Below are 56,997 nucleotides of genomic sequence, written 5' to 3'. Positions count from 1 at the left end.
CGGCACCGCCCCGGCGGCCGGACGTCCGGCGACGCCCCGGCGCGCCGCCGACCAGGCCGGTCACGCGCTGCGCGCGCCGAGCAAGCTGCACGCGTTCAACCGGTACGAGATCAAGTACCTGGTCGACACGGCGCGGGTGGCGGCGCTGCGGGAGCAGCTCGCCGCGCGGTTGGCGCCGGACAGCCACGGCACCGACGGCGGCTACGGCGTGTGGAGCGTCTACTACGACACCGCCGGGCTGCGGTTCTACTGGGAGAAGATCGAGGGCCTGCGGTTCCGCCGCAAGCTGCGGATCCGGCACTACGGCGACCGGTCCACGGTGGACGACGACAGCACCGTCTACGTCGAGATCAAGCAGCGGGTCAACCGGGTCACCCAGAAGCGCCGGATCGCGCTGCCGTACCGGACCGCCCGCCGGCTCTGCGACGAGCGGGTGCTGATCGAACACGACCCGTCCCAGCGGGGCTTCGTCGCCGAGGTGCTCGGTCTGGTCTCCGGCCTGGACCTGCGCCCGGTCGCGATGACCGGCTACCAGCGCGAGGCGTTCGTCGGGCAGGACGCCGACCTCGGCCTGCGGGTCACCCTGGACCACCGGGTACGCGGCCGGGATCGCGACTTCCACCTGGGCGCGGACGCCGAGAACCGGCTGATCGTCCCGCCGTCCCGGTCGATCGTCGAGGTCAAGGCCAACGAGCGGGTGCCGTACTGGCTCACCGACCTCGCCGCCCGCGCCGAACTCCAGGTGGTGCGGGTCTCCAAGTACTGCCAGAGCGTCGAGGCGTTCGGCCAGGCGCCGCGCTCGATCTTCCACATCCACGACCACGACCCGGCCGCCGACCTGACGGCGGCCGTCCCGGGAAGCGAGGCCTGAACTTTCATGGACATCACGTTCCAGGACCTGTCCGGCACCTTCAGCGTCGGCGACGTCGCCCTCGCACTGTCGCTGTCGTTCCTGCTGAGCACCATGATCGGCCTGGTCTACCGGGCCACTCACCGCAACGTGTCGTACAGCCAGTCGTACGTCCAGACGCTGATCATCCTCGGCATGCTGATCTCGCTGATCATGCTGGTGGTGGGCTCCAACATCGCGCGGGCCTTCGCCCTGGTCGGCGCGCTGTCGGTGGTCCGCTTCCGCAACGCGATCAAGGAGACCCGCGACGTCGGGTTCATCTTCCTGGTGATGGGCGTCGGCATGGCCTGCGGCACCCGGTTCTACACCCTGGCCGTGGTCGCCGCCTTCGCGATCAGCCTGGTCATCGTGGTGATGTACCGGTTCAACTGGTTCGCCCTCCAGGTGCAGCGGCAGGTGGTGAAGGTGCAGGTGCCCGCCGGCGGTGATCACACGGCGGACATCCAGGACGTGCTGGTCCGGCACACCAGCGAGTTCGAACTGGTCAGCCTGGAGTCGATCCGGGCCGGCGCGCTCACCGAGCTGATGTACACAGTCCGGCTGAAGAAGGGCAGCGAGCCGGGCGACCTGATCGCGGCGCTGAGCGAGCGGACCTCGGGGCAGCGGGTCACCGTGCTGACCGGCTACGACCAGACGGACCTGTGATGCAGCGGCTTCCCCGTCCGGCGCTGCCGCGCCGGCTCCGGCGCCGGATCCCGGTCCGGGTGCGGCAGAACTGGCGGCTGCTGACCACCTGCGTGGCCTTCCTCGCCGTCCTCACCCTGGTGCTCGGCACCGAACGGATCCGCCCGTACGTGGCCGGCGCCGGCGCTGCCGGAGCGGAGACGGTGACCGTCGACCTCGCCGGCACCCGGGACCTCTTCGACGCCGGGGCGGCCCACTCGATCAGCCTCACCTTCCGGGACGCGGACTACCAGCGGATGCTGGAGACGTACTGGAAGGAGGGGGAGAAGGAGTACGTCGAGGCGGACCTGGTCGTCGACGGCACCTCGATCCCCAGCGTGGGCATCCGGCTCAAGGGCAACTCGACCCTCGGCACGTTGACCTGGAATGGGGAGACCCGGCCGCGCCAGGGAGGGGAGGCGGGCGGGCCGGCCGGCGGTCAGCCGCCCGCCGGCCAGCGGCAGGGCGCCCGTCCGCAGGGGGTACGCCCACCGGGCGGCGCGGCCCCGGACGGCGCGGCTCCGGACGGTACGGCCCCGGGTGGGCCGGCCCTCGACGGCGCGGTCCCGGACGGGACGGCTCCGGATGGGGCCGCTCCCGGTGGCGCGGCTCCGGGCGTCAGCGGTCCCGGTGCCGGCGGTCCCGGTGCCGGCGGTCCCGGTGCCGGGACGGGTCGGGTCGGCCTGAAGGCGGAGGAACCGGAGACGCTGCCCTGGTTGATCAGCTTCGACGAGTTCGTCGAGGGGCGCCGCTACCAGGGGCACCGGGAGGTCGCGGTCCGGGTCGGCGGCATGGGCGGTGGCTCGACAGTGCTGAACGAGGCGCTGTCACTGTCCCTACTGGACGGCGTCGGCGAGACGACCCAGCGGTACGCGTACTCGTCGTTCACCGTCAACGACCGGCCGACCACGGCCCGGCTGCTGGTCGAGCACCCGGACGAGCACTTCGCCGAGCGGCTGGCCGGCGACGGGGTGCTCTACAAGGCGCTGGCCGGCGGCAGCTTCACCGACCAGGGTGACGACCCGACCGAGTACCAGGACGACTTCAAGCAGATCACCATGCGCGGCAGCCAGGATCTGCAACCGGTGATCAACCTGATCCGGTGGGTGCACTCGGCCAGCGACGAGGAGTTCGCCGCCACCCTCGCCGAGAAGGTCGACGTGCGATCCTTCGCCCGCTACGTCGCGCTGCAGAACCTGCTGCTGAACTTCGACGACATGGCCGGCCCCGGGCGGAACTACTACCTCTGGTACGACCTCGGCACGAAGAAGTTCAGCGTGCTCAGCTGGGACCACAACCTGACCTTCAGCGGCAACGCCACCCAGGGTCCGCACGACAGCGGCGGCCCGGGCCTGCGGGGCCCCGGCCGTGCCCCGGGAAACGCCACGACCCCGGACGCCGCCCCGGGCGCCGCCGGCACGCCGGACACCGCCGCCCCGGGAACCGGTGCCGTCCCGGACGCGGCCGCCGCCGGTGCCGCGCCCGACGGCGGGCGGCGGGGTGGCGCGATGGGCGGCCACCGGCTGAAGGAACGGTTCCTGGCCAGCGCCGCGTTCACCCGGGTCTACGAGGACGCGTACCGCGAGTTGTTCCAGGAGATCTACGGCAGCGGCCGGGCCGGCGGAGCACTGGACGCGATCACCACCGTGCTGAAGACGGTGGACGGGGTGGACGCCGCGGCGGTGGACCGGGACGCCGGTCAGTTGCGCACGCTCATCCAGCAGCGCACCGCGAGCCTGCGCGCCGACGAGGTGGTCACCGGGGGAGGCGGCGGCTGACCGCCCAGCGAGCCCGCCACCACAACCCCGCCCGGTCGCGCACCACCGGCCGGGCACCGTCGGACGAGAAGTGCAGGACGAGCGCCAGGGGGGTGTCCACGGTCCACCCGGCGCTGGTGATCCGGGCCTTCAGGAACCAGGTGCCCCTGGTCCGGCCGGAGTTGAGCCGGTCGAGCTCGACCGTGGCGGTGGCGTGGTGGACGAGGTGCAGCGTGCCGTCGTCCCCGGTCACCTTCTCGGTGTGGCAGGTGACCGGCAGGAAGACCTCCTCGTTGGTCTCCCGGCGCCGGGCGATCAGGTCGAGCCGGCTCTTGTCGAGCGTGCCGGTCGAGTCGCTCAGTGCGGGGTCGACGCCCGCCACCGGCAGCACCAGCACCTCCCGGTCGCCGTCGGCGGCGAAGGCCACCGGCCGACCCCCGGACTCCAGCCGGGCGGAGACGGCGACGGTGAGGGTCGAGCCGCTCAGCTCGCGGCGGTCCACGGCCCCGGTGGCCGAGATGCCCGTCTCCCACTCGGCCAGCCGGCGCAGGTCCTCGACCCGCCCCTGCTCGGCGAGGTGGGCGGCCACCCGTTGCAGGGGCGGCAGCCCGGCGGCGACCCCGGGCGCGAAGCGCTCCCGGATGATCTGCCGCACCTCGTGGGCGACCTGGTCGGTCCACTCCGGGGGGGCCTCCAGCAGGCGCCGCCGGCGCAGCCGGTGGAGCATCTCGTGGCGCAGCCACCGCCGGTGCAGCCGGTCCCGCACGTCACCCGGCGGGACGTGCGCGTCGACGATGTCGAGCGCCTCGCGCAGGCCGGCGAAGTAGCTGACCGGATCGAAGAACTTGCGGGCCGTGACGTTGCCGGCGTCCTGGCGTCGCCGGTGGTGGTAGCAGGTGTAGTCGGCCAGGACGCAGGTCCGCCGGGAGAGCAGGTAGGCCCGGACGACCATCCGGTGGTCCTCCAGCCGCAGGTGCGGCCCCTCCGAGAAGCGCAGCCGGTGCTCGTCGAGGAAGGACCGCCGGAACAGCTTGTGGCAGGTCAGGCTGTCGATCAGCGGGGCGTTCGCGAGCGTGGCGTCGAAGCGGTTGCGGCGGAACAGCTCCCGCGGCACGCGGCGGCCGTGCCCGGCCATCTTGCCGACCACCAGGTCGGCGTCGTGCGTCGTCGCGCAGTCGTGGAGCCGTTCGAGCGCCTCGTCGCCGAACCAGTCGTCGTCGTCGGCGAAGAAGACGTACTCGCCGCGGGCCCGCTCGACGCCCAGGTTGCGGGGCCGCGACGGCCAGCCGGAGTTCGGGATGTGCAGCACGTCGAAGTGCGGGTGCGCGGCGGCCAGTTCGTCCAGCCGGGCCGGCGTGGCGTCGGTGGAGCCGTCGTCGACGAAGATCACCTCGAACTCGCCGGGCGGCAGCGACTGGCGCAGCAGCGAGGCGACCAGCTTCTCGATGTGCGGCCCGCTGTTGTGGACCGGAACCACGACACTGACCCGGGGCGTCCTGGTGTCGAGGGGCATGCGTCCTCCGGTGGGCTCGCGCGACGGGTTCGGACAGTCGACGCCGAACGGCACCATTCTGGTGGCGACGCCGCCCGCTGTGGGGGCGGGCGTGGCGGGGCCGGGTGGAGCCGGCCGGTGACCGGCCGGTGGCCCACCGCGGCGGCGGGCGGGCGGACCCTAGGGGGCCCCGGCGGCAGAATCAGGGGAGCGCCAGGGGTCCACCAGGCCCGCGGCGGGCCCGGAATGCCTACGCTGGGCGGCGTGACACTCATCGCGACCGAGTCGCTGACCAAGACGTACGGGGGTGGGGTCACCGCGCTGGCCGACCTGACCGTCGCGGTCGAGCCCGGGATCATCGGCCTGGTCGGCGCGAACGGCGCCGGCAAGTCGACGCTGATCAAGATCCTGCTCGGCCTGCTCGCCCCGACCAGCGGCCGGGTGCGGGTGCTTGGCCTCGACCCCACCACCGAATCCGCGGGAGTCCGCGCCCGGGTCGGCTACATGCCCGAGCACGACGCCCTGCCGCCCGACCTCACCGCCGCCGAGCTGGTCACCCACCTCGGCCGGATCAGCGGGCTGCCGCGTACGGTCGCCCGCGAGCGGGCCTCCGAGGCGCTGCGGCACGTCGGGCTCTACGAGGAGCGCTACCGCCCGGTGGGCGGCTACTCCACCGGCATGAAGCAGCGGGTGAAGCTCGCCCAGGCGCTGGTGCACGACCCCGACCTGCTGCTGCTCGACGAGCCGACCAACGGCCTGGACCCGGCCGGCCGGGACGCCATGCTGGCCCTGGTGCACCGGATCGGCACCGAGTTCGGCATCTCCGTCCTGGTCTGCTCGCACCTGCTCGGCGAGGTGGAGCGGATCTGCGACACCCTGGTCGCCATCGACGGCGGGCGGCTGCTGCGGGCCGACCACATCTCCGCCATGACCTCGGCCACCGACGTGCTCGCCGTCGAGGTCAGCGAGGGCACCGAGGAACTGGCCGCGCGGCTCGCCGCGCTGCGCCTGCCGGTGCGCCGGGACGGGCGGCTGCTGCTCGTCGAACTCGCCGACGACGACACCTACGACCTCATCCTCGGCGCGGTCGCCGAGCTGGACCTGCCGCTGCACCGGCTGGACCAGCGCCGGCACCGGGTGGCCGAGCTCTTCGCCACGAGGGAGCCCAGCCATGCCTGAGCCCACCGGCGTCATCCACGACATCGGATACCAGCGCTACACCGGCCCCCGGTTGGGGCGCCGACAGGTCTTCGGCGCGCTCTACCTGCACGGCCTGCGCACCGCCTTCGGCCTGGGCCGCAGCGCCAAGGCCAAGATCTTCCCCTGGCTGGTGGTCGGCATCGTCACCGTGGTGGCCGCCGGCGCCACAGCGGTACGCAGCCAGATCGGCGAGGTGGTGATGACCTACGCCCAGTTCGCCGACAACATGAGCTGGCTGGTCATCTTCTTCGTCGCGGTGGTCGCCCCGGAGCTGGTCTCCCGGGACCTGCGCAGCGGGGTGCTGCCGCTCTACTTCTCCCGGCCGCTGCCCCGGTCGGACTACCCGCTGGCCAAGCTGCTGGCGATGGCGACCGCGCTCTGGCTGCTGCTGGGCGCGCCGCAGCTGGTGATGTTCCTGGGCGCCGCGTTCACCACCGGCGACGGCATGCGCGGGGTCTGGAACGAGCTGCTCGACCTGCTGCCGGGGCTGCTCTACGCCGGGCTGTGGGCGGTGGTCTTCGCCTCGATCGGCCTGCTGGTCGCCTCGCTCACCGGCAAGCGGGCCTTCGCCGCCGGCGGCATCGTCGCGGTCTTCCTGATGACCACGCCGATCGTCGCCACCCTGTCGGTCATGCCGTCCCGGGCGGTGAACGAACTGGCCTTCCTCGCCTCGCCGTCGACGCTGGTGCAGGGCGTGGGGGTCTGGTCCCTCGGCGACCTGCTGATCACCGAGAACGGCGCCGGCCAGACCGAATCGCTGATCGGCGACTTCGGTCCGGTCTACGCGGTCGCCGCCGTGCTGCTGGTGGCCGCCTGCGTCACCCTGCTGCTGGCCCGGTACCGGAAGGTGGCCGCCCGATGAGCGCGACGAGTGCCGACACCCGGCCCACGACGGCCGGCGAGCCGTCCGCCCCGACCGTGAGCACCCTGGAGCTGGCCGGCGTCTCCCGCTGGTACGGCAACGTGGTGGCGGTCAACGACGTCAGCATGAGCCTCGGCCCGGGCGTCACCGGGCTGCTCGGCCCGAACGGTGCGGGCAAGACCACGCTGCTGCACATGATGGCCGGCTTCCTGGCCCCGTCGCGCGGCGCGGTCACCCTGGACGGCCGGCCCACCTGGCGCAACCCCGAGGTCTACCGGCGACTCGGCCTGGTCAGCGAGCGGGAGGCGGTGCACACCTTCCTCACCGCCCACGAGTTCGTGCTGGCCAGCACGAAGCTGCACCGGCTGCCGGACCCGGCGGAGGCGGCCCGGCGGGCGATCGCGCTGGTCGAGCTGGAAAGCGCGCAGGACCGCCGGATCGGCACGTACTCCAAGGGCATGCGACAGCGCGCCCGGGTGGCGGCGGCGCTCGTGCACGACCCGCAGGTGCTGCTGCTCGACGAGCCGTTCAACGGGATGGACCCGCGCCAGCGGCTGCACATGATGGAGCTGCTGCACCGCCTCGGCGACGCCGGCCGGACGATCCTGTTCAGCTCGCACATCCTGGAGGAGGTCGAGCAGGTCTCCGGCACTGTCCAGGTGATGGTCGCCGGCCGGCTGGCCGCCTCCGGCGACTTCCGTACCATCCGGCGGCTGATGACCAACCGGCCGCACGTGTTCGCGGTGCGCTCCACCGACGACCGGGCGCTGGCGGTCGCGCTGATGGCCGAGGCGTCGGTGACCGGGGTCGAGCTGGACCGCACCGGCCTGACCGTCCGGGCCGGCGACTACGGCGCGTTCACCCGGGCGCTGCCGCGGATCGCGCTGGCGCACGGCATCCGGGTCCGGCAACTGGTGCCCGAGGACGAGTCCCTGGAGAGCGTCTTCTCCTACCTGGTGGAGGCCTGACATGTCGACCGTTTCCTGGATCACCGCGCGGGGACTGTTCGGCCGTCGCCGGTTCCTCCTGCTGCTGCCGCTCCCGGCGGTGCTGGTGGTGCTCGCCGTGCTCTCCCGCGCGCTCGGGGTGGACCCGGGCGAGTGGGGCCCGGCGGTGCTGGTCGGTCTCGGCCTGGCAGTGGTGCTACCGGTGGTGGCCCTGATCGTCGGCACCGGCGTGCTGGGCGCCGAGATCGACGACGGCACCGTGGTGCACATCCTGACCAAGCCGCTGCCGCGCTGGCAGATCGTGCTGCCGAAGCTCGCGGTGGCCACCGGCGTCAGCGCGGTCACCGTCGCGGTGCCGCTCTACGTCGCGGGCGTGCTGGCCGATTCGGTACGCCTCGGCCTGGCGCTGGCCGCCGCCGCGTCGGCCGGGGCGCTGGCCTACTCGGCCCTGTTCGTGGCGCTCAGCCTGGTCACCCGTCGGCCGGTGCTGCTCGGCCTGGTCTACGTGCTGATCTGGGAGGGGCTGCTGGGCAACTTCGTCAGCGGCACCAAGGTGCTCTCCATCCAGCAGTACGTGATCGCCCTCGCCGACCGGCTGGCCCCCACCGGGCTGCTGGAGGCCGACGTCTCGGTGCCGGTGGCGGCGGTGATGACCGCGCTGATCAGCGTCGGCTTCACCGTGCTGGCGATCGACCGGCTGCGCTCGTTCAGCGTGGCGGGCGAGACGAGCTGAGCGCCGCCGGCCGGGTGCCCGTCACCCGGCCGGGCGGCATCGTTCCACGAGCGTGCTGCCGCGGAGTCACCACGACGACTCCGCGGTGTCACGCTCGACGCGGTACGGGCCGGCCACCAGGGGTTTCCGGTACACCGGTGGGCGGATGGTAGGGCTGGCCGGATGGACCGGGCCGGCCCGGTCGGCGAGGCTGGACGCGTGAGTGCAGGAGCGGGACACGTCCTGCCGCGCCAGCCGTACCCGGCCGCGCGGCACTGGCTGGTGAGCCTCGCGGTGGCCGGGCTGGCCGCCGCGGTGACCACGACGGCGGCGCAGGGCAGCGGCCACTTCCACTGGTGGGCCGGGTTCGTGCTGATCCCGGGCGCGCTGATCGCGGCCACCGGCGGGCCACTGCTGGCCCGTGGCGGTGGGCGGGCGTTCGCCGGCTACGTGGTCGCCTGCCTCGGCACGCTGGTCTTCGCGGTCGGCGCGCTGCTGATGTTCGGCGTGATGGGTCGGGGCTGGCCGGTCATGATCATCCTGCCCTGCCTGGCGGTCGCCGGCACCTACCTGTGGCGGCCGGCGCACCCGCTGGCCCGGGGGCTGCACCGGGCCGCCGCCCTGCTGGCCCTCGCCGGCGCCCTGCTCGGCGGCACCTTCCAGCTGATCCGGGCCGGCCTGGTCGACTTCGGCGACACCGGCTGGTGGGGCGCCTACCTCATGCTGGCCGGGGTGATCGTGCTCGGCAACGCCGTCGAGCTGACCCGGCACCGGATGCCGTACCGGCTCCAGGCCATCACCCTGCTGGTCGGCCCGGCCGTGATCTCGTTCCTGCTCGGTCTGCGCTTCCTCCGCGGCTGGTGACCCCACCGCGCCCAGCCCGCCGCGGGGCGGGGCGCGGCGGGGTCCCGGTCAGAACGCGCAGGCGATGACGAGTTCGGGCGTACGGTCGGGGAGCAGGTCGAGCTTGCCGATCCGGCCGGCGGCCCGCAGGTCGTCGGAGACCAGGCTGAGCTTCTCCAGCAGCGCGGCCGGGCCGAGCGCCTCGGCCAGCGGCACCTCCGCCTTCATCGACAGCTTCCGCTCCGACTTGGCCCGCCGCACCTGGCTGAGCGCGTCACCGGCGAGCCGCAGCAGCTCCGGCTCGCCCTCGCCCTGGATCGCGCGGCCCACCTCGTGGGTGGTCGGCCACGGCGCCCGGTGCACCGAGCCGTACCGCCACCAGGACCAGACCTCCTCGGTCACGAACGGCAACACCGGCGCGAAGAGTCGCAACTGCACCGACAGCGCGTTGGCCAGCCCGGCCCGCGCCGACTCGGCCCCCGGTCCGGAGCCGTAGGCGCGTTCCTTGACCAGTTCGATGTAGTCGTCGCAGAACCGCCAGAAGAACGCCTCGGTGGCCTGCAACGCCGCCGTGTGGTCGTACGCCTCGAGCGCGGACGTCGCGGTGGCGACCAGGCCGGAGAGTTCGGCGAGCAGCGCGCGGTCCAGCGGCTCGGTCGCCGGGGCGCGCAACGCGTCGGCGGCGCCCAGCCCGAGGGCGAACCGGGACGCGTTGAGCAGCTTGGTGGCGAGCCGCCGGCCCACCTTGATCTGCGCCGGGTCGAAGGCGAGGTCCATGCCCGGCTTGCCGTTCGCCGCCCAGTACCGGACCGCGTCGGAGCCGTGCTGCTCCAGCAGCGCCATCGGGGTGACCACGTTCCCCTTGGACTTCGACATCTTCTTCCGGTCCGGGTCGAGGATCCAGCCGGAGAGCACCGCGTCCCGCCAGGGCAGCGCTCCGTGCTCCAGGTGGGACCGGACCACGGTGGAGAAGAGCCAGGTCCGGATGATCTCCTGCCCCTGCGGGCGCAGGTCCATCGGGAAGACCCGGGCGAACAGGTCCGGGTCGGTCTCCCAGCCGCCGACGATCTGCGGGGTCAGCGACGAGGTGGCCCAGGTGTCCAGCACGTCCGGGTCGCCGACGAAGCCGCCCGGCTGCCCGCGCTGGGACTCCTCCAACCCGGGCGGGGCGTCGCTGGACGGATCGACCGGCAACGCGGACTCCTCCGGCGTGAGAGGCTGGGTCCAGTCCGGCTCGCCAGCGTCGTCGAGCCGGTACCACACCGGCACCGGCACGCCGAAGAAGCGCTGCCGGCTGACCAGCCAGTCGCCGGTCAGGCCGCTCACCCAGTGCTCGTAGCGGTGCCGCATGTGCTCCGGCACCCAGCGCAGGCCGCGGCCCCGGGCGAGCAGCGCATCGCGCAGCGCGGTGTCCCGCCCGCCGTTGCGCAGGTACCACTGCCGGGTCGAGACGATCTCCAGCGGCCGGTCCCCGCGTTCGTAGAACTTCACCGGATGGGTGATCGGTCGCGGCTCGCCGACCAGGTCACCCGCGTCGGCCAGCAGCTCGACGATGGTCCGCCGGGCGCCGTTGACGGTCTGCCCGGCCAGCGCCGCGTACGGCTGCGCCGGCACGCCGGCCGGCGGTTCGGGCAGCAGCCGGCCGTCCCGGCCGATCACCACCCGGGTGTCCAGCTGGAGCTCGCGCCACCAGGTCACGTCCGCGAGGTCGCCGAAGGTGCAGACCATCGCGATGCCGGTGCCCTTGGCCGGGTCGGCCAGCGGATGCGCGCGCACCGGCACCTCGAGCGCGAAGAGCGGGCTGCGCACGGTGGCGCCGACCAGGTCGGCGTAGCGCTCGTCGCCGGGGTGGCAGACCAGCGCCACGCAGGCCGGCAGCAGCTCCGGGCGGGTGGTGTCGATCAGCACCTCGCGCCCGCCCGGCCCGGCGAACCGCAGCCGGTGGTACGCGCCGGGGCGCTCCCGGTCCTCCAGCTCCGCCTGGGCGACAGCGGTGGCGAACCCGACGTCCCAGAGCGTCGGCGCCTCCGCCTGGTACGCCTCGCCCCGGGCCAGGTTGCGCAGGAACGCCCGCTGCGAGGTGGCCCGGGCCGCCCGGCCGATGGTGGTGTACGTCAGCGACCAGTCCACCGACAGGCCGAGCCGGCGCCAGAGCGCCTCGAAGACCTGCTCGTCGGCGACCGTCAGCCGCTCGCACAGCTCGATGAAGTTCTGCCGGGAGATCGGCGTCGGGTCCCGGCGGGCGGCGTCGCTGACCGGGGTGGCCGGCGGCCGCCAGCCCGGGTCGTACGGCAGGGCGGGATCGCAGCGCACCCCGTAGACGTTCTGCACCCGCCGCTCGGTGGGCAGGCCGTTGTCGTCCCAGCCCATCGGGTAGAAGACCGCCCGGCCGCGCATCCGCTGGAACCGGGCCACCAGGTCGGTGTGCGTGTAGGAGAAGACGTGCCCCATGTGCAGCTCGCCCGATACGGTCGGCGGCGGGGTGTCGATCGCGTACACGTCGGAGCGCTGCTTCGAGCGGTCGAACGCGTACGTGCCCTCCTCCTGCCAGCGGCGCGCCCAGGTCGCCTCGAGCCCGTCCAGGGTGGGACGCTCGGGGACGCCGGCGCGGGCCGTCCTCGCCGTGTCGGTCATCCGTCGATCGTAGGCAGCGGGCGGTGGCCGGACCACGCGTTAAGCCGCGCGTGCCGCGCCGGAATTCCGGTCGCTCGGCCCGCCGGCCGGCGCCGCACATCGCCCGGGCCGGCACCCTCCTGGCCGGGTCGCCCGTGGACCCGGCCGGGAGGGTCGGTCGGCAGGGCCGGTCAGGGTGCGATCGGGCCGAGCAGCGGGCCGCGGGTGGGCAGTTGGAAGCCGAGCCCGGTGCGCGCGTTCACCCGGTCGAGGATGGTGGCGACCGGGGCGTAGTAGTTGCGCTCGTTCGGGTTGGTGCAGGCGCCCTGCCCCGGGTCGCCGGTGGAGAGGATGCCCAGTGCCTTGCCGGTCGACTCGACGAAGAGCGGGCCGCCGCTGTCGCCCGGCCGGGCGCAGATCCGTACGTCGATGCCGCCGCTGCCCCTGCCGAAGACCTCCCCGCACCGGGTGCCCGGCACGTAGCCCGCGCCGGCGCCCGAGTCGACGTAGGTCTCGCCCGCCTTCGGGGTGTACGCCGACCCGGTGGCGCAGACGATCCAGCCGACCTGGACCGCGCTCGCCGCGACGTACCCGGTGATCGGCACGTCCCGGCTGCCCTCCTCGTCGGTGCAGTTCGGGTTGTCCGGCACGCACCAGTAGTTGACCAGGTTGACCGGGTCGGTGGTGGCGCGGCGCGGGTACGCCCACCGGTCCACCGCCCCCGGCTGGTACGGGATCACCGCGTAGTCGTTCGGGTAGGCGTTCTCGGCCAGCACCGGGCTGGTCGACTCGACCCCGACCGGCACCTTCGGCCCGAGGAACTGGTGCCAGGTGCGGTCCTGCTCCTGGTGCCGGCCACCGACCACGCAGTGCCCGGCGGTCAGCACGTAGTACGCCCCGGACCGGGCGCGGAGGTTGAAGCCGGAGGTACAGCCGCCCACCGTGTCGTCGTCGCGCGGCACGTCGAGCCGGATGCCGCCGCGCATCGGCGCCCGGGCGCAGTAGCGCGGGTCGCACGCCTTCTGCACGGTGCCGGCCGGCAGGCGGGTACGCGCCTGCGCCGGTACCCCGGCCGCGCCGAGCGCGTCGGCCAGCCGCCGGTCGTCGGTGGCCACCACGTCGCCGGTGAGCACCGCGACCTCGTTCGCCTGCACGTCGACCACCACGTCGCTGCCGGCGGTGGCGTCCAGGGCCGCGGCGAGCCGGGTCGCCCCGGCGGCGAGCCGGCGCAGCGAGTGGCGCACCGGCACCACCTTGACGTGTGCCGCGTCCGGCAGGCCGGCCACCGCCGCGCGCAGCGGCGCGGGGTCGGTGGCCGCGATGGTGAGCACGCCGCCGCCGGCCTGGTCCAGCCACATGCCGGCGTACTGGTCGGGGAAGCGGGTGGCCAGCTCCTCGGCGAGCGGCGCGGAGAGCTCCTGGAGGGCGAGCCGGCGGGCCGCCTCGTCGGCGCTGACCCGGTAGCGGTCCCGCAGGTAGGAGGTGGACGCCGGACCGTCCTTGGCGACCGCGTCGGCCGGGCGGGCGGCCGCGGTGGCCGAGCCCGGGGCCGGGGATCGGGGGGCCGCGCCGAGGCCGGCCGTCCCGGCCGGATCGCCCGGATCCGCGCCGGTCGCGCCGGGCGTCGTCGCGGCGACCGGTGTGCCGGCCGGCTCCCGCTCCGCCCCGGATCCGGACGCCAGCACCACCGCTGTCGTCCCCAGCACGCAGGCGGCCGTGGCCAGCCCCGCGATGATCATGCGTCGTCGTGTCCGCACGTCCACACCTTCCCCCGTGTGTCCGGCGCCGCGCCCGCGATCCTGCCGCAGGCGGCGGCGCAGTGGCGGGCCGATTCTAGTCAGAGCAGGGATTCCCGCCACTGCCGGTGCAGATCGGCGTACCGGCCGCCGGCGGCGGCGAGCCGCGCGGGCGGGCCGTCCTCGACGATCCGGCCGCCGTCGAGGACCAGCACCCGGTCGGCGATCTCCACAGTGGAGAGCCGGTGTGCGATCACCAGCGCGGTGCGGTCGCGCAGGATGGTGCCGAGCGCGCGCTGCACCAGCCGCTCGGTGGGCACGTCCAGCGACGAGGTCGCCTCGTCCAGGATCAGCACTGTCGGGTCCGCCAGGAACGCCCGGGCGAACGCGACCAGCTGCCGCTGCCCGGCGGAGAGCCGGCCGCCGCGGCGGTGCACCTCGGTGGCGTACCCGTCGGGGAGGGCGGCGATGAAGTCGTGCGCGCCGATCGCCCGGGCGGCGGCCTCGACGGCGGCGTCGTCGGCGCCCGGCCGGCCGAAGCGGATGTTCTCCGCGACCGTGCCGCCGAACAGGTGGGTCTCCTGGGTGACCAGCACCACCGCCCGGCGCAGCTCGGCGTCGGCCACGTCCCGCAGGTCGACCCCGTCCAGGCGGACCGTGCCGGCGAGCGGGTCGTGGAACCGGGCGAGCAGCTTGGCGATGGTCGACTTGCCCGCCCCGGTCGGCCCGATCAGCGCGACGGTCTGCCCGGCCGGGACGGTCAGGTCCAGCTCGGTGAGGATCGGCGTCTCCGGCCGGTAGCCGAAGGTGACCGCCCGGAAGGCCACCGCCCCGCGCGGCGGCCCGGCGGGCAGCGGTACCGGCCGGGCCGGCTCGGCCACCGCCGGCCGCTCGTCGAGCACCCCGGCGAGCTTCTCCAAGGCGGCAGTGGCCGACTGCAACGAGTTGTAGAACTGGCTCAGCTCCTGCATCGGTTCGAAGAACCGCCGCAGGTAGAGCAGGAAGGCGGCGAGCACGCCGACGCCGGTGGCGCCGTCCAGCACCCGCCAGCCGCCGTAGCAGAGCACCACCGCCACGGTGACGTTGCCGATCACCTTGATCCCCGGCGAGTACGTCGCGATCAGCCGGAACGCGTCCCGGCTGGCCCGCCGGTAGTCGTCGTTCACCGCGTCGAAGATGCGCTGGTTGCGCCGCTCCCGGCGGAACGCCTGGACCGCGCGGATGCCCCGGGTCGACTCGACGAAGTGGACGATCACCAGCGCCATCGCCTCCCGGGTGTGTCGGTACGCGCCGGCCGAGGCGCGGGCGAACCAGCGGGAGAGCCAGAACAGGAACGGGAAGGCCAGCAGCGTCACGGCGGCCAGCGGCGGGTCCAGCCAGAGCAGGATGGCGGCCACCGAGACGATCGACAGCACGGCGAGGACCAGGCTGTCGATGCCGCCGTCGACGAGTTCGGCGATCGAGTCGAGGTCGCTGGTGAGCCGGGAGACCATCCGCCCCGAGGTGTACCGCTCGTGGAACGCCACCGGCAGGCGCAGGAAGTGCCCGTACACCCGCTGGCGGAGGTCGAGCAGGACGGCCTGGCCGATCTGCGCGGAGCGGATGAGGAAGCCGCGCCGGGCCAGGAACTCGACGGCGGTGGCCGCGCCGAACGCGCCGGCGACGGCGACCAGCGGCCCGGCGTCGCCGGCCCGCAGCGGCGGGATGGCCCGGTCGATGCCGAGCATCACCAGGTACGGCCCGGCCATCGCTGCCGCGTTCTGGCTCAGCAGCAGCCCGATCGCCGCGCCGAGCCGGCGCCGGTGCGGGCGGAGCAGGTCGCGCAGCAGCGCCCGGCTGCGGGCCCGCAGCCGGGCGACCGCCTCGGGCGTGGCCTCCTCGGCCTGGCTGCGGTCGGCGTCCGGGTCGGTGGCGATCCCGCGCCACCGGGTCAGGTCCGGCCCGTCGTCGGCGTCCTCGCCGCGACCGGCCGCGGCGGTCACGACCGCACCAGGCCGCGACCGCCGGGCGCCGGTTCGGTGGTCGGCGCCGGCGGCTCGGCGGAGAGCACCGCGCGGTACGCCGGCACCGTGGCGAGCAGGTCGGTGTGCCGGCCGACCGCGGCGATCCGGCCACCGTCGAGCAGGGCCACCCGGTCGGCGAGCGCGATGGTCGACGGCCGGTGCACCACCAGCAGCGCGGTGGTCTCCCGCAGCACCCGCTTCAGCGCCGCCTCCACCAGCGCCTCGGTCTGCACGTCGAGGGCGGAGAGCGGGTCGTCGAGGACGAGCAGCGCCGGCCGGCCGAGCACCGCCCGGGCCAACGCGAGCCGCTGCCGCTGCCCGCCGGAGAGGGAGAGACCCTGCTCGCCGACCCGGGTGGCCAGCCCCCACGGCAGGTCGTACGCGAAGTCGGCCTGGGCCAGCGCGAGCGCGGCCCGGACCTCGTCCTCGCCGGCGTCCGGCCGGCCCAGGGTGAGGTTCTCCCAGACCGACATGGAGAACAGCGTCGGCTCCTCGAACGCCACCCCGACCAGCCGGCGCAGCGAGGCCAGCCGCACCTGCCGCAGGTCGTGCCCGTCCAGCGTGATCCGGCCACCGGTCACCTCGTGCAGCCGGGGCACCAGGGAGAGCAGCGTGCTCTTGCCGCACCCGGTCGCACCGACCAGCGCCAGCGTCTCGCCGGGCTCGACGGTCAGCTCCACGTCGCGCAGCACCGGCGCGCCGGCCCCGGGGTAGCGGAAGCAGACCCGCTCGAAGCGGAGCCGGCCCCGCACCTCGGCGCGGGGCAGCGTCACCGCCCCGGGAGCGTCCACGATGGCCGGCGGGGTGTCCAGCACCTCCTGCACCCGGTCGGCCGCGGTCGCCGCCTCCTGCCCGTTGGCGATGATCCAGCCGAGCGACTGCACCGGCCAGATCAGCATCAGCTGGAGGCTGACGAAGGCGACCAGCTCGCCGATGGTGAGCACCCCGGCGGCGGCCGCCGCGGCCCCGGCCACCAGCACGACGCCCAGGGTCAGGTTCGGCACCAGGTCGAGCCGGGCGGAGGTGCGGGCCAGCAGCCGCCCCTTGCCCACGCCGGTGTCGTGCAGCGCCCGCGCGCCGGTGGCGAACCGGGCCGCCAGTTCCGGCCCCCGGCCGTACGCCTTCATGGTGCGCAGGCCCTGCGCGGTCTCCTCGACCAGCGTGGCGACGTCGCCCTGCTGGTCCTGCATCCGCCGGGACGCGGTGTGGTACGCGCGGGCGAAGCGGCGGCTGACCAGCAGCAGCGGAACCGCGCTGGCCGCGACCAGCAGCCCGAGCGCGGCGTGCAGCCGGATCAGCAGCACCACCACGACCAGGTAGGTGACCAGGTTGAGCACCAGGAAGAACAGGCCGAAGGAGAGGAACCGGCGGATCACCGACAGGTCGCTGGTGATCCGGGAGAGCAGCTGGCCGGACTGCCACCGGTCGTGGAAGCTGGCCGGCAGGCGTTGCAGGTGGGCGTAGACGTCCGCCCGGATGGCCGCCTCCATGGCCACCGACGAGGACGACTGCACCCACCGCCGGACGAAGATCAGCAGCGCCTCGGCCAGGCCGAGCAGCAGGGCCAACCCGGCCAGCCGGAACAGGCCGGCCGGGTCCTGCCGGGCGACCGGCCCGTCCACCACCCGCTGCGCCACCAGCGGGATCGCGATGCTGGCCCCGGTGGCGCCCAGCGCGGCCAGCAGCAGCCAGCCGAACTCGACAGCGTACGGGCGCAGGTAGCGGCGCAGCCGCCAGAGGTTGTGCAGCGGATGTCGGCCAGCCGCGACCCCGGGAGCCGGGTTGCCGTCGCTCTCCGCAGGCACTACCCGACGGTATCGGCAAACATGAGATCGACAGGTGTCAGCTTGCCGTCAACCGCCGCTCATGACCGAGAAGCCACTTCTTCACGTCCAGCCCCCAGCGGTAGCCGCCGAGCGTGCCGTCGGTACGCAGCACCCGGTGGCAGGGGACGAAGAGGGCGGCCGCGTTGCGGGCGCAGGCCGCCGCGGCGGCGCGTACCGCCTGGGGGCGGCCGGCCAGCCCGGCGAACCCGGTGTAGGTCACCGGCTCGCCCGGCTTCACCTCGCGCAGCACGTCCCAGGCGTGCGCCAGGAAGACGCCGCCGCTGTGCTGCCGTACCGGCACCCCGTCGATCGCTGTCAGGTCGCCGTCCAGGTAGGCCGCCACGGCGGCGGTGACCGGGCCGAGGTCGGACCGGTCCCGCAGCGGCGCCCGCAGGCTCGGGTGCATCACCGGCAGCAACTGCCGCGGGTCGGCGGTGAAGCCGGCCGCCCGGACCGCGCCGTCGGCGTCGACGAGGATGCTCAGCGGCCCGGTCGGGGTGGTGAGGACCGCGCTGTCGATGGTCGTGCTCATGCTGCTCTCCAGAGTCTGATCACCGCGTACGAGCGCCAGGGGCGCCAGCGTTCGGCGTACGCGTCGAGGGTCTTCGGGTCGGTGGGCAGGCCGAGGGCGGCGGCGCCGCGGCGTACGGCCAGGTCGGTGGGGAGCAGGACGTCCGGGTCGCCGAGGGCGCGCATGGCCACGTAGCCGGCGGTCCACGGCCCGATCCCGGGCAGCGCCAGCAGTCCGCGCGCGGCGGCCTCCCGGTCCCCACCCGGCGCCAGGTCGAGCTCCCCGCTGGCGACCGCACGGGCCAGCGCCCGGATCGTCTCCCGCCGCCCGCCCGGCATCCCGAACGCCCCATCCGGCAGCCCCAGCACCTCCTCCGCCCCCGGAAACCCCCGCAACCCCCCACCCCCACCCCCGCTCCCGCTCCCGCCGGGCTGATCATGAGGTTGGCGGCGGTTTCGGAGATCCGGTTCGCCGTCAACCTCATGATCAACGGTGTCGGCGGGGGTGTGGGTGAGGAGGCGGGTGAGGGTGGTGCGGGCGGAGGTGACCGAGACCTGCTGGCCGACGATGGCGCGCACGGCCATCTCGAAGCCGTCGACCGAGCGGGGGAGGCGGATCCCCGGCTCGGCGGCGACCAGCGGGGCCAGCGCCGGGTCGGCGGCCAGCGTCTGGTCGACGGCGGCGGGATCGGCGTCGAGGTCGAGCAGGCGGCGGCAGCGGGCCACCGCCGGAGCGAGGTCGCGCATGTCGGTCAGCCGCAGCGTCGCCGACACGTGCCCGTCCGCCGGGGTCAGCGCCACCTCGCCGGTGCCGTGCGGCAGCCGCAGGCCGCGCCGGTAGGTGCCGTCGCGCACCTCCTCCATGCCCGGCAGCGCGCGCAGCGCGAGGAAGTCCAGCAACGCGCGGGCGTGCAACGGCGGGCGGTACGCCAGCCGCAGCGTGATCGTGCCCGCCCCGCCCGGCGCCGGCCGCCGGGCGGCGCGCAACTCCGACGGGGGCGCCCCGTACACCTCGCGGACCGTGTCGTTGAACTGCCGTACGCTGCCGAACCCGGCCGCGAACGCGATCTCGGCCAGGCCGAGGCCGGTGGTCTCGATCAGGGTGCGGGCGGTCTGCGCGCGCTGCGCCCGGGCCAGCGCGAGCGGCCCGGCGCCCATCTCCGTCCGCAGCATCCGGTGCAGGTGCCGCTCGGTGTAGCCGAGCCGGGCGGCCAGCCCCGGCACGCCCTCCCGGTCCACCACGCCGTCGGCGATCAGCCGCATCGCCCGGCCCACCACGTCGGCGCGGACGTCCCACTGCGGCGAGCCGGGTGCCGCGTCGGGCCGGCACCGGCGGCAGGCGCGCAGCCCGGCGCCCTGGGCCGCCGCGGCGGACGGAAAGAACCGGACGTTCTGCCGCTTCGGCGTCATCGCCGGGCAGGACGGCCGGCAGTAGATCCCGGTCGAGGTCACGCCGGTGTAGAACCACCCGTCGAACCGCTGGTCGCGGCTGTCGACGGCTCGGTAGCACCGTTCGAAGTCCAACTCCACGACACCGATGATGCTCCTGCTCGCGGCCGGCGGCTCGCGGGAATCGGACGTGACCGTGCGGCGGGCGCGCGGCGCTCCGCGGGCGGGACCGGGTCAGCGCCGCCCGGCCCGGCCCGGGGCAGCGCGCCGCCAGGCCGGCCTGGTCAGCGTCCCCGACCAAGCCCGGCCCGGCAAGCGCCGCCCGGCCGGCCCGGTCACCGCCGACCGGGCCGCTCGGGCTGACCGCGCCGCCCGGGTCGACCGGAGCGCTCGGCCAGCAGCGCCGGCCGGAACACGCCGTCCGGGTCGTAGCGCCGCCAGGCCCGGGCCACCCGGCGGCCGGTCCCGCCCGGGTAGATCCGGTCGAACGCGGCCCGGTCGGGCCGGGACTCGAAGTTCACGTACGCCCCGTCGGTGTGCCGGGCGACGTCCCGGAAGGCCGCGTCCAGCGCCGCCCCGCCCTGTGGCGGGAAGACCGAGGCGACCACCAGCGTGCTCTGGTGCCGGTGCGGGTACGCGGTCGCCTCCGGCGCGACGTCGTTGACCGCGCCGCCGACCGACCGCAGCTGCACCAGGGCCCGGTGCGGGCCGGTCACCGCCCGCATGACCGCCCGCGCGCTGCCCTCGTCCAGCTCGGGCAGCAGCCCGTTGGTGGTGAGTGACGGCTGCTGGCCCACGTTCGGGTGCAGGTGTGCCGGTGGCACCAGGGCGGCGTACGGCACCAGGTCGCTGCGGTGATCCAGCAGCTTGCCGATCTCCAGCAGCGGCGCCACGGCCGGCCGGACGCGGCGCATGCTTCCCGCCGCGACCACGGCGGTGATCTGCATGACGGCCGACGACCCGTACGGGAACAGCACCGCCGCCGTGCTGAGTTCCCGGGGCGCCTCGGCCAGCCGGGCCCCCCACTCCCGCAGCGTGCCGCCGTCCGGGCTCGCCTCGACGGCGAGCTGGGCCACGCCGACGTCGCGGATCTCGGCCGCCTCGATCTCGAAGGCCACCACGATGCCGAGGCCCGCGCCGGCGCCCCGGACCGCCCAGAACAGCTCCGGCTCGTGCTCCGCGTCCGCGCGCAGCACGGTCCCGTCGGCCAGCACCACCTCGACCGCGCGGACGTGGTCGATGGTGAGCCCGTACGAGCGCACCAGCCAGCCGACGCCGCCGCCGGTGGCCAGGCCGCCGACGCCGACGTTGCCGTGGTCGCCGGAGCTGATCGCCAGCCCGTACCGGGTCAGCGCCGAGGCGACCCGCGCCCAGCGTGCGCCGGCCTCGACCCGGACCAGCCGGGTACGCCGGTCGAGCACCTCGACCCGGTTCAGCGCGGACAGGTCGACGACCACCCCGCCGTCGTTGCTGCCGGAACCGGACAGGCCGTGGCCGCCGCTGCGGACCGCTACCGGCAGCCCCTGCTCCCGGGCGTAGCGGACGGCGGCGACCACCTCCGCCGTGCTCTCCGGCAGCAGCACGGCCGCCGGGTTGGCCCGGGTGGTGTACGTCGAGCGGAGCATGGCGTACCGCCGGTCGCCGGGCGTGACGAGCTTGCCGGTCAACTGTTCCGGCAGGTTGGCGCGCGACTGGTTCATCGTTCCCCCCTGAGCTGGCTCACCTGGGCGCGGACGGCCGGCACCACCTGCGAGGCGAACACCTCGAGCTGGGCCCGATGGGCCGTGACCGGCCAGAAGACGAACGTGTCGAAGCCGAGGTCGACCGCCCACCGGGTGAGCGTGTCGACCCAGACGCGGGCGTCGCCGACCAGGCCGGTGGCGCCGCGGTGGGCACCGATCGCGCCGATCACGTTGTAGATCCGCCGGATGGACGCCGGATCCCGGCCGGCCGCGCGGGCCGCCTCGTCGATGACCCGTTGCCGGCTCGGCACCTCGGCCGGCGGCACGTAGATGTTCAGCGGTGAGATCCACCCGTCGGCGTACCGGCCGGCGACGCCGAGCATGCGGGGCCGTTGGCCGCCCAGCCAGAGCGGCACCGGACCCGGTGGCACCGGCCCGGCCTGGTAGCCCTCGACGGTGTGCTGCTCGCCGCGGAAGCGCACCGCGTCGCCGGCCAGCGCGCGGCGCATGATCTGCAACGCCTCGGCGGTGTAGGTAACGGTCGCCGGGCCGTCGCGCCGGGGCCCGCCCATGGCGGCGATGGCGTCCGGGCTCGGGCCGCCGCCGACGCCGAGGACCACCCGGCCGCCGGTCAGCACGCTGAGCGAGGCGGCCGACTTGGCGAGCACGGCCGGCGGGCGCAGTTGCAGGTCGGCCACGTCGGTGAGGAACGAGATCCGCTCGGTCGCGGCGGCCAGGTGGCTGATCAGGGTCCAGGTGTCGAAGTGGCTGGGCTGGTAGGCGTGGTCCTGGACGGCCAGGTAGTCCAGGCCGCCCGTGACCGCCGTCCGGGCCAGGTGTCGGGTTTCGTGAAGGTTGTCGACTGACGGATCGAGGCTCACCCCGAAGGTCAGCGGCTGGTGGTAATCGGTCACGACCACCAGGTTGCGCCGGTCCGATCGGGTTGCCAAAACCGAGGTTAGTTACTAATCTTTAGTAAGTGACTGATCGACGACCGCCCATCGGTTGGGCGTACCAGGACATCGACGACGCGGGCTGCCGGGTCTTCCAGGACGCGCTGGAACTCGTGGGCCGCCGGTGGACCGGGGCGATCATGTTGGCCGCCGCCCGCGGCGCCCGCCGGTTCGGGGAGTACCGGGCGGCGGTGGCCGGGATCTCCGACCGGCTGCTCGCCCAGCGGCTCAAGGAGTTGGAGGCGGACGGGCTCATCGAGCGCACCGTGATCCCGACCTCCCCGGTGCAGATCCGCTACGCCCCGACCCGCGACGGCGCGGAGCTAATGACGGTGCTCCAACCCCTGGTCGACTGGGGTCACCGGCACCGCCGGAGGTCGCCCGGCGGCGCGGCCGGGAGCTGACGACGGCGGCCGGCGGTGCCCGGCCCGGCGCCCCCGGCCGCCGAAACTGTCGGTTGTGGTCGGTACCGTCCCGGCACCAACTCAAGAAGGGGTGCGAGCGATGGCGAGCGTGGCGGGTCGGGAAGCGGCGTCGACACGGGACGGGCACCCCCTGCTGGACCGGGCGGTGGTGCAGGGCTTCTACGACCGGATGCGCGCGGTCGCCCCGGCGGCGGTCGGCGCCATCGAGCGGGACCGGGCCGGCGACCCGGGCCACCGCTTCGGCGACACCGCCTGCGGCCGGCTGGTCCGCTCGCTCGACGCCCCGGGGCTCCGCGCGCTCGGCATGTGGGTGCACCACTGGTGCATGCGGTTCTACGACGACGACACCCGGGTGGGGCTGCGCCTGCTCCGCGAGATCGCCGGCCGCTCGGGCCTGGGCTGGACGGCCGACGAGGTGCGCTGGATGCTCCGCGAGTCGTACGCGGCCGGCCCGGCCGCCGACGCCCGCTTCACGCTGCCCCTGGTCGCGGCCGGTGAGTTGCCGCCGGGCTCGCTCGCGGCCGAGGAGCTGCCGGCGGGCCGACCGGTGACCGGCAGGGCGCCCGCGGCCGAGCCGTTCGCGCCGGCCACCGGGGAGTCGGCACCCACCGCGGCCCCGTCCGGGCCGCGTCCGGCGGGGCGGGTCGCGGCGATGATCCCTCGCCAGCCCGGCCCGGCCCACCGCGACTGACGGGTTCGGTCGACGGGCCGGCCCGGCAGTTGCCCGACCACGGTGGCGCCCACCGCCACCGCGAAGCCGGCCAGTTGCCAACCGGTCATCGCCTGGCCGAGCACCACCCAGCCGAGCACCGCCGCGGTGAGCGGGCTGAGCGCCCCGAGCAGCGAGACCTGGGTGACCGGCAGCCGGGCGGCGCCGCGGAACCACAGCGCGTAGGCCAGTGCCGTGCCGACCAGCGTCAGCCAGGCGTATCCGGCGAGGCCGGGCAGCCCGGGCGCCGGGGGTCGCCCCTCGACGGCCAGGGCCAGCGGCAGCACCATCAGCCCGCCGGCGGTGAGCTGCCAGCCGGTGGCGGTGAGTGTGCCGACCCCGGGCGGTCGGCCCCAGCGGCGGGTCAGCACCAGGCCGGTGCCCATCGCGGCGGTGCCGGTGAGTCCGGCCGCGATGCCGGCCGCGTCGAGCCCGGCGGTCGGACGCAGCACCACCAGGGTCACCCCGACCAGCGCCGCCACCGCGGCGGCCAGCGCCCGGGGCCGGGGCCGCTCACCGAGCAGCAGCACTGTCAACCCGGCGACCAGCAGCGGTTGGGTGGCGCCGAGCACCGCGGCGGTGCCGCCGGGCAGGTGGTAGGCGGCGTAGAAGAGCAGCGGGAAGAACGCCCCGATGTTCAGCGCGCCGAGCACCGCCGACCGCCACCACCACGCGCCGTGCGGGCGGTGCCGGGTGAGCGCGAGCAGCAGCAGCCCGGCCGGGAGGGCCCGGATCACGCCGGACCAGAGCGGTCGGCCCGGCGGCAGCAGCTCGCTGGTGACCAGGTACGTGGTGCCCCAGGTGATCGGCGTGACGGCGGTGAGCAGGGGGTCGGCCCAACGACGGTCCATCGGTGCTCCCGAAGTATCTTGACGGTAAATAGCTTAGAGCTAAGCTACTTGAGGGCAAGCGAAAGGGGAAGGGCGGCGTGCGGCACAATCCGGGAGTGGTGGAGCGGGATGACGTGGACGGCATCGTCGAGCAGTGGCGGCGCGAGCGGCCCGGGATGCGGCCCGAGCCGATGGCGGTCTTCGGTCGGATCTACCGGATCGCCCGGCTGGTCGGCGACGAGCAGGAACGCACCTACGCGCGCTGGTCGATCAGCCGGGGGGAGTTCGACGTGCTGGCCACGCTGCGGCGCTCCGGTGAGCCGTACACGCTGGCGCCGAAGCAGCTCACCGCCTCGATGATGCTGACCTCGGGCGGGATGACCGGCCGGCTCGACCGGCTGGAACGGGCCGGACTGGTCCGCCGCTCACCCGACCCGGCCGACCGGCGCGCGCTCCAGGTCACGCTCACCCCCGCCGGGCGGCAACTGGTCGAGGAGGCCGCCGAGGCGGGGCTGGCCGTGCAGCGCCGGTTGCTCGACGCGCTGTCCCCCGAGGACCAGGACCGTCTCGCCGACCTGCTGCGTACGCTGCTCGGCGCGATCACCGACCAGGAGCGGTGACCGGCGCGCGGACCGCGCGCCCGACGGCCGCCGGGGCCGCCGCCTCGGGCAGGATGGGCAGCGCCAATCCTCGACGGAAGGACGACCCGTGCCCGCCAGCGAACCGACCATCCTCGCCACCAGCATGGGCATCTACGCGCCGCGCGGGGACGGCGAGCCGCGCCGGGTCAACCCGGTCTTCGACCTCGCCGCCGAGCTGGCCGGCGCCGGGCCGCAGCCGAGGATCTGCTTCCTCAACCAGGCCGAGGGCGACCAGCCGACCACGCTGACCCGGGTCTACGAGGCGTTCGCCGGCAGCCGGTTCCGGATGTCGCACCTGGCGCTGTTCCCGATGCCGAACGTGGACGACATCCGCGCCCACCTGCTCGGCCAGGACGTGGTCTGGGTGGGCGGCGGCAGCGTCGCCAACCTCTGCGCGGTCTGGCGGGTGCACGGCCTCGGCGAGATCCTGCGCGAGTGCTGGGCGGCCGGGGTGGTGCTCGGCGGCGTCTCCGCCGGCTCGATCTGCTGGCACGTCGGCGGGGCCACCGACAGCTTCGGCACCGACCTGCGCGGCTTCACCGACGGCCTGGGCTGGCTGCCGTACGGCAACGGCGTGCACTACGACAGCGAGGAGCAGCGCCGGCCGCTGATGCACCGGCTGGTCGGCGACGGCACGCTGCCGACCGCGCACTGCACCGACGACGGCACCGGGCTGCTCTACCGGGGCGAGCGCCTGGTCGAGGCGGTCGCCGACCGCCCCGGCGTCTCGGCGTACAAGGTCACCCGCACCTCCGACGGCACCCCCCGGGAAACCCCGATCGCGCCCCGCCTGCTCACCTGACCCAGTGGATCTTGGAGCGGCGGTGCCCCGCCCGGTACGGTCTCCGGCCACGATCCGACCGATCGTGGCCCGCGACACCGCACCGCGTTCCGGTCGGCGGGAACCGGCGGCGTAAGCTGGCTCGTCGTGAGTCTCACCATCGGCATCGTCGGCCTGCCCAACGTCGGCAAGAGCACCCTGTTCAACGCGCTGACCAAGAACGACGTGCTCGCGGCGAACTACCCGTTCGCCACCATCGAGCCCAACGTCGGCGTCGTCGGGCTGCCGGACGAGCGGCTGCACAAGCTCGCCGAGATCTTCAGCTCGCAGAAGGTGCTGCCCGCGCCGGTGTCGTTCGTCGACATCGCCGGGCTGGTGCGCGGCGCCTCCAAGGGGCAGGGCCGGGGCAACGCGTTCCTGGCCAACATCCGCGACGCCTCGGCGATCTGCCAGGTGGTCCGGGCCTTCTCCGACCCGAACGTGGTGCACGTCGACGGCAAGGTCTCCCCGGCCGACGACATCGAGACGATCAACACCGAGCTGATCCTGGCCGACATCCAGACGCTGGAGAAGGCGGTGCCGCGGCTGGAGAAGGAGGCCAAGCTCCGCAAGGACCGGGCCGCCGCGCTGACCGCCGCCAAGCAGGCCGTCGAGCTGCTCGACACCGGCGTCACCCTGTACGCGGGCGCCAAGGACGCCGGTATCGAGCTGGAGCACCTGCGCGAGCTGCACCTGCTCACCACCAAGCCGTTCCTCTACGTCTTCAACGTCGACGAGGCCGAGCTGGGCAACGCCGAGTTCCTCGACGAGCTGCGCGAGCTGGTCGCCCCGGCCGAGGCGATCTTCATGGACGCCAAGATCGAGTCCGAGCTGGTGGACCTGCCCGAGGAGGAGGCCCGCGAGCTGCTGGAGTCGATCGGGCAGAACGAGCCCGGCCTGGACCAGCTGGTCCGGGTGGGTTTCCGGACGCTCGGGCTCCAGACGTACCTCACCGCCGGGCCCAAGGAGGCGCGGGCCTGGACCATCCCGGTCGGCGCGACCGCGCCGGAGGCCGCCGGGGTGATCCACTCCGACTTCCAACGCGGCTTCATCAAGGCCGAGGTGGTCTCCTACGACGACCTGGTCGCGGCCGGCAGCATGGCCGCCGCCAAGGCGGCCGGCAAGGTCCGGATCGAGGGCAAGGAGTACGTCATGCAGGACGGCGACGTGGTGGAGTTCCGCTTCAACGTCTGAATTGGGCCTGTTCCCGCAGCTCAGGAGGTTTGTTCCTCGCCCTGGGGCACGCCGGGGGCACAACGCCACGCCGCATCGACCGCCCGGCGGGTGCTCCTCCGAGTCCGGCATCAAGTGGGTCGTGATGCTCTCCGGCAGGCCGGCCTTCCGGACGGCCGCGCCGAAGCTGAGCGTGCCGTAGTAGTCGTGCCGCTTCTCCGTCCGCGGTGCGGTTGATGCCGTGGTGGTCGCGAGTGGTCAGGCTGTGTTCAGCAGAGCCGGGAGTTTGCGCATGTCGTCGAAGACCACCGTGTCCGGGCCTTCCAGCCGGTGCGCGGGGGTCAATCCGCCCGCATAGCCGAAGCAGCGCATTCCGGCGGCGCGGGCCGCTCGGACTCCATACAGGCTGTCCTCGACTACGACGCACGCCGCGGGCGGGACACCCATCGTCGCCGCCGCGTGCAGGAAAAGGTCGGGGGCGGGCTTGCCGTGGGCGACCTCGGTCGCGCTGAAGATGCGGCCCTCGAAGCGGGAATACAGGCCGGTGCGGCCCAGGGTGTGGCGCATCTTCTCCTGCGTACCGCTCGAAGCCACGCACGTCGACTGGGTGATCTCATCGAGCGCGTCGTTGATCCCGTCGACGGCGGACAGTCCGGCGTCCACCGCTTGACGGTGTGCTAGATCGAATCGTTCAGCCCAGGTGGCAGCCACGCCCTGTCCGAGGCGGGCCAAGATCTGCTCACCAATGGACGTGCTGGACCGGCCGATGAAGCGCTCGACGACCTCTGCCTCGGTCAGGGGCCAGCCCAGTTCCGCGCCAAGCGCGATGTTGACGCGGACCGCGATGCGCTCGCTGTCTACCAGCACCCCGTCGCAGTCGAAGATGACAAGCCCGATCGGATTGATCATCCGGAAAGGCTAGTCGAGTGTGTGGGGCGAACCTGCCGGCACCCACGGTTCCCGAAGGCACCGGATCGCCGTCACCGCCGAGGTGGTGGCCAACTCGGACAGGTCGACCACATTGCGCGAGGCAGCACCACCGGCCGGTGCGCGACCGGGGCCGAGAAGGACGCCCGCTTCCGCTGACCGCGCGTCTTGACCCGCATCGGGAATCGCATGCCCCAGCGATACGCGGCAGCCCAGTTACGCACTGTGACAGCCCGACCCGGAGAGAGCCGGCCAACTTGTCACGCTTCATGTGAAGCGTCGGTGGTGGGCGCTCAGTTGTGCTCGGGCCGCCCGGTCGCCGATGTGTGACGGATCAAGTGGAGCCCGATACCGACTGCCGGCGAATGTCGGACTCCACTTGATGCGTGACAGATTGGTGTCAGATGTGGGGTGACACGTCCGGCCAGACGACAATCACGGTTGTGAGGTCAGCTGCCGTGCTCGAACCACGGCGCGGCGCAAGCGTCACCCGGATTGGTGGGTTCGGCGCGATAGCGTATCGGCATGAACGAAGCGCCCGGGAGCGACGAATACGAGGCCGAGCCCGAGCCGGTGCGGGCACTGCCGGAGGCGACCGTCGCGGGGGACTGGTCCATCCTCGTCGCCATCGCGGCCGCAGTCGCAGGTCTGCTCATTTGGCGTCGACGGAGCCGACGCGGCTAGCAGCGACGCGTCGTGGCGGTTCGGGCTTGCGGGCTTTGAATCTGCCGACGCTCTCGTGGTGGTGCGGGGCCCATCGCCGGATACCGGGTTGCCTGCGCGGCACGTTTTGCGTGAACCTCTCCGAGTGATCGATACCCGGGTGCTCGGCGAGGGCGATTGGAAGTTGTGGCGGGAACTGCGACTCGCTGCCCTGACGGAGGCCGGGTACGCCTTCGGTGCCCAGCTGGCGGACTGGCAGGGCGACGGCGACCGCGAGGAACGCTGGCGCGCGCGACTGGCCATCCCCGGCTCGTACAACATCCTGGCGATGCTCGACGGCCAGGCCGCCGGGATGGCCAGCGGGGTGCCGACCGACCACGACGGGGTCGTCGAGCTGATCTCGATGTACGTGACGCCCGCGGGACGTGGCCACGGCGTGGGTGACCACCTCGTGGGGGCGGTCGAGCAGTGGGCCCGACGCGTGGGGGCGCGGACGCTGCGGCTGGCGGTGGTAGCGGGCAACACGAATGCCTGGGCGCTCTACCAGCGGAACGGCTTCCGTGACACGGGTGAACTCGGCGACCTCATGCCCGACGGCGTGCGCCGCGAGCACATCCTGACCAAGGACCTCGTGGGTTAGGGCTGCCCTCGGCCGCTGGCCGGCGGATCGCACAATCGGTAGCCGGCGAACCGGCCATCGCGCGAGGTAGCCGCGGTCGATCGTCGGGCCGCTGGTCAGGTTCGGGTCCGGAACGGGGCGAGGGTGGCGCGGATCTGGTCGGCTGCGCCCCAGTCGTGGTCGAACTGGGCCAGCACGGCGAGGTGTTGTCGTAGCTGGACGATCGGCATGCGGGCCGGCCAGTCGCTGTCCAGGGAGGTCAGCTCCGCGTAGACGGCGAAGAACCGGTGCGCCTCGGGCGGGGGCGAGGTGGACCAGACGTGGGCGAGGTCGACCTCGGCCCACATGTAGGACACCGCCGGGTCGATCAGCGCGGGCCGCCCGTCCGGGGTGGCCAGGACGTTCTGTGCCCACAGGTCGCCGTGCGTCAGGCATGCCGGCCGGTCCGGCAGCAGGTCGGGCAGCCGGTGGCACAGCCGCTCCAGCGCCGCCCGGTCCTCGCGGTCGAATGCCGCCTCGACGCGGGGCTCTGGGAGCCAGCGGAGCAGCCGGTGCTGGGCGAAGAAGGCGAAGCCGTCGTCAGCCCAGGTGTTGATTTGTCGGCGGCGGCCCAGCCAGTTGTCGCGGTGCCATCCGAAGCGAGGGTGGATGGTGTTCAGGTGCAGGCGGGCGAGCGCATGCGCGAACCGCTCCCAGAAGGTCTCGCTGCGCGGCCTCGGTTGCAGCACCGACAGCACGAGCAGTTCCCGGTCCGCCAGGATCACCTCGGGTGTCGCCACGCCACCGAGGTCACGCAGGGCGGCCAGCCCTTCGGCCTCCGCGGCGAAGACATCGTCGGCCGGAGTGCCGTCGAAGGCCTTGACGAACACCGACGGCGCGTCCCGGCGGGTGGCTATGCCCGCGAGCGCCGCGACCCCACCCGTCGCCGGCTCCACTGCGACCACATCGCGCATGCCGGCGTGGAGCAGGCACTCCAGCAGGAACGCTGCCGAGTCCGTCACGACACGCTCCTCCTTGGCCGGGTGCATGCTCGCAAGATCCTATGCGGAGCGAAGCGGGGACCGCGGGGCAGCGGCTAGGCGACGAAGACGCAGAAGGGATGGCCGGCGAGGTCGGCGTACACGCGGAGCGGCTCGTCGGGGTCGTCGATGCGGTCGTACAGCAGCCGGCCACCGAGGTTCAGGACGCGTTCGTGCTGGACCCGCAACTCCTCGACGGACTCCACGGTCAGATCCAGGTGCAGCTGCTGGGCCACCGGACCCTCCGGCCAGGTCGCTTCCGGCAGGTGATCCACCTGCTGGAACGCCAGCTGCGGGGCGCCGTCGGGCGTCCTCAGCACCAGCCAGTCACGACCGCGCTCATCGGCCTGTCCCGCCGCTGGCGGTTCGTCGCCGGGCCGGTAGACCAGGCCCAGCAGGCGTCGGTAGAACTCCGCCAGGGCCCTGGCGTCGGTGCAGTCGAGCACCACCTGACACAGCCTGGGCACGCTCTCCCGGTCGACCACCCTTGATCACCTCCGAGAGCCATTCTCGTGGCGGCAGGTGAATGCCGCACCTCGGGCGAGGTCGGCGACCGGCAGGGGGCTGTGCCGCCGTACCGGCGGCATCGGGCTACTGGCCGAACGTGCGGCGCAGGTTGCCGTTGATGAGTTGGTTGACCCGCTTGCGCAGGTGCCCGAGGAGCGAGGGATCCGGCAACGGCTCGGCCACGAGGAGGGTCCAGCGCAGGTCGGTCCCGTAGGTGCCGTCGAAGGGCAGGTCGAACCGCACCACGGCGTCGGGCCGCGTGACCCAGATCGAGGACCACACCACGAGGTGGGGCATCTCGGTGCGCAGTGTCCGCGGCCAGCGCTCGTCGTCAAGCAGCAGGAGCCACGGACGGGCGAGGTCACGGTTGGGTTCGGTCAGCGCCTCGAAGAGCACGTGCGGGGGCGCTGGTTGGTTCCGCTTCCGGCTGCCGGCTTCGAGCACGCCCAAGGCTAAGGCCGCCGCGGGCCGCCGTCACCCTGCTGTCGCCGGTCGAAGGTGGGCCGGGTCGGCGGCGGGCGGCGGGTCGGACGGATCAGCTCGACCTCGACTCCGCGGTCGGCGTCGCAGGGTTGCTACCGGCGGCGCTCGTCGAGGAGCCGGTTGAGGGCGAGGGCGGTGTTGATCAGGGCCAGGTGGCTGAACGCCTGCGGGAAGTTGCCCAACTGCTCCCCGGTGGGGGCGATCTCCTCGGCGTAGAGGCCGAGGTGGTTGCTGAAGGTGAGCATCTTCTCGAAGGTGAGCCGGGCGTCGTCGAGGCGACCGGCCTGGGCGAGGGCCTCGACGTACCAGAACGTGCACATGTTGAAGGTGCCCTCGTCGCCGGGCAGCCCGTCCGGTGACTCGGCCGGGTCGTACCGGTAGACGAGGCTGTCGGAGACCAGGTCGTGTTCGATCGCCCGGAGGGTGGACCGCCACATCGGGTCGGTCGGGGCGACGAAGCCGACCACCGGCATCATGAGCAGGGACGCGTCCAGCACGTCCGTGCCGTAGCTCTGCACGAAGGAGCGGCGCCCGGCGTGGTAGCCGCGTTCCATGATCTGGTCGTACACGGCGTTGCGCTGCTGGATCCAGCGGGCGATCTCGCCGGGTCGACCGTGCCGCTCGGCGAGGCGGATCGCCCGGTCGAAGGCGACCCAGGTCATGACCCGGCTGAAGGTGTGGTCGCGGGGATGGTGACGGCTCTCCCAGATGCCCTTGTCGGGCTGGTCCCAGTTGCGGCAGAGCCAGTCGACGAGCCGTACCGTGCTGAGCCAGACATGGTGCGGCGCGCGGATGCCGTGCCGGTCGGCGAAGTACATGGCGAACAGCACGTCGCCGTGGATGTCGAGTTGGAGCTGGTCGGCGGCGCCGTTGCCGATCCGGACGGGCGCCGAGCCCCGGTACCCCGTCAGGTGGTTCAGCGTCTCCTCGTGCAGGTCGGACGAGCCGTCCACGCGATACATGATCTTCAGAGGCACCCGGCTGTCGCCGGCCCGGCGGACGCGCTCGTCGAGCCAGTCCACGTACCGGTGGGCCTCGTCGGTGAAGCCGAGCCCGAGCAGGGCGTGCACCGAGAAGGAGGTGTCCCGGATCCAGGTGTAGCGGTAGTCCCAGTTGCGGGTTCCCCCGATCTTCTCGGGCAGCCCGGCGGTCGGCGCGGCGATCATCGCGCCGGTCGGCGCGTACGTCATCAGCTTCAGGGTGATCGCTGACCGTTCCACCATCTCCCGCCACCGCCCGGTGTAGCGGGAGCGGTCCAGCCAGCGTCGCCAGTAGTCGCGGGTCTGCTCGAACATCGCCTGGATCTCGGGCACCGGGATGGCGTGCGGGCCGTCCGGGGCGGCGGTCTCCAGGACGATGGCCCCCGTCTGGCCCTCGTGCAGGTCGGCGAAGGCGACCGCGTCCCCGCCCTCGCTCCTGATGTTCTCCTCCGGAAACAGCCGCCCGGGCGACCGGGCGGTGTGCAGGGTCAGGCTCATCGAGGCGGTGCGGAAGACACTCCCGTCCGGGTGCCGCTCCAGCTGGTGCGGTTCCCGCCCGTAGTCGAACCGTGGGCGGCACTCGGCCCGGAACCGCATGCGGCCGCGTACCACCTTGATGATCCGTACGATCCGGTGCCGGTCCGTCACCTGGTCGCCCGCCACCGGCATGAAGTCGATGATCTCGCCGACGCCGTCCGCGCTGATGAACCGGGTGATGAGCATCGGCGTGTCCGGCAGGTAGAGCTGCTTGGACAGGTAGTGGACGCCTTCCGGGGCGACCCGGAAGTATCCGCCGCGCTGGGGGTCGAGGAGTCCGGCGAAGATGCTGGGCGAGTCGAACCGGGGAGCGCAGAACCAGTCAAGGGTGCCGTCCCGGGCGACCAGCGCGGCGGTCTGCAGGTTGCCGATGATCCCGTGATCCTCGACCGCCGGATGCTCCTCCACGCCCGTCCCTTCCGTCAGCGGCCGTCAAGAGTTGAACGGCCGTGACCGGGAAAGGTGATGTCGGCGCCGGGGCGGGGGAGGCGGCCGCCCGGCCGCGCTGGTCAGCTGATGTAGTGCAGGATGACGTTGTGCACGTGGTGGCTCTTCTGGGCGCCGCGGAACTCCACCTCGTAGGTGTGCGTGCCGACGTGGATGGCGATGGCGCCGGTGGAGAAGAACGACCCGCCCCACGACTTGTTGCTCACCACGCTCACGCTGGTGATCTTCGAGTACGGGATGCTGGTGATGGCGTACCGCTTGCCGATGAAGGAGCGGTCCTGGATGATGACGCGCCGGTCGGTCAGCCCGATGAAGCCGGTGCCGGTGCCGACCGCGTCGTAGACGGCGATGATCTGTTCCCCGTCCAGCAGCCCACTCTGGATCTGCTGGAACTGCTCCTTGCGGTCATAGGTCGCGTTCGCCATGACCTTCACGGTAGGTCCGGCGCGCCACCAACAAGATCATCACTCCCGGCCCGCCGGCCGGACCGCGTTCGCGTCGGTGGCGGCGCGGACGAACTCGCGGACCCGGGCCGTGGTGTTGGCCTCCCGCCAGACCAGGCCGCGCCGGATCGGCGGTGCGTCGTGGATCGGCACGTAGGCGACGTCCGGCCGGGGGTAGTAGGTCCGGGTGTGCTCGCCCACCGGCAGCACGCCCCGACCCAGCGCCACCAGGGTCAGCATCTCCGAGAAGGTGTTCCCGGTGGGGCCCTTCGGCACCGGACGGCCGGACGGGGTGTGCTCGGGCGTCCGGTCGCGCTTGAACTCCGCCGAGGTCACCGCCGGGTACTGCACCACCGGGTGGTCGGCGAGGATCTCCAGGGAGACCGACGCCGCGCGGGTCAGGGGGTGCCCGGCCGGCACCGCGAGCACCCGGCGCTCGGTCAGCAGCGGCGGGCCGCAGGCCATGCCGTCGAACGGGTACGCGGCGATGAGCAGGTCGATCGAGCCGTCCTCCAGGCTCGGCCGGGAGTTGTAGAGCTGCACCTCGTGCACCTCGACCTGGCATTCCGGGTGCCGCTCGGTGAACAGGGCGACCGCCTTGAGCAGCACCGGCGCGGTCCACTCGCCGAGGAACGCCACCCGCAGCCGCCCGGTGACGCCGCGGCCGGCCTCGACGGCCCGGCGTACCGCCTCGTCCATGCCGGTGACCAGCGGGGCGAGGTCGTCGGCGAGCTGCCGGCCGATCGCGGTGAGCTGGACGACCCGGCTGGTGCGGGCGAAGAGCGGGGCGCCGATGCGGCGTTCCAGCTTCTTCACCACGTGGCTGATCCGCCCGGTGGTCACCCCGAGCCGCTCGGCGGTGCGGCCGAAGTGCAGTTCCTCGGCGAGGGTCAGGAAGGTCTCCACCTCGTACCGTTCGAGCACGCCACGTCCCATCGTTGAACCGGAATCAACGATCGTAGCCCGATCATGCCTTGGTCGTGCTCGCGCGGCGGGGGATCGTGAACGGCATGACGACGACGACAGTCTCCGACCACCTGACCGGCCTCGACGGCCCGGCTGCGGGAGATCGGCGAGAAGTTCCAGCCGGTCACCGGCCGGCTGCGGCAGGCGTACGAGCGGGAGGCGAAGTGAGCGCGGTGCGGGTGACGGGCTTCGACCACCTGGTGATCAACGTGGCCGACGTCGAGCGGGCCCTCGACTTCTACTGCCGGGTGCTCGGGCTGGCCCCGGTCCGGGTCGACGAGTGGCGGGCCGGCCAGGTGCCGTTCCCCTCGGTACGGGTCAGCCCGGAGACCATCATCGACCTGGTCCACCGCCCGCGGGGCGAGTCGAACGTGGACCACTTCTGCCTGGTGGTCGAGCCACTGGACTGGGCCGAGGTGGTCGCGTCCGGAGTCTTCGAGGTGCTGGAGGGGCCGGTCGGCCGGTTCGGGGCGCGGGGGAGCGCCACCTCGATCTACGTGCGCGACCCGGACGGCAACTCGGTCGAGTTGCGCTGGTACCCGCAGGACGCCGCCGGCTGAGCGCCGCTGCCGGTCGGTCGTGCTCCGCTGGGGGCAGTACGGTGCCCCAGCGGAGCACGACCTCGCGGATGACCCGGCTCGGGTCGGCCCGCCTGATCCGCTCCCGGCCGCGCCGGGGATCAGCGCGACGGCTGGCGCGTCCAGTCCGGCGACCGCCCGGTCTTGTCCCCGCCGTCGCCCGACAGCAGGCCGGCCCAGTCCGAACGGCCGGCCCAGTCGGTGCGACCGCCGGCTTCCGGGCCGCCACCCCAGCCGGCGCCGCCGGCCGCCACCGGCTCCGGCGTCTCCGACGGCTTGCCCAGGCCAAGGCCGTCCGCGCCCAGCGGGCGGTCCCGTCGCGGCAGGGCCGGGATGACCTCGTCCGGCACCAGCGCGGCGGGCGTCTCGTCGGCGGTGGTGGGCTGGGGCCAGCGTTGCCAGCGGCGGATGCTCACCACCCCGACGAGCAGCAGCGCGCCCATCAGAAGGGTGGTCCCGTTGCGTACCGGGGCGGCCAGGTCCACCTGGTGGCCGACCAGGGTGGGTTCGTGGTCGACCAGGTTCAGCACCGCGCTCGGGCTGAGCAGCAGACCCAGGTAGCTGGCCGAGTACACCAGCCCGGTCACGGCCGCGCCGAGCGGCGAGAACCGGAGCGTGGCGATGAGCCCGAGCAGGAGCCCGGCAGCGGCCAGCACCAGCGCCGGTCGTACGAAGTCACCGCCGTCGAGCGAGCCGCCGTCCTCCGCGTTGGCGAACGCCTGCGCCGACCGATCCTGGCCGAGGGCGAACAGGACCCAGGCCAGCGGACCCACGACGGCGGCGGCGATCACGGTTCCGATGTGTCGCATTCGGGCAAGGTACCGATCTTGCCGAGCGATCAGCAGACCCCATAAGCAAAACTTAAGTCGATTCGTCGCCGCGCCGGTGCCTCGACCGCGCCGCCCCGGCTCGGGCCGCCGGCGGCCGTCCCGACCCGACGGTGGCCGCGTGACGGGCAGCGGGTAGCCGGACACCACCCACCAGCAGGGCCCCGCCGGCAGCCGGCGGGGCCCGATCGAGGTCGCTGGTGATTACCGGTTGGTGCGCGGGTCGTGGTCGCGGGACCGGCTGCCGGACTTGGCCAGACCCCGGCTGACCAGGTAGCCGATGGTCAGCAGGGTGATGTACCACCAGGCCTTGTCGGCCGCGAAGTAGTCGCCGCCGTTGTCGGCGGCACCGTCACCGACGGCGTTGGACGCGATCAGCACACCGATGACGGAGAGCAGGTAGACGGCGAGCTCGGTGGTCTTCCAGGAGGGCTTGGTCTCGTCGCCGTGCCGGTGCGGGTGGTGCCCGACGTGCCCGACGTGGTCGCCGTGCTCGGCGTGGTCGGCGAGCCGGTCGGTGGCGCGGTTCGAGGTGGGCGTCGTCATGTCAGCTCCAAAGTGCAATGTGAGGGGGTAAGTCCCTTGCGCTCCGGATGTCCGGCGGCGCGCGGAATTGATACCCTCGCACTTTTCCGGGAAACCTGAGCTTTTCAGCTTTCTCTCAGCCACTGTTCGATCTCCGCGACGGCCTGCGCGTTCGTCGTGAACAGCACGCCGTGCATCCCGACGGCGCGGGCGCCGTCCACCGCCGCCGGGACGTCGTCCAGGAAGAGCGCGTGCTCCGGCGGCACGCCCAGCCGGTCGCAGGCCAGCTGGTAGATGCGCGGGTCCGGCTTCGACAGGCCGACCTCGTGCGAGTAGACGAGCACGTCGGTCAGGTCGGCGAAGCCGTACCGCTCCTGTTCGCGTTCCCGGGCGCCGACGAAGCTGTTGCTGATGATCCCGGTGCGGCACCGGGAGCGCAGCGCCCGCACGTACTCGATGAGTTCCTCGTTGGGGCTGCCCAGGTACTCCACCCACATGTCGGCCATCAGGGCGGTCACCCGCTCGGGCGGGAGGCTCAGCAGCGCGGCGAGGCCGGCGTGCACCTCGTCCAGGGTGATCTCGCCGACGGCCCCGGCCGCCCAGACCCCAGCCGCGCGTTCGTCCAGTTCGCCGGGGCGCAGGCCCAGGGTGGTCTCCCACCGCTCGGTCACCCCGAGCGAAGGGGTGATCTCCAGAACGCCGCCGATGTCCACCAGGACCGCCCGTGTCGTCATGGCGGGCGAGCGTACGTCAGGGCTCGGTGACCGCGCGGTACGCGTCCTCGATCCGGGCGGCCAGCAGGACCTCGCCCTCGGTCAGCGGCGCGTTGCCGTGCCCGACGCGGATCTGGGTGTGGTCGGCCCGCCGGCTGATCTCCGGGCGCAGGTGCAGGGCGTCGGCAACCACCTTCACCCGCTCGGTCAGGGCCGCGTGCTGCGAGTCGTCGATCACGAGAGTCCGTCGGATCTGCTCACCCTCGCGGACCCATCCGCTCAGCAGGGCGAGGGCGTCGCTGAGGTAGTCGCGCTTCGCACGACCGCTGAACAGCGCGCGCATCACCGCACCTCCCAGGCGCCGTTGCCGGCTTGTGGCCAAATCGTCGCCATCCCGTGTCTTGTCGGTGCCCTCTAGTCTGTCGTCGCACGGATGGTGTGTCCACGCCCACACTTCCGTGTCTTCCTGGCCTGACGGTCGGCCAAGGTACCCAAACCGCCGATTGATCTGGCACGCTGGACGCCCGTGCGGACCGAACGGGCTAACGACGGCGGGCAGATCGAGCGACGGGACCTGAAGGTGATCGTCGGTGCGGCGATCATCGAGGACGGGCGGGTGCTGGCCTGCGCCCGGTCCGCCCCGCCGGAGGTCGCCGGGATGTTCGAGTTCCCCGGCGGCAAGGTCGAGCCGGGGGAGAGCGAGACCGCCGCGCTGGCCCGCGAGTGCGCCGAGGAACTCGCCGTACGCGTGGAGATCGGTGAGCGGGTCGGCCGCAACGTCCGGATGGCCCACGGCCGGTCGGTGCTCAAGGTGTACACGGCCCGCCTGCTGCACGGCGACCGGCCCCAGGCGCTGGAGCACTCGGCGCTGCGCTGGCTTTCGGCCGCGGAACTGGACGACGTCACCTGGCTGCCGGCCGACGCCCCGATCGTCGCCGCGCTGCGCCCGATGCTCGTCCGCGGCTGACCGCCCTGACCGCCCGCCGCGCCGCGGGCCGCCGGGCGGCGCCCGGACCCGCGCCTGGCCGGGGAACCGGACAGGCGGGCGAAAACGGGACGGGGGCCGGCGGCAACAGCCGCGGCCCCCGTCGTCACTGTGGTGCTCAGTGCTTGTCCTGCTCCGGGTGGGCGAAGTTCAGGTGCTCCGGCGGCAGCGGGAACGTGACGTCGTCGCCGAACGGCGAGGGCGCCGCCGCGCGGTCGAAGGTGAGCTCGGTCAGCGGCAGCTTGCCGCGGTCGTCGACCGCCGGCGCGGTCGGCTTCGGCACCTCGCGGTGCCAGTTGACCCCGCGCTGGGCCTGCGCCTCGGCGCGCGGGTCGTGCGAGCCGCCCGCGTGCGAGTGCACCCCGGCGGGGCTGCCGGAGTGTGCCGCCGAGCCCGAACGGGGGGTGGTCACGCTGGTCTGGGGCGTCTCACCCCGACGGAAGATCTTGCTACCAAGCCACACAAGGGGATCGTACCTGCGGTCGACGACCCGCTCCTTCATGGGGATGATCCCGTTGTCCGTGATCTTGATGTGCTCGGGGCAGACCTCGGTGCAGCACTTGGTGATGTTGCAGTAGCCCAGCCCCTGCTCCCGCTGTGCGTACTCCTTGCGGTCGCTCTTCTCATCCAGCGGGTGCATGTCCAGCTCCGCGGCCCGGATGAAGAACCGCGGCCCGGAGAAGGCCGGCTTGTTCTCCTCGTGGTCCCGGATCACGTGGCAGACGTTCTGGCACAGGAAGCACTCGATGCACTTGCGGAACTCCTGCGAGCGCTCGACGTCGACCTGCTGCATCCGGTAGTCGCCGGGCGCCAGGTCGGCCGGCGGCGCGAACGCCGGCGTCTCCCGGGCCTTCTCGTAGTTGAACGAGACGTCGGTGACCAGGTCCCGGATGACCGGGAAGGTGCGCAGCGGGGTGACCGTGACCGTCTCGTCCGGCTCGAAGGTCGACATCCGGGTCATGCAGCTCAGCCGGGGCTTGCCGTTGATCTCCATCGAGCACGAGCCGCACTTGCCCGCCTTGCAGTTCCACCGGCAGGCCAGGTCCGGGGCGTCGGTGGCCTGGAGCCGGTGGATCACGTCGAGGACCACCTCGCCCTCGTTCACCTCGACCATGTAGTCCTGGAGGTCGCCGCCGCTCTCGTCGCCCCGCCAGATGCGGAACTGGCGCTTGGTGCCGGACTTGCCGGCCCCGGTGGACTTCTGCTCCGCCATTACTTGCTCGCCTCCTCGGCCTCGGCGTCGGTGACGAGGGCGTCGAACTCGGCGAGCTCCTCGTCGGTGAGGTACTTGGCCAGCTCGGCCCGGTCGAAGAGGCGGATCAGCTCCGCGCGGATCTTCGGCAGCGGCTTGCGCTCCAGGCGTACGGTGTCGCCGTCGAGCGAGCAGACCAGGTTGACCCGGCGCCACGACGGGTCCATCGCCGGGAAGTCCTCCCGGGTGTGGCCGCCGCGCGACTCCCGCCGCTCCAGCGCCGCCTTCGCGGTGCACTCCGACACCAGCAGCATGTTCCGCAGGTCCAGCGCCAGGTGCCAGCCCGGGTTGTAGCGGCGGCCACCGGACGCGCTGACCTTGGCCACCCGCTCGCGCAGCTCGGCCAGCTTGCCCAGCGCGTCGACCAGCTCACCCTCCCGCCGGATGATGCCGACCAGGTCGCCCATCACCGCCTGGAGGTCCTGCTGGAGGGTGTACGGGCTCTCGCCGGTGTCCCGCTGCAGCGGGGCCAGCGCCGTCTCCACGGCGGCCTCCACCGCGCCCACGGACACCTTCGGCCGGGCGGTCAGCCCGTCGGCGTACGAGGCGGCGTGACCGCCCGCGCGCTTGCCGAAGACCAGCAGGTCGGACAGGGAGTTGCCGCCGAGCCGGTTGGAGCCGTGCATGCCGCCGGAGACCTCACCGGCGGCGAAGAGGCCGCGGACGTGACCGAACGCGGCACCGGAGTCCGGGTCCACCTCGACGCCGCCCATCACGTAGTGGCAGGTCGGGCCGACCTCCATCGGCTCCTTGGTGATGTCGACGTCGGCCAGCTCCTTGAACTGGTGGTACATCGACGGCAGCCGGCGGCGGATCTCCTCGGCCGGCAGCCGGCTGGCGATGTCCAGGAAGACGCCGCCGGCGGGGGTGCCCCGACCGGCCTTGACCTCGCTGTTGATCGCCCGGGCCACCTCGTCGCGGGGCAGCAGCTCCGGCGGGCGGCGGTTGTTGTCCGGGTCGGTGTACCAGCGGTCGGCCTCCTCCTCGGTCTCCGCGTACTGCTTGCGGAAGACGTCGGGGACGTAGTCGAACATGAACCGCTTGCCGTCGGAGTTCTTCAGCACGCCGCCGTCACCGCGGACCGACTCGGTGACCAGGATGCCCTTCACCGAGGGCGGCCAGACCATGCCGGTCGGGTGGAACTGGAGGAACTCCATGTTGATCAGGGTCGCCCCGGCGCGCAGCGCGAGCGCGTGCCCGTCGCCGGTGTACTCCCAGGAGTTCGAGGTGACCTTGTAGGAGCGGCCGACGCCGCCGGTGGCCAGCACCACCGCCGGCGCCTCGAAGAGGACGAACTCGCCGGACTCCCGGTAGTAGCCGAAGGCGCCGGCGACCCGGTCGCCGTCGAGCAGCAGCTCGGTGATGGTGGTCTCGGCGAAGACCCGGATCCGGGCGTCGTACGAGCCGTGCTCGCGCTTGTCCTCCTGCTGGAGCGAGACGATCTTCTGCTGGAGGGTGCGGATCAGCTCCAGGCCGGTCCGGTCGCCGACGTGCGCCAGCCGCGGGTACTCGTGGCCGCCGAAGTTGCGCTGGGAGATCTTGCCGTCCTTGGTGCGGTCGAAGAGCGCACCGTAGGTCTCCAGCTCCCAGATCCGCTGCGGCGACTCCTTCGCGTGCAGCTCGGCCATCCGGAAGTTGTTCAGGAACTTGCCGCCGCGCATGGTGTCGCGGAAGTGCACCTGCCAGTTGTCCCGGCTGTTCACGTTCCCCATCGCGGCCGCGGCGCCGCCCTCGGCCATCACCGTGTGCGCCTTGCCGAAGAGCGACTTGGAGATGATGGCCGTCTTCTTGCCGGCGAGCCGGGCCTCGATCGCCGCGCGCAGGCCGGCGCCGCCGGCCCCGATCACGACGACGTCGTAGTGGTGTCGTTCGATGCGAGTGGTAGTCGTCATGTCCAGGGCCCTCTAGTTGATGAACCGCAGGTCGTTGAACCAGCCGGCCGCTACCGCCATCACGTAGAAGTCGGTCAGCGCCAGGGTGCCGAGCGTGATCCAGGCGAGCTGCATGTGCCGGACGTTCAGCCAGGACACGCCGGTCCAGGCGCGGTAGCGCAGCGGGTGCTTGGAGAAGTGCTTGAGCCGCCCGCCGATGATGTGCCGGCAGGAGTGGCAGGAGATGGTGTACGCCCACAGCATCACCACGTTGCCGAGCAGGATGATGTTGCCCAGCCCGAACCCGAAGCCCTCCGGCGAGTGGAAGGCCAGGATCGCGTCCCAGGTGTTGATCAGCGAGATGATCGCGGCGGCGTAGAAGAAGTAGCGGTGCAGGTTCTGCCCGAGCAGCGGGAACCGGGTCTCCCCGCTGTACGCCTTGTGCCCGTCCGGCACGGCGCAGGCCGGCGGCGAGAGCCAGAACGACCGGTAGTACGCCTTGCGGTAGTAGTAGCAGGTGAGCCGGAACAGCAGCAGGAACGGCAGGGTCAGCGCGGCGTCCGGGATGATCCACCAGTCGGGGAGGAACCGTCCGAAGTGCGCGGCCTCGGGCAGGCACCGGTCCGTCACGCACGGGGAGTAGAACGGGGTCAGGTAGTGGTAGTCCTCGACCCAGTACCACTTGTGCATGAAGACCCGGACCGTCGCGTACGCGACCCAGGCGCTGAGGCCGACGACGGTGATCAGTGGGGCGAACCACCAGCGGTCGGTGCGCAACGTCTTCGCCGCGATGGCGGCGCGGCTGCGCACGCCCCCCGGCTTCGTTGCCGTTGATGTCATTCGAGTCGTCTCCCTGACGGGGCCCGCAACAGGCGGGCGGATCTTCCTCCGGTCGGCACGCGGACCGCGAACCCGCACCCGCTTGCCACGTCATGCGCACACCAACGACCACGCCGGGCGAACCGGCGCAGCTAAGTGACACACGTTACGCCGATCTCCGCGGGCCGTCCGCGCAAGGCAGTGTCCCGTGTGTCCTGGCTGGTGGAAAGCCCTGTATGAAGATCGATGTCGCGATGTTAAGAACTTCACTGCCCGCCGCCCGGCGCGTCGGGACGGGCTCACCCGGACGCGCCGCCGGTGAAGTTCCAGGACGCCAGCCGCAGCGGCGGGGCCTCCCACCAGACCCCGTCGACGCGGTCCGGCTGGCGGACCGCCCGGCGGCCCAGGCCGAGCACCGCGCCCGGGCCGAGCGCCCGCGGGTACGACTCGGTGAAGCGCAGGTCGCGCACCGCGCGGGTGACCGCGCCGTCCTCGACCAGCCAGACCCCGTTGCGGGTCAGCCCGGTGACCACCAGGCTCTTCGGGTCCAGCACCCGGGTGTACCAGAGGTCGCTGACCAGCAGCCCGCGGCGCACCCCGGCGACCAGCGCCGCCGTGTCGGCGTCGGCCACCGCCCCGGCCACGCCGGCCGGGCCGGCCACGCTGGTCGCGGGCGGTGCACCACCGCCGGCCACCGTGCCGCCGTCCGGGGCGCCGCCGGCGACGGACGGGGCGAGCAGCCGGATGTTGTGCGGGATCGGGCCGAAGGTGGCACCACCGGGCGAGGCGTGACCGGTGGAGCTGGCGCCGACGCCGGCGGCGCTGCGCCGGTCGTGCGCCACCGCGCGGGTGACCCCGGCGTCCACCAGGGTCAGCTCCCGGCGCGCCGTGCCCTCCAGGTCGTACGGCAGGCCGGAGCCGTGCAGCGGATCGTCCACCAGGGTCACCGAGCGGTCGAACTGGGCCCGGCCCGGCTCCGCGAAGGACTGCCGCTCGGCGTACCGCTTGCCGTTGAACCCGAACCAGGAGAGGTTCTGCAGCAGGTCGGCGACGGCGGCCGGTTCGAACACCACCTCGTAGCGGCCCGGGGGCAGCTCCACCGGCTCGGCCGCGGCGCGCGCCTTGGCCGCCGCCCGGGCGCCCAGGTCGGCGCCGTCGAGATCGGCGAGGCGGTCCGCGCAGCGGCGTGCCACCCCGTCCGAGCCACCGGTGCGGGCGATCCCGTCCATCGCCGCCTCCGCCGTCCGCCCGTGGGCCGAGTGCCCGGCCGAGTTGGCGAACGCCCCGGACCGGTACGACGTGCGGCAGTACCCGGCCGCTTCGAGGCCGCCCACCGCGTCCACGAAGGCGCGGACCCGGGCCGCCCGCTCGTCCGGCTCGGCGTACGCGGTGGCCTCGTCGACGGCGGCGCCGGCCGCCACCGGTGCCGGCGGGGACAGCCCCGGCCAGCCCGGGTCGGGTGGGCAGAGCCGGGCGGCGGCCAGGGTGCGCTCGACCAGCGCGCGCAACCCGTCGGCGGTGACCAGGCTGCCGCTGCCGGCCGCGGTCCGGCCGTCGACGTGCAGCCGCAGCCGGACGCCGACGGTCGACTCGGCGACGTTCTGGTGGACGAACGAGTTGGCGAACCGGGTCAGCGCCAGGTCGCTACGGGTCACCACGGCCTCGGCCTGGGCGTCCGGCCCGGCCAGCCGGCGGACCAGCTCCACCACCTGTCCGGCGAGGTCCAGTTCCGGCGCGGTCATGCTGCGACCCCTTCGTTCGCGACTGCGGGACTCGCTCGCTGCGCTCGCTCATTCCTCGCGCTCACGCACGTACCCCCACCCGGACGTTGCGGAAGCGGGCCGGCGCGGCCGGGTGGCCGGTGTGCCCGATCTGGCCGGGCTGGCCCTTGCCGCAGTTCGGCGTGCCCCACGCGACGACCTCGGAGGAGAGCATGTCCATCGACCGCCAGAACAGCGGGCCGATGCCGGTGTAGGTGGGGTTGCGCAGCATCCGCCCGCGCCGGCCCTTCCTGACCTCCCAGCCGATCTCGCAGCCGAACTGGAAGTTGAGCCGTTTGTCGTCGATGGACCAGGAGCGGTTCACGTCCATCAGCACCCCCTCGTCGGTGGCGGCGATGATCTCCTCCAGGGTGTGCGGGCCGGGCTCCAGGCCCACGTTGGTCATCCGCACCATCGGCAGCCGGGCCCAGCCGTCGGCCCGTACGCTGCCGCCGTAGTCCAGGCCGGCGACGGCGGCCGAGTCCCGGCCGGCGAGCACGCCGACCCAGCGCCCCTCGCGCACCGCGTCCCGCCGCGCCGCCGGGGAGCCCTCGTCGTCGTAGCCGAAGCTGCCGAGCGCGCCGGGGATGGTCGGGTCGATGGTCACGTTCATCAGGTCGGAGCCGTAGCGCAGCGAGCCGAGCTGAGCCAGGTCGAGCCAGGAGGTGCCGGCGAAGGCGGCCTCCCAGCCGAGGATCCGGTCCAGCTCGATGGCGTGCCCGACCGACTCGTGGATCTGCAACGCGAGTTGCTCACCGCCGAGGATCAGGTCGGTCTCGCCGGCCGGGCAGAGCGGCGCGGTGAGCAGCGCCCGGGACTCCTCGGCGATCCGCGCCGCGTGGGCGGCCAGGTCGAGCGAGTCGACCAGTTCCCAGCCGCTGGTGCCGTACTGGCCGCGGTAGCTGGGATAGGAACGGCGCTGCGTCTCGCCGTCACCGATCGAGGTGGCGGAGATGCCGCCGCCGCACTCCCGGATCCGCTGGTCGATCCGGTGCCCCTCGCTGGAGACGAACCACTTGGCGGTGTCCCAGACCTGGTAGAGCCCCTCGGCCACGTCGGCGCCGTGCTCGGCCATCGTCCGGGTCGCGCCGACCAGCAGGTCGCCCTTGCGGGACAGCGGGACGCCGAGCGGGTCGACGGTGCACGGCGAGGCCCAGCTCGCGGTGGCCGCCTCGGTGGGCACCAGGTCGACCGCCGGGCCGGGCACCCGCGCGCTCGCGGCGGCCGTCCGGGCGGCGCGCCGGCCGGCGTCGCGGGCCGCGGCGTCGGAGAGGTCGGGTACGGCGTGGAAGCCCCAGCTCGACCCGACCAGCGCGCGTACGCCCAGCCCGATGCTCTCGTCCTGGGCCAGCTCCTCGATCTCGCCGTTGCGGGCCGACATCGACTCGTAGCGACGGTGCATCACCCGGGCGTCGGCGTACCGGGCTCCCGCGTCCAGCGCGGCCTGCACCGCGGCGGTCGCCGCGTCGAACTCGGTCATGCGACCGACCCTAGGCGAGCCGACCGACCAGCAGGTACCACTCGATCAAGTGGATTCGAGCGCCGGTGTGGCGGCAGCGGAGTCCATGGATGTGCTGGTGGGGACTGTTCACAGCCGTTGCCGACTCGTTACTCTGAGGCCCGCTGACAGCCTCCGGCTCTGTAGCTTATTTTCGCCCTCAGGAATTTGCTGTAGGTTCTCTTCACTACTGAGGGAGGCGGTCGTGGACATGCCGGAGTCGGCGCCGTCCGGGAAACTGGACGACCGCCCCAGCGTGCCGGAGCAGCGCGGTACCGACGGGCCCTACCTGCGGGTGGATGACCTGCGGGTGCGCTTCGACACCGAGGACGGCGTGGTGCGCGCGGTCGACGGGGTGTCGTTCGCGGTGGAGCGCGGCCGCACGCTCGGCATCGTCGGCGAGTCCGGCTCGGGCAAGAGCGTGACCTCGCTGGCCATCCTCGGCCTGCACAACCCGAAGCGCACCACCGTCTCCGGGGAGATCCACGTCGGCGGCCGGCAACTGGTCGGCCTGCCCGAGGCGGAGGTACGCCGGCTGCGCGGCCGGGACATGGCGATGATCTTCCAGGACCCGCTCTCCGCGCTGCACCCGTACTACACGGTGGGCAAGCAGATCGTCGAGGCGTACCGGGTGCACCACCCGCGGGCCGGCAAGCGGGAGGCCCGGCAGCGCGCGGTGGACATGCTCGGCCGGGTCGGCATCCCGCAGCCGGCGCGTCGGTTCGACCAGTACCCGCACGAGTTCTCCGGCGGCATGCGCCAGCGCGCGATGATCGCGATGGCGCTGGTCAACGACCCGGATCTGCTCATCGCCGACGAACCGACCACCGCGCTGGACGTCACCGTGCAGGCGCAGATCCTGGACCTGCTGGCCGACCTCCAGGCCGAGTTCCACTCCGCGATCATCATGATCACCCACGATCTCGGCGTGGTCAGCCAGGTCGCCGACGACGTGCTGGTGATGTACGGCGGCCGGGCGGTCGAGCGCGGCAGCGTCGAGCAGGTGCTGCGCCGGCCGCAGCACCCGTACACCTGGGGGTTGCTCTCCAGCGTGCCGTCGCTGCACGGCGACGCGGACGCGGAGCTGGTGCCGATCCGGGGCAACCCGCCCAGCCTGATCAACCTGCCGCCCGGCTGCGCCTTCCACCCGCGCTGCCGGTACGCCGACCGCAACGGCGACCGGTCCCGCACCGAGGTGCCGCAGCTGGGGCCGGCCGGCGAGGACGGCCACCTGGTCGCCTGCCACCTCTCCGCCGACGACCGGACCCGGTTGTACGCGGAGGACATCGCGCACGTGGGGGTCGCCCGATGAGTGTGGAGCCCGTCGAACCGCTGCTGCGGGTGCGCGGCCTGACCAAGCACTTCCCGGTGCGCAGCGGGTTCCGCAACCGGAGCGTGGTGCGGGCCGTGGACGGCCTGGACTTCGACGTGCGCCCGGGCGAGACGCTCGGCCTGGTGGGGGAGTCCGGCTGCGGCAAGACGACCACCGGCCGGATGCTGGTCCGCCTGCTGGAGCCCACCGCGGGGAGCATCGAGTTCGCCGGGCGGGACATCACCCACGCCGGCCGGCGTGAGCTGCGCCCGCTGCGGCAGGACCTGCAGATCATCTTCCAGGACCCGTACGCCTCGCTGAACCCCCGGCACACGGTCGGCCGGATCGTGGCGATGCCGTTGCAGGTCAACGGGATCAACCCACCGGGCGGGATCAAGGCCCGGGTGCAGGAGCTGCTGGAGCTGGTCGGGCTGAACCCGGAGCACTACAACCGGTACCCGCACGAGTTCTCCGGCGGCCAGCGCCAGCGCATCGGCATCGCGCGGGCCCTGGCGCTGCGGCCGAAGCTGATCGTCGCCGACGAGCCGGTCTCCGCCCTGGACGTGTCGATCCAGGCGCAGGTGGTCAACCTGCTCCGCGACCTGCAACGCGACCTCGGCCTGGCGTTCGTCTTCATCGCGCACGACCTGGCCGTGGTGCGGCACTTCTGCCAGCGGGTCGCCGTCATGTACCTCGGCAAGATCGTCGAGATCGGTGACCGGGACGACATCTACGAGCGCCCGCAGCACCCGTACACCCGGGCGCTGCTGTCGGCGATCCCGGACGTCACCAAGCTCGGCCCGGCCGGCCGGATCCGGCTGGCCGGTGACGTGCCCACCCCGCTCGACCCGCCGTCGGGCTGCCGGTTCCGCACCCGCTGCTGGAAGGCGCAGGACATCTGCGCCGCCGAGGAGCCGGCGCTGGTGTCCCGCGACGGCGGCAACCAGGCCGCCGCCTGCCACTTCCCGGAGCGGGGACCGGTCGAGGCCACCCCGGGCGGGCAGCCGGCCGCCGCGCCGGCGGGCCGGGGTGCCGAGCCGGCGGGCCAGGGTGCCGAGCCGGCGGGCACGGGTGCGGGCGTCGAGGAGGTGTCGAGATGAGCATGTCCCCGGTGGAGGGCGTGGCGCTGGCCGAGATCGACTCGGGCGGCGGCGGTGCCGACGCGCCGAAGGAGAAGGGCTTCGTCGGCCGCTCGCCCGGCCAGCTCGCGATGCTCCGGCTGCGCCGCGACCGGACGGCGATGGTCAGCGGGGCGATGCTGGTCTTCTTCGTGCTGGTCGGGCTCGCCGCGCCGCTGATCGAGGCGCTCTACGGGATCAGCCCGCGCGACCAGTTCCAGGCCAAGCTGGACGGCTTCGGCATGCCGCTGGGCTACGCCGGCGGCGTGTCCGGGGACCACTTCTTCGGGCTGGAGCCCAACCTCGGCCGGGACATCTTCATCCGGCTGGTGTACGGCCTGCGTACCTCGCTGCTGATCGCCTTCGCGGCGGCCGTGATCACGGCGGTCATCGGCATCGCGCTCGGCGCGCTCGCCGGCTACCTCGGCGGCTGGCTGGACGCGGTGATCAACTGGATCACCGACCTCACCCTGGCCATGCCGTTCCTGATCATCGCGCTGGCCCTGACCCCGACCCTGACCCTGCGCTTCTACGGCGAGCGCGACGCGGTCTCCCCGGCCTTCGGCGTCGGGGTGCTGATCGCCGTCTTCGCGATCTTCGGCTGGACCGGCACCGCCCGGCTGGTCCGCGGCCAGGTGATCGCGCTGCGCGAACGGGAGTTCGTGGAGGCCGCCAAGGCCAGCGGCGCCGGGCTGGCCCACATGCTCTTCCGGCAACTGCTGCCGAACATCTGGGCGCCGATCCTGGTGTCGTTCTCGCTGGCCGTGCCGCAGTTCATCACCAGCGAGGCCGCGCTGTCGTTCATCGGCGTCGGGCTGACCGAGGAGACGCCGAGCTTCGGCCGGATGATCTACCAGAGCCTGGACTACCTCCAGACCGACCCGGCCTTCGTCTTCTTCCCCGGCATCACGATCTTCGCGCTCGTGTTCGCGTTCAACCTCTTCGGCGACGCGCTGCGCGACGCGCTCGACCCGAAGTCGTCCCGGTAGGGGTTATCCGATGGCGCGCTTTCTCATCAAGCGGCTCTTCTCCGCCGTGCTCACCCTCTTCGCGGTGAGCGTGCTGACCTTCCTGATGTTCTTCGCGCTGCCCCGCGACCCGGTCAGCGGCATGTGCCCGAAGAACTGCAACCCCGAGCGGCTGGAGCGGGTCCGTCAGGAGCTGGGCCTGCGCGACCCGCTGGTCACCCAGTACGCCGGCTACATGAAGGGCATCTTCACCGGGCGGGACCTGGGCAGCGCGCAGGGCGGCAGGTGCGACGCGCCCTGTCTGGGCTGGTCGTACGTCAACAACGAGGCGGTGCTGGACACCATCACCCGGGTGCTGCCGGTGACCCTGAGCATCGTGATCCCGGCGGCGATCCTCTGGCTGCTGCTCGGGGTCGGCCTCGGCATGGTCTCGGCGTTGCGCCGGGGCACCTGGCTGGACCGGGCCGCGATCGGCTTCTCGCTGACCGGCGCCTCGCTCCAGCTCTACTTCGTCGGCGCGGTGCTGCTGCTGGTCTTCGTCTACAACCTGCGCCTGCTGCCCGTGCCGAGCTACACGTCCATCTTCGACAATCCGCTGAAGTGGGCCAGCGGCCTGGTGCTCGCCTGGGTCGCGCTGGCCTTCCTCTTCTCCGCGATCTACGCCCGGCTGTCGCGGGCGCAGATGCTGGAGACGCTCTCCGAGGACTTCGTCCGCACCGCGCGGGCGAAGGGCCTGGCGAAACCGAAGGTGTACGGGCGGCACGCGCTGCGCGCCGCGATCACCCCGGTGGTCACCATCGCCGGCCTGGACGTCGGGGCGGCGCTGGGCGGCACGGTGATCACCGAGACCACCTTCGGCATCCAGGGGCTGGGGCGGACCGCTGTCGATGCGGTGCGGGCCGGCGACCTGCCCACCATCATGGCCACCGTGCTCATCTCGGCGGTCTTCGTGGTAATCGCCAACGTGCTGGTCGACCTGCTCTACGCGGCCATCGACCCCCGCGTACGGCTGGGGTGACCAGCCCGTCCCGGCCGGCCCGCGCTCCCGAACGCCCGCCGACCGGGCGGCGGTGAAATTTATCGACAACTGTTACACAACTCGTAGGTTTTCTTCTTTACGATCCTCGGGACGTCGGCGTTCACGCCCGGCGGCACCTGGGTGGAGGAGGTAGGAGATGCGACCACGCGTGGCGGCCGCCGCAGGCGGCGCGATCGCTCTGGTTGTGGCATTGGGTGCGTGCTCGGAGAACACGGGCGAGGGCACCACGGTAGACACGAACCGGCAGCAGACCGGCGTCATCGCGACGGACCCGAAGGACTCCAAGGGTCCGGCGGCCGAGGTGCCGGGCGCCCAGAAGGGCGGCACCTTCACGATCATCCGGGAGACCCCCATCTCCCACCTGGACCCGCAGCGGACCTACTCGTTCGCCGGCCTGATGGCGTCGCCGCTGTTCTCCCGTTACCTGACCACGTGGAAGGACGACGGCAAGGGCGGCCTGGTCCTCGTCGGCGACCTGGCCGAGACGCCGGGCACCAACGTCAACAACGACTGCAAGGTCTGGGAATTCAAGATCAAGGACGGGGTCAAGTTCGAGGACGGCCGGCCGATCACCTCGAAGGAGATCGCGTACGGCATCGCCCGCTCCTTCGACCCGGACCTGTCGGGCGGCCCGACCTACATCCAGGAGTGGCTGGCCGACAGCCCGCAGTTCGACACCAAGTGGGACTTCAAGGCCAACAAGACCTCGCTGCCCCCGGGCCTGACCACCCCGGACCCGAAGACCCTGCGCTTCGAGTTCGCCAAGCCCCGCTGTGACCTGCCGTTCGCGGTCTCGCTGCCGACCACCGCGCCGCTGCCGGCGGACAAGGACACCGGCGTGAACCTGGACAACCAGCCGTTCTCGTCGGGGCCCTACAAGATCGCCAAGAACCAGGTCGGCGTTCAGCTCACCCTGGACCGCAACCCGCACTGGGACCCGAACACCGACCCGGTGCGGCACCAGTACCCGGACCAGTTCGTCTGGAGCTTCGGCCCGACCGCCGACGCCGCCAACAACCGGGTGATCGCGGACAACGGCGCCGACCAGAGCGCCATCGCCTGGAACTTCGTGCCCGCCTCGCTGGTCGCCAAGGTCGCCAACGACCCGGCGCTCAAGCAGCGGACCATCCTCTCCCCGACGCCGAGCGCCAACCAGCTCGTCATCAACAACCAGCGGGTCAAGGACCTGAAGATCCGCCAGGCGCTGAACTACGCCATCGACCGGGAGGGCCTGATCAAGTCGGTCGGCGGCCAGACCGTCGCGTCGCCGCTGACCACGCTGATGCCGCCGTCGACGATCGGCTTCAAGGCGTACGACGCCTACCCGGCCGGCGCTAACGGCAACGTCGAGAAGGCCAAGGAGCTGCTCGGCGGCCAGACGCCGGAGCTGGTCCTCGGCGTCGCCGACAGCACGACCGAGCAGCAGATCGGCACCCAGCTCAAGGGCAACCTGGAGCGGGCCGGCTTCAAGATCACCGTCCGCAACATCCCGGACGACTCGAAGCTCGACGAGGTCAAGAAGAAGGACAACCCCTGGGACCTGTACATCGGTAACTGGGCCGCGGACTGGCCGAGCGGCGCCTCGATCCTGCCGGTGCTCTACGACGGCCGCACCATCAAGCCCGAGGGCAACAGCAACAGCGCGTTCTTCAACGACCCGGCGATCAACGCCGAGTTCGACCGGATCCTGGCCCTGCCGCCGGCCGAGCAGGGCCCGGAGTGGGCCAAGCTCGACGAGCGGATCATGAAGGAGCACGCCCCGGTGGTGCCGCTCTACGTCGACGTGGCCTACCTCGTGCACGGCTCCAAGGCCGGTGGCGTCTTCGTCTCCAGCGTGTTCGGCTACCCGTCCTTCGTGAACGCGTACGTCAAGCAGTAACCACAGGCACAAGCCGCACGGACGGGCCCCGGTCGACAACGTCGTCGACCGGGGCCTCCGTGATTCCGCCGGGCGTGGTCCCGCCGCGCCGCCGTCGCCGCGCGGGCCGCTGGCTCACAGGTGGGTGCGGAGGAAGTCCAGCTCCAGCTTCAGCAGCCGCTCGGCGGTGCCGCCGGCGGCCATGTGGGTGGCCCCGGTCAGCGGCAGCACGCTGTGCGGGCGACCGGTGGCCAGCAGCGCCGCCGAGAGCCGCAGCGTGTGCGCCGCCACCACGTTGTCGTCGGCCAGGCCGTGCACCAGCAGCAGCGGTCGGGCCTGCTCCGGGCCGGTCACCGGCTCGCCGGCCAGTTCCACCAGCGAGTGGTGCGCGTAGACGTCCATCCCGTCGTCGGGCAGGCCCAGGTAGCGCTCGGTGTACGCGGTGTCGTAGAGGGCCCAGTCGGTCACCGGCGCACCGACGATGCCGCACCGGAACAGCTCCGGATGCCGCAGCACCGCCAACCCGGCCAGCCAGCCCCCGAACGACCAGCCCCGCACGGCCACCCGGCCCAGGTCGAGGTCGGGATGCTTCTCCGCCAGCGCGGTGAGCGCGTCCACCTGGTCGAGCAGGACCACGTCGGCCACCCGCCGGTGGATCGCCTTCTCGAACGACGGGGCCACCCCGGGCGTGCCCCGGTTGTCCACCACCACCACCGCGAAGCCGGCGTCGGCCCACCACTGCCGCTCCAGCCAGGCCGTCCGGGCGGCGACCACCTCCTGATGCCCCGGGCCGCCGTAGATGTCCAGCAGCACCGGCAGCCGGCGACCGGTGACGTGGTTGTCGGGGTAGAGCACGGCGCTCGGCAGCCGCCGGTCGGTCACCCGCTCCAGCAGCGGCAGCGGCGAGTACGGCGGGGTGGCGGCCAGCGAACGGAGCACCGCAACCTCCCGCTCGCCCTGGTACACCGTCCACCGGACGCCCGGATGGTCCAGCGTGGCGCTCCCCACCACCAGCACGTCCCCGCCGACCGCGCCGGTGTGCCAGCCCGGGTCGGTGGTGAGCCGGCGGGCGTCCACGCCGCCGCCGATGGTCGTCCGGACCCGGAACAGGTGCCGCTCGCTCGGCTCGCCGTCGCTCGCCTCCACCAGCAGGTCGGCCGGGCCCGAGCCGCCCGGCAGCCGGCCCACCACCCGCCGCACGTAGAGCGAGGGCGGGGTGAGCAGGGTGCCGTCGGCGAAGAGGCAGCGCGCGTCGTACCCGTCGTGGGCCAGCTCGCCGCCGACCAGCACCCGGCCGTCCGGCAGGTGCGCCGGGGTGCCGGCGATCGGCTCCACCCAGCGCGGGTCGGCCAGCTCCGCGTGCACCTGGGTCTCCCCGGTGCGCGGGTCGACGGCCAGCACCAGCCCGTGCTGCTGGGAGCGGCGCAGCACGGTGATCAGCGGGCCGCCGTCGGCCCACTGCACCGAGGTCAGGTAGGGGTAGGTCTCGCGGTCCCAGTGCACGTCGACCCAGCCGCCGTCGAGGTCGAGCAGGTGCAGGCTGACCTCGGCGTTCGGCCCGCCGGCCCGGGGGTACGCGACGGTGCTGGGCGGGCTCGCCGGCTCGGCCGGGTCGTGCAGGTGCCACCGGGCCAGCCGGGACTCGTCCACCCGCGCGGCCAGCACCGAGCGGCCGTCCGGTGCCCACCAGTAGCCGCGGAACCGGTCGAACTCCTCGGCCGCGATGTGCTCGGCCAGCCCCCAGGTGACCCCGGAGTCCTCGCCGGCCAGCAGGTTGTCGGTGCCGTCCGGCTCGACCACCCGCAACTGCCCGCGGCGGACCCCCTCGGCGGCGTCGGTGACGTACGCCAGCCGCTGCCCGGTCGGGTCGGGCCGGGGGTCGAGCACCGGCCCGACCGCGGCCACCTCGACCACGTCGCCGTGCACCAGGTCGGCCCGGAACAGCCGGCCGGCCAGCGCGAACACGGCCACCCGGCCGGCCCCGTCGAGGGCGTACGAGCCGATGCCGGCGGCGCTGAGCCGCAGCCGCTCGCGCAGCGCCCGCTCACCCGGACCGAGCGCGGCGCCGTCGGCGTCCGCGCCGAGCAGCGCGGTCGGGTCGGCGACCAGCCGTTCCTCGCCGCTGGCGACGTCCAGCAGCCAGAGCGCGTCGGCGGGATCCTCCGGGCCTGCGGAGCGCAGGAAGACCACCCGGGAACCGTCCTCGGTCACCGAGACGGCACGCGGCGCACCGTGGCTGAACCGGCGGGTACGGGCGGCCAGCTCCGGAAAGTCCACAGGCCAGATCGTAGAGCGGCGTCCGGGGTGATGTGGCCGACCTGCCTGGACGCGTACCGGCCGGCGGGGGAGAACCGCCGGTTAGAGTGACCGTCGTGACGACGCTGCCCGACCGACGCCTGCTGCTGGTCCACGCGCACCCTGACGACGAGTCCATCGGCACCGGATCGACCATGGCCCACTACGCGGCCACCGGCGCCCACGTCACCCTGGTGACCTGCACCCTCGGCGAGGAGGGTGAGATCCACGTGCCGGCGCTGGCCCAGCTCGCCGCCGCCGAGGCCGACCAGCTCGGTGGCTACCGCATCGCCGAGCTGGCGGCCGCCTGCGCCGCGCTCGGCGTCACCGACCACCGCTTCCTCGGCGGGGCCGGCCGCTACCGCGACTCCGGGATGATGGGGCTGCCGACCAACGAGCACCCCCGGGCCTTCTGGCAGGCCGACCTCGACGAGGCCGCCGGGCACCTGGTGGAGATCATGCGGGAGGTCCGCCCCCAGGTCATGATCACGTACGACGACAACGGCTTCTACGGCCACCCGGACCACATCCAGGCGCACCGGGTGGCGATGCGCGCGCACCAACTGGCCGCCGCGGAGGGCTTCGCCCCGGCGAAGGTCTACTGGACGGCCATGCCGCTGAGCGTGCTGGAGGCCGGCATGAACCACTTCGTCGAGTCGTCGGACAACCCCTTCGCCGGCATCGAGGACCTCTCCGAGCTGCCCTTCGGCACCCCGGACGAGGAGATCGCCGCCCGGATCGACGCCACCGAGCGGCACGCGGCCAAGGAGGCCGCGATGCGCGCGCACGCCACCCAGATCCCGGCCACCTCGTGGCTCTACTCGATCGCCGGCAACTTCGGCAGCGAGTTCATGGGCGTGGAGTACTACACCCTCGCGGTGGGGGAGAAGGGGCCGGGCTCCGGGCCGTACGGCTGGGAGGACGACCTGTTCGCCGGGCTGGACGTGGCCGACGGCCCGGACCGGTCCCCGGTCGCGGCGGCCGGTCTCCGGTGACCCTGCCCGCCGCGCCGATGTCGGTCGCCCCGGACGAGACCGTCCCGCCGCCGCCCGGGCGGCCGAATCCGCTGCTCGACCTCGCGCTGCGCTGGGCCGGCGGCCTGGTGGCGGTAATCGCCGGAGTGGTGACCGCGGTGCTGGAGCTGCTGCTCGCCACGGTCCGGGTCGGCGGCCAGCTGATCGGCGTCTCGGTGCTCGTCGCGATCGGCGCCAACATCGCGCTGAGCTGGTTCGCCCACGAGACGGTCGGCCGCCGCTGGGCGGTGGCGCTGCCCGCGGTGCCCTGGTTCCTGCTGATGGCGGTCGCCGCGGTCCGTACCGACGAGGGTGACCTGCTGGTCGCCGGCGACAACTGGGTCGGGCTGGCGATGATCGTGGCCGGCGCGATGACCTTCGCGGTGATGGGCTTCCGGCAGATCCTGGCCGCCCCGCCGCCGGCACCCGAGCGGGACTGACGACACACAGCTTCCGGTGGTAAGTATTCCTGCCAGGAAGCCCGCCGCCGCGGCGGGCGCGAGTACGGCGGGAGGCGTGCGATGAGGGAGCGGTGGCGCGCGATCGGTTTGCTCGCGGTCGCGCTGTTCGCGGTCAACGTGGTCGCCCGGCTGATCATCCGGTTCGGCTTCGACGGTGCCGACGACACCGCTGCCGCCGACCGGGTGTCGCTCGGGATGTTCGTGGTGATCGGCCTGGTGCTGGCCGGGCTCGCGTTCGTCTGGGGCCGGCGCCGGCCGGTGGGTCGCTGGGCGGCCGACATGGCCGCCGGGGTGGGCCTCGCGTTGCTGCTGACCGTGCTGGTCGGGCCGCTGCTGGTGGGGCAGAACCCGTTCGGCGGGGGCGCGGGCACGTTCTTCGCGCAGATCTGGCTCTACCTCGCCGCCGCCGCGGCCGGAGTGCTGCTCGGCTACCTGGTCCTCACCGCGCTCGGCCTCGACCACCGCTCGCAGACCCTGAAGCGGTACGCCGAGATCAAGACCGCGAAGCCGCGCCGCCCGGTCCGGCGCTGACCCGGCGCCGCGCCCGGCTTGATCCACTCGCTGTCCGGGATGTCGCGGTGTCCTGGTCACCGGGACACCCCGATATCCCGGATTTCGTGTTGATCAAGCGCGCGGAGCGACCCGGGTCAGGTAGGTGTGGTGGGTGGTGAAGCCGAGCCCGCGGTAGAGCGCCACCGCCCCGGTGTTGCGCTGCTCGACCTGGAGGAAGGCGTGGCTGGCCCCGGTCGCCGTGCCCCAGGCCGCGAGCGCCCGGATCACCCGGCCGGCCAGGCCCTGCCGCCGCGCCTCGGGCAGCACCTCGATCAGGCTCAGCCCGAGCCACCGCCCGCCGCCGGTGACCGTGCCCCGGCCGACCGCGACCAGCGTGCCGGCGGCGTACACCTGGGCGAAGCGGACCTGGTCCACGGCGGTGAGCACGTGCCGGGCGGCGTCCGGCAGGCCGCCCTTGCGGCCGGCGGCGATCGCCAGCCAGTCGTCGGACGGCGAGTCGGCCAGCTCGACCGGCGGCGCCCCGGCGCGCTCCGGCGGGCCGGGCGGCAGCGCGGCCAGCGGCACCGTCTGCACCAGCACCGGCGGGCGGCTGTGCCAGCCCCGCGCGTCCAGTTCCGCGCCGACCGGCGCGGCCAGCGGCAGGGGGGTGTTCACCAGGGCGGGCTGCCCGCGCTCGGCGTACCAGCGGACGACCGCGTCCACCGCCGCCGGCAACGGGCGGTCCGGGTCGCCCACCGGCAGGGCACTGTTGGCCCGGCCGGTCCAGCCGTCCGCGCTGCGCAGCAGCCAGCCGCCGAGCCGGCTCCGGGTGGGCGCGGGCCAGGCCTCGTCGGCGGCCAGTTCCAGGGCGGTCACCGCGGCGGCGGTCGGCCGACGCGACGGCGGCACCCGCTTGGCCCGGTGCACCTCCGACCGGGGCACCTGGAGCCGCCCCTGTGCGGTGGTGAGGGTGAGATGGGTCTCGCTCAGCTCGACCAACTCGCCGAGGGCGTCCGAGAACAGGGGTCTGCCTTCGCGAATCCCCACAATCCGGCGTACCACCACGCGGTGGCCCACATCCTGCTGACCGAGCACGATCGACCCCCTCCCCGGCGAGATACTAGGCTCTAACCGTCGCGGGTGATCGCGGCGTATCTTGCGGAGGAGAAGATCGGTGACCTACATCATCGCCGAGCCGTGCGTGGATGTGCTCGACAAGGCATGCATCGAAGAGTGCCCGGTCGACTGCATTTACGAGGGCAACCGGATGCTCTACATCCACCCCGACGAGTGCGTCGACTGTGGTGCCTGTGAGCCGGTCTGCCC

Annotated in this window: 52 protein-coding genes and 2 pseudogenes (2 of these 54 only partly in view); 26 read left to right on the top strand and 28 right to left on the bottom strand. The window is 73.1% G+C overall.

Translation table 11 applies throughout. The annotated features are described in order from the left end of the window. The 3 genes in view from SM577_RS13795 to SM577_RS13785 are tightly spaced (at most 6 nt apart) and all read left to right on the top strand, a layout consistent with a single transcriptional unit that may run on beyond the window. On the top strand, positions 1-871 hold the 3' portion of the coding sequence (locus SM577_RS13795) for a VTC domain-containing protein (protein WP_474587034.1). 77 nt of this gene lie to the left of the window's left edge; only the last 871 of its 948 coding nucleotides appear in the window; its start codon lies beyond the left edge, outside the window; its stop codon occupies positions 869-871. A gap of 6 nt (positions 872-877) precedes the next feature. After that, positions 878-1,555 carry a DUF4956 domain-containing protein gene (locus tag SM577_RS13790; protein ID WP_474587033.1) on the top strand — a complete coding sequence of 226 codons (678 nt, stop codon included), beginning with the start codon at positions 878-880 and terminating at the stop codon, positions 1,553-1,555. Further along, complete coding sequence (locus tag SM577_RS13785) at positions 1,555-3,351, top strand: CotH kinase family protein (RefSeq protein ID WP_474587032.1); 1,797 nt, start codon at positions 1,555-1,557, stop codon at positions 3,349-3,351. The genes SM577_RS13790 and SM577_RS13785 overlap by 1 nt, the downstream gene beginning before the upstream one ends. Here the strand turns inward: SM577_RS13785 and SM577_RS13780 are convergent. Beyond that, positions 3,329-4,843, bottom strand: a complete 1,515-nt coding sequence (locus SM577_RS13780) for a glycosyltransferase family 2 protein (protein ID WP_474587031.1) — start codon at positions 4,841-4,843, stop codon at positions 3,329-3,331. The two genes, SM577_RS13785 and SM577_RS13780, sit on opposite strands and share 23 nt — an antisense overlap. Before the next feature lie 243 nt (positions 4,844-5,086). Between SM577_RS13780 and SM577_RS13775 the strand changes: the two genes are divergently transcribed. The 5 genes from SM577_RS13775 (at position 5,087) to SM577_RS13755 (ending at position 9,407) form a co-directional block, all read left to right on the top strand. Then, positions 5,087-6,001 (top strand): ABC transporter ATP-binding protein, encoded by a 915-nt coding sequence (locus SM577_RS13775; protein ID WP_302919413.1) that lies wholly within the window; start codon positions 5,087-5,089, stop codon positions 5,999-6,001. Further along, entirely contained in the window at positions 5,994-6,884 is an 891-nt protein-coding gene (locus tag SM577_RS13770; RefSeq protein WP_302919412.1) for an ABC transporter permease, read from the top strand. Before SM577_RS13775 ends, SM577_RS13770 begins: the two co-directional genes overlap by 8 nt. After that, entirely contained in the window at positions 6,881-7,852 is a 972-nt protein-coding gene (locus SM577_RS13765) for an ABC transporter ATP-binding protein (RefSeq protein WP_474587030.1), read from the top strand. The genes SM577_RS13770 and SM577_RS13765 overlap by 4 nt, the downstream gene beginning before the upstream one ends. Position 7,853: 1 nt before the next feature. Next, complete coding sequence (locus SM577_RS13760) at positions 7,854-8,564, top strand: ABC transporter permease (RefSeq protein ID WP_302919410.1); 711 nt, start codon at positions 7,854-7,856, stop codon at positions 8,562-8,564. 198 nt (positions 8,565-8,762) lie between these two features. Then, complete coding sequence (locus SM577_RS13755) at positions 8,763-9,407, top strand: hypothetical protein (protein WP_302919409.1); 645 nt, start codon at positions 8,763-8,765, stop codon at positions 9,405-9,407. 48 nt (positions 9,408-9,455) lie between these two features. Here SM577_RS13755 and valS read toward each other — a convergent pair whose 3' ends face one another. The 8 genes from valS to SM577_RS13715 all read right to left on the bottom strand — a co-directional run bounded on the left by valS (position 9,456) and on the right by SM577_RS13715 (position 22,059). After that, positions 9,456-12,020 (bottom strand): valine--tRNA ligase, encoded by a 2,565-nt coding sequence (gene valS / locus SM577_RS13750; RefSeq protein WP_474587029.1) that lies wholly within the window; start codon positions 12,018-12,020, stop codon positions 9,456-9,458. A gap of 170 nt (positions 12,021-12,190) precedes the next feature. Then, a complete protein-coding gene (locus SM577_RS13745) occupies positions 12,191-13,756 on the bottom strand; it encodes a S1 family peptidase (protein ID WP_474587028.1) in 1,566 nt (521 codons plus the stop codon). A gap of 80 nt (positions 13,757-13,836) precedes the next feature. Beyond that, a complete protein-coding gene (locus tag SM577_RS13740) occupies positions 13,837-15,717 on the bottom strand; it encodes an ABC transporter ATP-binding protein (protein ID WP_474587027.1) in 1,881 nt (626 codons plus the stop codon). Next, the gene (locus SM577_RS13735; RefSeq protein ID WP_474587026.1) at positions 15,714-17,543 is read right to left on the bottom strand and encodes an ABC transporter ATP-binding protein; all 1,830 of its coding nucleotides are present in this window, start codon (positions 17,541-17,543) and stop codon (positions 15,714-15,716) included. The genes SM577_RS13740 and SM577_RS13735 overlap by 4 nt, the downstream gene beginning before the upstream one ends. A 37-nt stretch (positions 17,544-17,580) precedes the next feature. Continuing rightward, positions 17,581-18,096: a methylated-DNA--[protein]-cysteine S-methyltransferase gene (locus SM577_RS13730; RefSeq protein ID WP_302919404.1), complete on the bottom strand. Its 516-nt coding sequence runs from the start codon at positions 18,094-18,096 to the stop codon at positions 17,581-17,583. Continuing rightward, a complete protein-coding gene (locus SM577_RS13725) occupies positions 18,093-19,604 on the bottom strand; it encodes a DNA-3-methyladenine glycosylase 2 family protein (RefSeq protein WP_474587025.1) in 1,512 nt (503 codons plus the stop codon). Before SM577_RS13725 ends, SM577_RS13730 begins: the two co-directional genes overlap by 4 nt. Before the next feature lie 194 nt (positions 19,605-19,798). Continuing rightward, positions 19,799-21,163: an FAD-binding oxidoreductase gene (locus tag SM577_RS13720; RefSeq protein WP_474587024.1), complete on the bottom strand. Its 1,365-nt coding sequence runs from the start codon at positions 21,161-21,163 to the stop codon at positions 19,799-19,801. Beyond that, positions 21,160-22,059 carry an LLM class flavin-dependent oxidoreductase gene (locus tag SM577_RS13715; RefSeq protein WP_474587023.1) on the bottom strand — a complete coding sequence of 300 codons (900 nt, stop codon included), beginning with the start codon at positions 22,057-22,059 and terminating at the stop codon, positions 21,160-21,162. The genes SM577_RS13720 and SM577_RS13715 overlap by 4 nt, the downstream gene beginning before the upstream one ends. A gap of 65 nt (positions 22,060-22,124) precedes the next feature. Between SM577_RS13715 and SM577_RS13710 the strand changes: the two genes are divergently transcribed. Next, complete coding sequence (locus SM577_RS13710; RefSeq protein ID WP_474587022.1) at positions 22,125-22,502, top strand: winged helix-turn-helix transcriptional regulator; 378 nt, start codon at positions 22,125-22,127, stop codon at positions 22,500-22,502. Between the two features lie 100 nt (positions 22,503-22,602). Further along, a pseudogene (locus SM577_RS13705) lies at positions 22,603-23,070 on the top strand (hypothetical protein); the annotation flags it as partial. Between the two features lie 242 nt (positions 23,071-23,312). On the opposite strand, the pseudogene SM577_RS13700 reads toward SM577_RS13705, so the two are convergent. Continuing rightward, positions 23,313-24,083: pseudogene (locus SM577_RS13700) on the bottom strand (EamA family transporter); the annotation flags it as partial. Positions 24,084-24,178: 95 nt separating this feature from the next. Between SM577_RS13700 and SM577_RS13695 the strand changes: the two are divergent. The 3 genes from SM577_RS13695 (at position 24,179) to ychF (ending at position 26,717) form a co-directional block, all read left to right on the top strand. Further along, complete coding sequence (locus SM577_RS13695; RefSeq protein WP_302919399.1) at positions 24,179-24,682, top strand: MarR family winged helix-turn-helix transcriptional regulator; 504 nt, start codon at positions 24,179-24,181, stop codon at positions 24,680-24,682. 88 nt (positions 24,683-24,770) lie between these two features. Beyond that, positions 24,771-25,505 (top strand): Type 1 glutamine amidotransferase-like domain-containing protein, encoded by a 735-nt coding sequence (locus tag SM577_RS13690; protein WP_474587021.1) that lies wholly within the window; start codon positions 24,771-24,773, stop codon positions 25,503-25,505. Between the two features lie 126 nt (positions 25,506-25,631). Beyond that, positions 25,632-26,717 carry a redox-regulated ATPase YchF gene (ychF, locus tag SM577_RS13685; RefSeq protein WP_474587020.1) on the top strand — a complete coding sequence of 362 codons (1,086 nt, stop codon included), beginning with the start codon at positions 25,632-25,634 and terminating at the stop codon, positions 26,715-26,717. A 237-nt stretch (positions 26,718-26,954) separates the two neighbouring features. On the opposite strand, the gene SM577_RS13680 is transcribed toward ychF, so the two are convergent. Next, positions 26,955-27,605, bottom strand: a complete 651-nt coding sequence (locus SM577_RS13680) for an HAD family hydrolase (RefSeq protein WP_474587019.1) — start codon at positions 27,603-27,605, stop codon at positions 26,955-26,957. Positions 27,606-28,148: 543 nt separating this feature from the next. Here SM577_RS13680 and SM577_RS13675 point away from each other — a divergent pair. Beyond that, positions 28,149-28,307, top strand: coding sequence for a hypothetical protein (locus SM577_RS13675; protein WP_302919395.1), 159 nt, complete (start codon positions 28,149-28,151; stop codon positions 28,305-28,307). 124 nt (positions 28,308-28,431) lie between these two features. Beyond that, positions 28,432-28,926, top strand: a complete 495-nt coding sequence (locus SM577_RS13670; protein WP_474587018.1) for an N-acetyltransferase family protein — start codon at positions 28,432-28,434, stop codon at positions 28,924-28,926. 95 nt (positions 28,927-29,021) lie between these two features. Here SM577_RS13670 and SM577_RS13665 read toward each other — a convergent pair whose 3' ends face one another. The 6 genes from SM577_RS13665 to SM577_RS13640 all read right to left on the bottom strand — a co-directional run bounded on the left by SM577_RS13665 (position 29,022) and on the right by SM577_RS13640 (position 34,245). Next, positions 29,022-29,906: a fructosamine kinase family protein gene (locus tag SM577_RS13665; RefSeq protein WP_474587017.1), complete on the bottom strand. Its 885-nt coding sequence runs from the start codon at positions 29,904-29,906 to the stop codon at positions 29,022-29,024. 74 nt (positions 29,907-29,980) lie between these two features. Continuing rightward, complete coding sequence (locus SM577_RS13660; protein WP_302919392.1) at positions 29,981-30,409, bottom strand: VOC family protein; 429 nt, start codon at positions 30,407-30,409, stop codon at positions 29,981-29,983. A gap of 106 nt (positions 30,410-30,515) precedes the next feature. Continuing rightward, the gene (locus tag SM577_RS13655) at positions 30,516-30,875 is read right to left on the bottom strand and encodes a hypothetical protein (RefSeq protein ID WP_474587016.1); all 360 of its coding nucleotides are present in this window, start codon (positions 30,873-30,875) and stop codon (positions 30,516-30,518) included. A 131-nt stretch (positions 30,876-31,006) separates the two neighbouring features. Next, positions 31,007-32,839 (bottom strand): glycoside hydrolase family 15 protein, encoded by a 1,833-nt coding sequence (locus SM577_RS13650; RefSeq protein WP_474587015.1) that lies wholly within the window; start codon positions 32,837-32,839, stop codon positions 31,007-31,009. 101 nt (positions 32,840-32,940) lie between these two features. Further along, positions 32,941-33,303, bottom strand: a complete 363-nt coding sequence (locus SM577_RS13645; protein WP_167179686.1) for a PH domain-containing protein — start codon at positions 33,301-33,303, stop codon at positions 32,941-32,943. A gap of 39 nt (positions 33,304-33,342) precedes the next feature. Further along, on the bottom strand, positions 33,343-34,245 hold the full coding sequence (locus SM577_RS13640; protein WP_302919389.1) for a LysR family transcriptional regulator: 903 nt from the start codon (positions 34,243-34,245) through the stop codon (positions 33,343-33,345). Positions 34,246-34,451: 206 nt separating this feature from the next. On the opposite strand from SM577_RS13640, the gene SM577_RS13635 reads away from it, so the two are divergent. Continuing rightward, on the top strand, positions 34,452-34,847 hold the full coding sequence (locus SM577_RS13635; RefSeq protein ID WP_302919388.1) for a VOC family protein: 396 nt from the start codon (positions 34,452-34,454) through the stop codon (positions 34,845-34,847). Positions 34,848-34,966: 119 nt separating this feature from the next. Here SM577_RS13635 and SM577_RS13630 read toward each other — a convergent pair whose 3' ends face one another. The 4 genes from SM577_RS13630 to SM577_RS13615 form a co-directional block, all read right to left on the bottom strand. After that, the gene (locus SM577_RS13630) at positions 34,967-35,674 is read right to left on the bottom strand and encodes a hypothetical protein (RefSeq protein ID WP_302919387.1); all 708 of its coding nucleotides are present in this window, start codon (positions 35,672-35,674) and stop codon (positions 34,967-34,969) included. Between the two features lie 222 nt (positions 35,675-35,896). Then, positions 35,897-36,238, bottom strand: coding sequence for a hypothetical protein (locus tag SM577_RS13625; protein ID WP_302919386.1), 342 nt, complete (start codon positions 36,236-36,238; stop codon positions 35,897-35,899). A 104-nt stretch (positions 36,239-36,342) separates the two neighbouring features. Then, positions 36,343-36,951 carry an HAD family hydrolase gene (locus tag SM577_RS13620; protein ID WP_474587014.1) on the bottom strand — a complete coding sequence of 203 codons (609 nt, stop codon included), beginning with the start codon at positions 36,949-36,951 and terminating at the stop codon, positions 36,343-36,345. Between the two features lie 16 nt (positions 36,952-36,967). After that, positions 36,968-37,273: a 4a-hydroxytetrahydrobiopterin dehydratase gene (locus SM577_RS13615; protein ID WP_302919384.1), complete on the bottom strand. Its 306-nt coding sequence runs from the start codon at positions 37,271-37,273 to the stop codon at positions 36,968-36,970. Positions 37,274-37,456: 183 nt separating this feature from the next. On the opposite strand from SM577_RS13615, the gene SM577_RS13610 reads away from it, so the two are divergent. Next, positions 37,457-37,897 (top strand): (deoxy)nucleoside triphosphate pyrophosphohydrolase, encoded by a 441-nt coding sequence (locus tag SM577_RS13610; RefSeq protein ID WP_474587013.1) that lies wholly within the window; start codon positions 37,457-37,459, stop codon positions 37,895-37,897. Positions 37,898-38,033: 136 nt separating this feature from the next. Here SM577_RS13610 and SM577_RS13605 read toward each other — a convergent pair whose 3' ends face one another. From SM577_RS13605 to SM577_RS13585, 5 genes are all read right to left on the bottom strand, one after another. Continuing rightward, positions 38,034-39,128, bottom strand: coding sequence for a succinate dehydrogenase/fumarate reductase iron-sulfur subunit (locus SM577_RS13605; RefSeq protein ID WP_302919382.1), 1,095 nt, complete (start codon positions 39,126-39,128; stop codon positions 38,034-38,036). Further along, positions 39,128-41,059, bottom strand: coding sequence for a fumarate reductase/succinate dehydrogenase flavoprotein subunit (locus SM577_RS13600; protein WP_302919381.1), 1,932 nt, complete (start codon positions 41,057-41,059; stop codon positions 39,128-39,130). Before SM577_RS13600 ends, SM577_RS13605 begins: the two co-directional genes overlap by 1 nt. A gap of 12 nt (positions 41,060-41,071) precedes the next feature. Continuing rightward, positions 41,072-41,878, bottom strand: a complete 807-nt coding sequence (locus SM577_RS13595) for a hypothetical protein (protein ID WP_302919380.1) — start codon at positions 41,876-41,878, stop codon at positions 41,072-41,074. Positions 41,879-42,156: 278 nt separating this feature from the next. Further along, on the bottom strand, positions 42,157-43,599 hold the full coding sequence (locus SM577_RS13590) for a TldD/PmbA family protein (protein WP_474587012.1): 1,443 nt from the start codon (positions 43,597-43,599) through the stop codon (positions 42,157-42,159). Positions 43,600-43,660: 61 nt separating this feature from the next. Continuing rightward, positions 43,661-45,097 carry a TldD/PmbA family protein gene (locus tag SM577_RS13585; RefSeq protein ID WP_474579528.1) on the bottom strand — a complete coding sequence of 479 codons (1,437 nt, stop codon included), beginning with the start codon at positions 45,095-45,097 and terminating at the stop codon, positions 43,661-43,663. A 229-nt stretch (positions 45,098-45,326) separates the two neighbouring features. On the opposite strand from SM577_RS13585, the gene SM577_RS13580 reads away from it, so the two are divergent. The 5 genes from SM577_RS13580 to SM577_RS13560 all read left to right on the top strand — a co-directional run bounded on the left by SM577_RS13580 (position 45,327) and on the right by SM577_RS13560 (position 51,431). Next, entirely contained in the window at positions 45,327-46,427 is a 1,101-nt protein-coding gene (locus SM577_RS13580) for an ABC transporter ATP-binding protein (RefSeq protein WP_474587074.1), read from the top strand. Then, on the top strand, positions 46,424-47,527 hold the full coding sequence (locus tag SM577_RS13575) for an ABC transporter ATP-binding protein (protein ID WP_474579529.1): 1,104 nt from the start codon (positions 46,424-46,426) through the stop codon (positions 47,525-47,527). The genes SM577_RS13580 and SM577_RS13575 overlap by 4 nt, the downstream gene beginning before the upstream one ends. Further along, positions 47,524-48,534, top strand: a complete 1,011-nt coding sequence (locus SM577_RS13570; RefSeq protein WP_302919375.1) for an ABC transporter permease — start codon at positions 47,524-47,526, stop codon at positions 48,532-48,534. The genes SM577_RS13575 and SM577_RS13570 overlap by 4 nt, the downstream gene beginning before the upstream one ends. A 10-nt stretch (positions 48,535-48,544) precedes the next feature. Further along, on the top strand, positions 48,545-49,531 hold the full coding sequence (locus tag SM577_RS13565; protein WP_302919374.1) for an ABC transporter permease: 987 nt from the start codon (positions 48,545-48,547) through the stop codon (positions 49,529-49,531). Between the two features lie 157 nt (positions 49,532-49,688). Beyond that, entirely contained in the window at positions 49,689-51,431 is a 1,743-nt protein-coding gene (locus SM577_RS13560) for an ABC transporter substrate-binding protein (RefSeq protein ID WP_368050537.1), read from the top strand. A gap of 114 nt (positions 51,432-51,545) precedes the next feature. Here the strand turns inward: SM577_RS13560 and SM577_RS13555 are convergent, their stop codons facing one another. After that, complete coding sequence (locus SM577_RS13555; RefSeq protein ID WP_474587011.1) at positions 51,546-53,687, bottom strand: S9 family peptidase; 2,142 nt, start codon at positions 53,685-53,687, stop codon at positions 51,546-51,548. Between the two features lie 86 nt (positions 53,688-53,773). Here SM577_RS13555 and mshB point away from each other — a divergent pair, with 86 nt between their 5' ends. The 3 genes from mshB (at position 53,774) to SM577_RS13540 (ending at position 55,710) form a co-directional block, all read left to right on the top strand. Further along, entirely contained in the window at positions 53,774-54,700 is a 927-nt protein-coding gene (gene mshB, locus SM577_RS13550) for an N-acetyl-1-D-myo-inositol-2-amino-2-deoxy-alpha-D-glucopyranoside deacetylase (RefSeq protein ID WP_474587010.1), read from the top strand. Between the two features lie 17 nt (positions 54,701-54,717). Then, on the top strand, positions 54,718-55,158 hold the full coding sequence (locus tag SM577_RS13545) for a hypothetical protein (protein WP_302919685.1): 441 nt from the start codon (positions 54,718-54,720) through the stop codon (positions 55,156-55,158). Positions 55,159-55,239: 81 nt separating this feature from the next. Continuing rightward, complete coding sequence (locus SM577_RS13540) at positions 55,240-55,710, top strand: hypothetical protein (RefSeq protein WP_474587009.1); 471 nt, start codon at positions 55,240-55,242, stop codon at positions 55,708-55,710. A 93-nt stretch (positions 55,711-55,803) separates the two neighbouring features. Here the strand turns inward: SM577_RS13540 and SM577_RS13535 are convergent, their stop codons facing one another. After that, positions 55,804-56,766: a GNAT family N-acetyltransferase gene (locus SM577_RS13535; protein WP_474587008.1), complete on the bottom strand. Its 963-nt coding sequence runs from the start codon at positions 56,764-56,766 to the stop codon at positions 55,804-55,806. A gap of 79 nt (positions 56,767-56,845) precedes the next feature. Between SM577_RS13535 and fdxA the strand changes: the two genes are divergently transcribed. Next, positions 56,846-56,997, top strand: the 5' portion of a protein-coding gene (gene fdxA, locus SM577_RS13530; RefSeq protein ID WP_088992046.1) for a ferredoxin. 175 nt of this gene lie beyond the right edge of the window; the window shows 152 of its 327 coding nt (coding positions 1-152); it begins with the start codon at positions 56,846-56,848; its stop codon lies beyond the right edge, outside the window.

It is taken from the genome of Micromonospora desertarenae (assembly GCF_056150265.1).
Note: the sequence above shows the minus strand (reverse complement) of the source record. Positions and strands in the feature narration are given on the sequence as shown.

Excerpts from the sequence above, each read along its gene's own strand:
- SM577_RS13790 (WP_474587033.1), top strand. The coding sequence starts at position 878 with ATGGACATCACGTTCCAGGACCTGTCCGGCACCTTCAGCGTCGGCGAC.
- SM577_RS13785 (WP_474587032.1), top strand. The coding sequence starts at position 1,555 with ATGCAGCGGCTTCCCCGTCCGGCGCTGCCGCGCCGGCTCCGGCGCCGG.
- SM577_RS13780 (WP_474587031.1), bottom strand. The coding sequence starts at position 4,843 with ATGCCCCTCGACACCAGGACGCCCCGGGTCAGTGTCGTGGTTCCGGTC.
- SM577_RS13770 (WP_302919412.1), top strand. The coding sequence starts at position 5,994 with ATGCCTGAGCCCACCGGCGTCATCCACGACATCGGATACCAGCGCTAC.
- SM577_RS13765 (WP_474587030.1), top strand. The coding sequence starts at position 6,881 with ATGAGCGCGACGAGTGCCGACACCCGGCCCACGACGGCCGGCGAGCCG.
- SM577_RS13760 (WP_302919410.1), top strand. The coding sequence starts at position 7,854 with ATGTCGACCGTTTCCTGGATCACCGCGCGGGGACTGTTCGGCCGTCGC.
- valS (WP_474587029.1), bottom strand. The coding sequence starts at position 12,020 with ATGACCGACACGGCGAGGACGGCCCGCGCCGGCGTCCCCGAGCGTCCC.
- SM577_RS13730 (WP_302919404.1), bottom strand. The coding sequence starts at position 18,096 with ATGAGCACGACCATCGACAGCGCGGTCCTCACCACCCCGACCGGGCCG.
- SM577_RS13720 (WP_474587024.1), bottom strand. The coding sequence starts at position 21,163 with ATGAACCAGTCGCGCGCCAACCTGCCGGAACAGTTGACCGGCAAGCTC.
- SM577_RS13680 (WP_474587019.1), bottom strand. The coding sequence starts at position 27,605 with ATGATCAATCCGATCGGGCTTGTCATCTTCGACTGCGACGGGGTGCTG.
- SM577_RS13675 (WP_302919395.1), top strand. The coding sequence starts at position 28,149 with ATGAACGAAGCGCCCGGGAGCGACGAATACGAGGCCGAGCCCGAGCCG.
- SM577_RS13645 (WP_167179686.1), bottom strand. The coding sequence starts at position 33,303 with ATGGCGAACGCGACCTATGACCGCAAGGAGCAGTTCCAGCAGATCCAG.
- SM577_RS13630 (WP_302919387.1), bottom strand. The coding sequence starts at position 35,674 with ATGCGACACATCGGAACCGTGATCGCCGCCGCCGTCGTGGGTCCGCTG.
- SM577_RS13625 (WP_302919386.1), bottom strand. The coding sequence starts at position 36,238 with ATGACGACGCCCACCTCGAACCGCGCCACCGACCGGCTCGCCGACCAC.
- SM577_RS13620 (WP_474587014.1), bottom strand. The coding sequence starts at position 36,951 with ATGACGACACGGGCGGTCCTGGTGGACATCGGCGGCGTTCTGGAGATC.
- SM577_RS13615 (WP_302919384.1), bottom strand. The coding sequence starts at position 37,273 with ATGCGCGCGCTGTTCAGCGGTCGTGCGAAGCGCGACTACCTCAGCGAC.
- SM577_RS13605 (WP_302919382.1), bottom strand. The coding sequence starts at position 39,128 with ATGGCGGAGCAGAAGTCCACCGGGGCCGGCAAGTCCGGCACCAAGCGC.
- SM577_RS13600 (WP_302919381.1), bottom strand. The coding sequence starts at position 41,059 with ATGACGACTACCACTCGCATCGAACGACACCACTACGACGTCGTCGTG.
- SM577_RS13595 (WP_302919380.1), bottom strand. The coding sequence starts at position 41,878 with ATGACATCAACGGCAACGAAGCCGGGGGGCGTGCGCAGCCGCGCCGCC.
- SM577_RS13590 (WP_474587012.1), bottom strand. The coding sequence starts at position 43,599 with ATGACCGCGCCGGAACTGGACCTCGCCGGACAGGTGGTGGAGCTGGTC.
- SM577_RS13585 (WP_474579528.1), bottom strand. The coding sequence starts at position 45,097 with ATGACCGAGTTCGACGCGGCGACCGCCGCGGTGCAGGCCGCGCTGGAC.
- SM577_RS13580 (WP_474587074.1), top strand. The coding sequence starts at position 45,327 with ATGCCGGAGTCGGCGCCGTCCGGGAAACTGGACGACCGCCCCAGCGTG.
- SM577_RS13575 (WP_474579529.1), top strand. The coding sequence starts at position 46,424 with ATGAGTGTGGAGCCCGTCGAACCGCTGCTGCGGGTGCGCGGCCTGACC.
- SM577_RS13570 (WP_302919375.1), top strand. The coding sequence starts at position 47,524 with ATGAGCATGTCCCCGGTGGAGGGCGTGGCGCTGGCCGAGATCGACTCG.
- SM577_RS13565 (WP_302919374.1), top strand. The coding sequence starts at position 48,545 with ATGGCGCGCTTTCTCATCAAGCGGCTCTTCTCCGCCGTGCTCACCCTC.
- SM577_RS13560 (WP_368050537.1), top strand. The coding sequence starts at position 49,689 with ATGCGACCACGCGTGGCGGCCGCCGCAGGCGGCGCGATCGCTCTGGTT.
- SM577_RS13545 (WP_302919685.1), top strand. The coding sequence starts at position 54,718 with ATGTCGGTCGCCCCGGACGAGACCGTCCCGCCGCCGCCCGGGCGGCCG.
- SM577_RS13540 (WP_474587009.1), top strand. The coding sequence starts at position 55,240 with ATGAGGGAGCGGTGGCGCGCGATCGGTTTGCTCGCGGTCGCGCTGTTC.